Source organism: Deltaproteobacteria bacterium, from assembly GCA_017302835.1.
Taxonomy (GTDB): domain Bacteria; phylum Bdellovibrionota; class Bdellovibrionia; order Bdellovibrionales; family Bdellovibrionaceae; genus UBA2316.
In genome coordinates, this window is record JAFLCC010000012.1 from 1 (window position 1) to 57671 (window position 57671).

A 57671-nucleotide genomic window follows, 5' to 3' on the forward strand; every position below is an offset into this window, starting at 1 on the left:
TGTTTATACTTTGGAATTAAATTGAAATCTGGACCTGTTAAAACTTAAAGTCTTACTTTAAGTAAAAGTTGAAATTATCTAAACCTAGTTTTCCACATATTTCCCACTAATTTTAGAAAGTTCCCACCCCGTTGTAAAACAAGAACTAACGATGATTATAAATTGAAGTGTGAATAAAAAAACTTTTTTCACCGTAAAGGACCATCGGAAAGTTTCTCTTCAAACTCAAGCTAAGTTTGTTTCAGAATGGGATTTTCTCATCATTATGAATAAAAATTTAACTCATTTATCAAAATGTGTTTCAAAAAAACGAGTCAAAATGAGCATAAACCAAGAGTGTAACTTTGGGTGCTTAGGCTTTAAACTTTATCTGATCAAGAATAAATTTAGCATGTCCAGCCAAGGAGATCTTGCGAAACTCGCCGATAATTTTCTGATTCTCATCAAGAATAAAAGTGCTCCTTTCAATTCCCATATATTTTTTCCCATACATATTTTTTTCTCGGATCACATCAAAAGCATCACATAACTTCCCATCCTCGTCAGCCAGCAGGTCAAAGGGAAAGTTGTACTTACATTTAAATTTCTCGTGGGAAGATACGGAGTCTTTTGAAACACCTAAAATAACTGTATTTTCTTTTTGAAAATCCTTATGAAGACGTGAAAACTCTTGCCCTTCAAGAGTGCAGCCAGGAGTGCTATCCTTGGGATAAAAATATAAGACTACTTTCTTCCCTTTAAGGCTTTCCAATGTGACTTCTTTATTTTCTGAATTTTTTAAAGCAAAAGAGGGACAAAGTTTATTTAACAAAGTTCCCTGGGCAGGAACGACTGTCCTTACTGACTTGGTAGACTCATCTGGCTTTGATTTTTTCGAGGTTTTAACTACATCCGTAGCTATAGGTTTAACTACGGCTTTAGCTGTAGGCTTAGGCTTTGGTTTTGCGATAGCTTTTTGTTTCACTTCGTTTTTTTTAGCAGCTTTCGGTGTCTTTGCAGTTGTTTTTTCTATGGTTTTTTTAGCAGCATTTGGTGCTTTTGTAGATATTTTTTTAGCAGTTTTTTTTGCAGTTTTTTTCTTTGCCATGTGATTTCCTTTTTCTTACCTTGTGTAAGGTGTTTGATTATCCTGTTCCTTTAATTCAATCATATCTGGTTCAGATTGTTTAACTTTTTTTTCATCCTCTCTTGGAGAAATGGGCTCCCCTTCGCTGTTAACTTTTATAGGTAGTTCCGAACTGGAAGGATCCACACTGGGAGGAGCCACGCTATGTGGATTCGCCTGAATCGCCGGAGAAATTGTTTGAGTCGCTTGAGGCTTTGTTTTATCTACCTCATCCGCATCTGGCCTGATTTTTGTTTCCTTAATGGTAATTTTACCACTCACCGGCACCGTGACTGAAAGTTTTGAATAGGGCAACAGGTTTTTCAAAACCTGCCCTTCAAGACTTATTGTTGGCTTGGCATCTTTATCGTAAACAAACTGAGACAACTCGATGACCTCATCCTTTCTGGAAACTTTAAATGAGGAGCATTCCATCCTTTTTAAAAAAAACAAAGGCGTTATTGTCAAATCACAATCAATACGAGGTGCTACCAGAGAGGCACTCAGTCCGATGCTATCAGCATAGTTTTGCCCATAAAAAACGGTTTTAATTTGCAAGGGACCTAAGACACTCACCTGAGCTAACAAATCAGGAGTTCGGTATTTTTGACAGTACTCAAAAACTTGAAAATACTTTTCAAAAACTTTCAGTTCGTAGACGTCGCATTGGTGCCTACTTTTATCTTTTAATTTAATTTTCTGGTATTGATTTTTAGCCCTTAAGACTTTTCCATAAAGTGTTTTGTTAAATAAGGGCCGATCTCCCGTGAGTAACCACACAATTTCTTTCTGAACGTCATCAGCCTCCTGAAAAACATAGGTCCATTTCTTATTCTCAAGAAGCTCTTTGGCCGTCATTATCTTAGAATCCAATTTTGCTGGCTTTGCTCTCTCATCTATTTTAGTTGCCTTAGTTGCCAAAGAAAAAACACCCATTATTAGATAAATTAACAAATAAGAGATGGGAAGGTTCTTTTTTTTATAGACAAACAACTCTAGCACTTTAAAATAGTACCAACAGAATTTGAATAAAAAAAGGAGTATTTGTGATAAGTACAACAAACAAGGATACAACCCTGCCTTCTTTGACTAATGACCCATGGAGAAACCAATACCCCTCAGCCGTCCCAAAGCACATAAACCTTTCTCTGTATAAAAATATTCCCGAGGTCTTTGATGAAGCTGTTTCAAAATACGCCCATAAAAAAGCCTTTAGTAATTTCTCCACTACTTTAACTTATTCTGATTTAGCTAAACATGTTAATCAGTTTGCCTCTTTTCTTCAACATGAACTTAAACTTAAAAAAGGAGATAGGATTGCGATTCAAATGCCGAACGTCTTGCAGTACCCCGTGGTCTTGTTTGCCTCTTTGAAAATAGGTCTTATTGTCGTCAACACCAACCCGCTCTACACGGCCTACGAAATGAAACATCAATTTAAAGATTCCGGAGCCAAAGCCATCGTTATTTTAAAAAATTATGCTCATTTATTAGAGGAAATTATAAAAGACACTTCTATTGAAAGCGTTATCCTGACCGAAATTGGCGATATGCTTTCCTTTCCCAAAAATATCATTCTCAATTTTATCATTAAGTATATTAAAAAAATGGTGCCCTCCTACCACCTTCCTCAATCCTACGATTTTCTTCAAACCCTAGAGATTGGTGCCCTCAACGAAGTGACCCCTACAGATATAAGCCAAGAAGATATTGCCTTTCTTCAATACACGGGGGGCACTACAGGTATTTCTAAAGGTGCGATGCTCACCCACAAGAACATGATTGCGAATATGCTTCAAATTGCCAATTGGATGCTACCAAAACTCAAAAAGGGGGAAGAAATCGCCCTCACCCCTCTACCGATGTATCATATCTTTTCCCTTACGGTGAATTGTCTTTCCTTTATGCGATATGGGGCAGAAAATGTTTTGATTACCAATCCTAAAGATATTCCCTCTTTTATAAAATTAATGCGCTCAAGTCACTTTACCCTTCTATCTGGAGTGAATACCCTGTTCAATGCACTTATGAACCATCCTGGTTTTGAAAAAATTAATTTCTCAAAGCTTAAAATTACTGTCGCAGGAGGAATGGCCTTACAAAATGCTGTTTGTGAAAAATGGCAACGCTTAACAAAATCAAAACTCGTTGAAGGCTACGGCCTGACGGAATCTTCACCCGTGGCCTGCTGCAATCCCATTGACGGAACTGATAGAACCGGAACCATTGGTTTGCCTTTACCAGATACATGGATCAAACTTATTGACGAAGATGGAAATGAAGTTCGTGAAGCGGGAGAGGTCTGTATCAAGGGCCCTCAAGTTATGAAGGGCTATTGGCAAAGGCCCGATGAAACAGATAAAGTTCTGGACAATAATTTCTGGCTTAAAACGGGAGATATCGGAAGTTATGACGAAAAATATTTTATTAAAATTATCGATCGAAAAAAAGATATGATTTTAGTTTCTGGTTTTAATGTCTATCCCAACGAAGTCGAAGACGCCCTAGCCAGCCATCCTGGAATTCTTGAAGTGGCCGCCATTGGGGAACCCAGCGAAACTTCCGGAGAAGTAGTCAAAGTAGTTATTGTCAAAAAGGATCCAAATTTAACAGAGCAAGAAGTGATTGACCATGCTAAGACCAAACTAACTAATTACAAGATACCCAAAATCGTAGAATTTAGATCCGAATTGCCAAAAACCAATATCGGAAAAATTCTACGACGGGCATTGCGATCTAAAAAAGCCTAAGCTTTTTTAGCCCAAGAATTGCAAATTCCTTTGCCGGCAACTAAGGCCTTAGGAAATATAGTGCAAGTCCCAGCTGCTTCGTCTTTTCCATCGATCTTTTTATTCCCTACATTTTTGTAAAAGCTGCAGTTGTCACAGAAACGCTTTTCCCATGGCAAACCCTTGTCGGTTTTCTTATCAGTCTTGGTATCCTTTTCAGCATTTGCATGGCTGTGATGGTAAGCCATCGCTAGAGCCAAATCTTTTCCAGGAACAACTACTGGCCAATCAAGCTGACTTCCACCCGCCGCCGCCGCAGGAGCGTCGCCTCGTCTTTTTTCTTGTCCAAAAGCTGTATTCATCAAAGCAGGTCCAGCAATAAGACTCACCCCGGTAGCCTGGGCAAATAATTTTAAAAAACTTCGTCGTGAATTATTTTGTTTATTTTCCATACCTTGTCCTTTTTTTGTTGTTGTTTCATCGAGTATTCTCTTTCATTTTCAATTGGTTTTCAATAAGATTTTTACTTTTTCTTTACAACACTTTATTCTTCTGGCGAAATGGAAAGATGACAAAAGCCGAAGACTATTGGAACCAATTTTATTCATTTAGCCGTCCTCAGAATGAACTCTTTATCGAATTTTTATCTGAAAAAGAAAATTCTTTTTTAAACTCACAACTCTATCGACTCAAAAAAGGAAAAGCCCTAGATTTAGGCATGGGAAAAGGAACAAACTCCCTTTTCCTGGCTGCTAACGATTTCGAAGTTACAGGAATTGATAGTTCAGAAGTTGCCATTCATAAAACCAAAACACTTTTTGAAAATGCAAACCTCCAAAGAAGCAAAAATCTTAAAGCCGAGTTCTTAAAAACAGATATGGAGTTACACTTATTTGGCATCTTACAATTCGATACGATTGTGATGAATTATTACAAGCCCCAGGTAAGTCGAGTTTATGATGAAATTCAGCGCAGTTTAAAATATGGAGGAACCGTGCTTATCGAATCTTTTTTAATCGACGAAATGAACGAGATCCTTGGACCGGAGGATAGTTATAAGAACATGTTCTTCAAACCCAACGAAGTCTTAAAAGCCTTCAATTCTTTAAGGATTTTATTTTACAACGAAGGGCTCATTGATGGAAAACAACGCGTTCAATGTTTGGCGCAAAAACCTTACGACAAGGATATCGAAAAATATAATCTTTTTAATATGTCTCATTCTAAAGACAAAGGCGAAAACACGCCCCTGTCAGCACAACGAAAACTCGCCGAATCCTTATTCAAAAAGAAATAAATAATGTCAGGGGTTGCACTTAACCCCTGAAGAAATGTAGCCCTATGAAAATAATTATTCATCAACACCTGCTTATGAATCAACAAAGCATTTCGATTTATCCAACAACGTCTTTTCTAAATTTCATCAAACAAAAAACAGGAAAATCTGAGATTCATCTCCATGCATCGAACGTGTACCTCTTTCAAATTCCACCCGAAGGCGAAACACAAATACTTAGTTCTGCTCAGATGAAATTTATCTTAAAAGAAGAATTTTCTCTCTATGAAGAACCCTTTGAATCTCCATTTGATTATTCCGAAAAGGATTTTCATTCTTTTTTCAAAATAGAATGGCATGGTGTAAATTATCATATTGATATTGACAATTTGTAGCTCAGCTCACTCAATAGAGAAATGAAATCTACTTTAATTTACTTCGGAAATCTTTTTTGTTTTATTAGCTTCTTTTCTATTCCCCCATCGATGGCGATCAACTCTCAGTCTTATTTTAAAAATACTTTTGATGAGGCTAAAAATGATTTCTTATCCCGAGCCACCGCTCTCACAAAAAACTCGGGTTACTCCTATAACTCCACTCCAAAATCCAGCGAACTAAATCATCTTGTCTATCGTCATGCTAATGGAAAAGAATATCAAGTCTCCTATTTCTTCCTTCCAGCCAAATCTGAGGATGCCGGTATGGCTAAAAATCTCATCATCCTTCAATCTGGCACCCATGGAGTGGAAGGACACACCGGAAGTGGTGTGCAAAATTTTATAATTGATCTTTTACAAATGAAATCCCTTAAAAAAACAAATTTTTTATTTATCCATGGAATTAACCAATTCGGTTTTGAAACTAATCGAAGGGTCAATTTCAACAATGTCGATTTAAACCGTAACTTTATGCTTGAAAAATCTGTCTTTAACGAAGACAACCCTGGCTACACTCTAGTGGATGACTTCTTAAACCCAACGGAAATATTTGATAGTGGTTTTCTTGCCAAACTCTATTTTTATTTCAATTCCCTAAAGTTAATTATCAACCACTCCAAAGACACCTTAAAAAGAGCTATCCTCAAAGGGCAATCTCACTATTCCAAAGGGATCTACTATTCGGGAAAGGACTACCAACCAGAATTTTTTGCTTTGAATTCAATTTGGGATAAATTTGTTGCCCCCCATGAACGGATTTTATTAATAGATATTCACACAGGATATGGAGAAAGAAACAAACTTCATCTTTTAGCTAACTCTTCTAAATCAAAAAATGCGGATCAATTAAAAAAGATTTTCCACCCCCTCCCGATTGATTTTGGTGATGATAAAGAATTTTATCAAGTCTCCGGAGACATGACGACGTACTTTCAAAAAAAATATGAATCCAATAAAGATATTTACGCCTTGGCCTTTGAATTTGGAACTTTAGACTCACAGAAATTATTAGGCTCCCTTGATTCCCTGTACCGCATGATCTCTGAAAACAAAGGCTTTAATAATGGCTATCAAAATGAAAAAGATAAAAAATATATTCAAAATCTCTTTTCCGAGATGTTTTACCCAAAAGATTTCCAATGGCGGGACGAAGTCCTAAACCAAAGCAAATCCGCCATTGAAAACGCCATTCATTTTTTTGAACTCTAAACATTCAAAGTTCGGAACCCTTTTCTCATATATCCTTTCATCTATGGGTAACTCAAATTGCAGTCTCATTTTTTCGTAAGTCAAAACGACGATTCACATCATTTTCATACATAAACATAAGGAGTCATTATGAAAAAACACACTTGGATTCTGGCTATCGGAATTCATTCATTAGCTTTGGGATTAATTTTATTTCTCACCGGATGTCTGAAGATCACAGATAAAAATGATAAAACAGAAAGTCCTCCTCCCCCCGCACCGGTTGTTGAGACTCATTCCCCCGCCGAACCACCCGTGACCGCCGCCAGTATCCCTCCTCCAGCTCGACCCGCAAATGAAATTAATAAAATCACACCTAAAAAAGAGCTTATCAATGAACCCTTACGAATGTGCGTCAGAAATACCCATTATGTGGGATTAAAAAAATGTGTGCGCGCAGGGAAATGGGTCAAAGTGAGTCTTAGCGCTCAGGATGTGGATAATGACAGAACCGATGTCTTTACAGAACCTGGGGTTTCCGTTCTTAAAGAGAATGTGTACCCTGACACCTTTCGTATTGAGCAAGGAATTCACCAAATTACGAACTACCCAGATCAATTCCGAACAAATGCACCCTATGGCGGAGAAGCACATATTTTTTTCGCAGTTCCAAATCAAATCGATTCTGAAATAAAATTTTCCTACTGGGGTCGAGATGATTCTTTTTCTGACAAAGTCTTTCTTTCTCAAGTGGCCCAACAACCCGTTCGTTATGTGAAAATACAACATTGGAATGACCGTAGAACATTTAAGAAACACGCGAGCCTCCAATTTAGTTTATTGGGCGACTATCAAGAAACAAACTACCGCTACCAATGTTCTTGGATGGAGTCCGATAAGGGTTTAGATTTCACTCAAACTCTTACCAAAGAAGGACTGGCAAATCCAAAGGTTCCTGAATCCATCATTTGGAGAAAGATCACCGAAAGATGCGAATCCTTGCCCAGCTTTTTCCCTGCCGAGAATATGAACTTACTTCCTTTCAGAGACGTTAGCCCTAATCAATTATTTACAACTCATTCATTTAAAAATGATTCAAAAGCAAGAAAACGAATTTATTTAAAAAATAGCGAAAATTACGAAATAGAGGATACCCCTTTTGATTTAGCGAATCCCTTTAAAAAATACGAAATACACCTCAACGGTAGCACTCCCATATTTAAAAATTATCGCAATGAAGAAGTCACGCGTATAGAAGGTATCTACGATGAAGACTTAAAGGACAAAGGCTTTAACCCACAAAAAGAGATTCTGTTGCCATGAATAAACTAAATTTAACAAGCGCCATTTATATCATCCTACTCCATAATGAAATCAATCAGTGGCAAAACCTGAAAACAATACTGAATGAATTAAGAACAAAATTGATTTTGTTAGGCTATGAACTAAACCACATTTCCAATGAATCCCTTTACGACTTGTTACTTACCGCCGTAGAAATGAAAAGTTATTTTAAAGTTAAAATGGTTCAATCAGATCTGTTGTTAGAATCAAAACCTTAAAGAATTTCCCTTAGCGGCCCATCTAGAAATAACTGCTTGTTCTTGCTAGAGGGGCCCAAACCCTTAACTAAATAATTCAGTTAAATCAGCAAGGGAAAGCTCTTTGAGGATTCCCGCATCCGAACTTATCATTTGATTGGCAATATTCTTTTTTCGTTCTTGCAATTTAAGAATTTTTTCTTCTACAGTATTTTTAGCTATCAGTTTGTAAGCAAAAACCTTTTTGGTTTGTCCAATACGGTAACAACGATCGATGGCTTGAGATTCCGCTGCCGGATTCCACCAAGGGTCGATAATAAAAACATAATCAGCTGCCGTGAGATTCAAACCAACCCCACCCGCCTTTAAACTCAGTAAAAATAAGCTCACATCATTGTTGGTTTGAAAATTGTGAACGCGCTCTTCTCTGTCCTTCGTTTGTCCATCTAAATACTCAAATGAAATACTTTTTTCATGCAATTGCTGAGATAACAGCTTGAGTAACGAGGTAAAACTTGAAAAGACTAAAGCTTTATGTCCTTCGTTAATAATAGTTTGTATTTGTTCAATTAATAAATCCAACTTTGAAGAAGAACTTATCACTTTTTTCTTATCGACTAAACCCATATGACAGCAAATTTGTCTTAACCGAAGTAAGGCCCCCAAAATTTCTATTTTGGTATGGTTCACTCCGCCCTCTTTAATCTTGGGATTTAATTTTTGCCAGTAGTAGCTTCTAATTTCATCGTACCTGACTCTTTCATCATCACTGAGCTCGCAATACAAGATTTGTTCTGTTTTTTGTGGGAGGTCCTTCAGAACTTGATCCTTGGTTCTTCTTAAAATAAATGGCGAAAGCGCTCGAGAAATTCGTTTTAAATCCTCATTCTCACTCACTCTCATAAACTTTTGTCCTAAAGAATCTGAAATCAAACCCGGCGTTACGACGGATAAAATGGAAATCAAATCTCCTACGGAATTTTCGATGGGTGTTCCTGTCAAAGCAAAACGTTTGGTCGCCTGAACGAGCTTAGCACTTAGAGTTACCTGGGATTTTGGGTTCTTAATGTTTTGAGCTTCATCCAAAATAAAATTATAAAAGGGGATGTCTTTTAACATTTCAATATCATTTCTTAGGGTATGATAAGTGGTCAAAAAAACATCGTATTTTTTCAAATTTTTTAAATCGTTCTTACGTTCCGGTCCAAAATAAGTGAGGACTTTTAATGAAGGTGTGAATTTTTCTATTTCATTTTTCCAATTAAAAACTAAGCTCTTTGGTGCAACGACCAGATTCAGTTGCGTTGACTGATGTCCTTGCGAAAGCACGGCCAACATTTGAATGGTTTTACCAAGCCCCATATCATCCGCTAAGATGCCACCTAATGAATTTTCACTCAAAATATGAAGCCAAGAAACGCCTTTTTTCTGATAGTCTCTGAGCTCACCTTTAAAATCTGAATTTAGTTTTACCGGTTTTAAAACGGATAACTGCTGAAGTATCTCCTCCATCTTGCTATCGGATTGGATCGCAAACTCTTTATCAATATATGATTTTAGAAATAAAGTTTGAAGGCGGTTCAACCGAATACCATCTTTTTGAATGGCTCCCACTTCAAAATAAGGTCTTAATTTATTCAAAATCTCTTGAGTTAAAAAGGCATTTGACCCATCAGTCAGCTGAACCAAATTTGAATTATTTTTAAGAGCTTTAAGAATTTCAGGCCAATCAACCGTCTGATCACCGACTTTTAAATTAACCTTCAGATCCAACCAATCAACGTGATGATTGACCTTTATGTTGAGCTCCTTGGCTTTTTTAAGCTGACTTTTATTCAGAAATATTTGCCAATCCTGGGCATTTATTTTTTCAATAATTTCTGTCAACTGAGAATTAAAAAATCTAAATTCAGACTTAAAACCCGATTTCTTATTTGGGCTTATCGCGTAAAACTCGTTTAAAAAATGAGTTTCTTTTTCGTGATTTCGTTTAATTCTATTCTTCTGAACCAAATCCAAAATATACTCTTGGTAATTACCATCTACCTGATATTCATTGTACATAAATTGAATTTCTGCCAGCTGAGCTGTCGATTCCTCAGAAACATGAAGTATCACTTTGCATTGGGGCTGAATATCGATCACATCATGAAACTTTAGTTCTGGTGGCAAATGAATATTGGGAGTGTTGGTATAGTTTAACCAGTAGGTATTTAAAAAATCAAAGGCCTCATCTTTGGAGATAATCATTGGTTTTAAACTCAAGGCTTCGAACCACATCCCATATTTCGGAGAATCAAAATAGGCCATAAAATCTTCAAAGAAAATATATCGATCTAAGTATCCTATGACTTCTTTTACGTCTCTGGTCTGATTTTTATCATTCTTAAGTGCTGCGGTTAATTTATAATCCTCTTTATCGAATTCAAATAAATGAAGGTCCAAGTACCAAGTTTCATTCAGCAAAGGATAGGAAGCAATATCCGCAATTTGAAAATCGACATACATTCCTGTTTTGTTCTTTTTTAACCTGTAGAGCTGATCGATCTCGGCAATTCGAGAAAGGATGCTTTCATTCTGATCGGGATTAATTAGAAATTCATTAAAAACAGAGGCCTGGGATTTAGAAAAATAATTTTTTTCGACTCGCCCAATAAGATCCCAAAGAATTTCCTGTTCAGCACGGTTCTCATAAAAAGGTATTTTTTCTTGATTGAGATCGCTTTTTTTAAGTAAGCCGTACTCCCCATTGTATTTTCTTTCCTGAATTCTAAAATGCAGAACCAACTGTCGGTAACTTAAACTCGAAGGGATATCTAGGATGTAAAAGCCTTTTTTCAAAAACTCGTTCTGAGCCGTGCGAAACTCTGAAATTACCTTTTTACTTTGAAAGCTTTCCCTTGCTTTATCTAAAGATCTTTTCCAGTAGGGATCAAAGGAACTCTTACCCTGAGAGGTCTTAACTTCGGGAGCCATTTTTTCTTCTTGGGTTCTTTTGTACTGGAAGGAGTACTGAACTTTAGAAGTGAAGTCTTCTGTTTTTGTGTTTTTTTCTACAGCTAAAAGACTGGCCCAGATATGGGGGCAATTAAATCCTTGTTTAAATTGATTGCAGGTACATTCATAATTTAAATTGTTTTTATCCGTATCAAAATGAAGAACCACATTGTACTTGTGAATCCCATACACCTCTGATCGGATATCCTGGGAATTAATTTCCGTTAGCTTAAATTGCTTTCGAATAAAAAAACTGTAGCCTTTAGATCTTACTGTGGGATCAAACTCTTTAACGACTAATTCAGATATCTTCATCCCTACTGGAATATATAAAAAGACCTTAATAATCAATTGTTTAATTTAAATTGGTTCTTTAGGGCAGAATTAAAAATAAAACTTGTTTGCCTGGTTTTTTTAAGCTATAAGGCCACGGCCCTTAAGACCGCCATTTAAGACCTTTGTCTAACTTACAAAAAAATATTTTGCTGTTTTCAATTTTATCTATCTAATAGAAAGATAAAGGTTCTAATCGTTAGATAAAGATTCTCTTTATAGCCTGTTTTGAAAAAATAATAACTTACAAATGGAGGAAATGATGTGGCAAGCACAAATTTGGGTTAAATGGAACGAAAATGCACCTAAATCTAATGACTGGAGTTGGCTAAAGGATTGGAAGGAAGTTCATACCGCGTGGTCGGTAATGGGCGATTGGGATATGCTCTTAACGATTGATGCTAAAACTCCTGAAGATGTTGAAAAATTTATTTGGACTAAATTACGGCAAAAAAATTGGGTCCAAAGCACGCACACGACTTTAGCCAATCAAGTTTGGAATAATCCTAACTGGAATTGGGAAAAAACCGCTTAAGAAGACAGTCGGACTCAACTCGAAACCGCAGGAGGAAGGCGACTGTGGCTTAGCACAGCCAAGTCGCAGAACCCACACCAACGGGGACTAAGAGCTGAGTCTTAGATGTACCCCCTATGTCTTAACCACAAGATAGACTGGTTCCACAGTTTTTGCACAGATAGCAGCCACTAAGCAATTCAGTTTGCTTACCACACTCGGGGCACACTGGTGATAGCGACAAGGGTTGGACGACTTTACTTTTGTCACGATAAACCGCAATCGATTTCAACCCTAATTTCCATGCCTTAAAATAAACCTCAGAAAGTTCGACTTTTGTTGCCTGGCTATTTAAATTAACTGTTTTAGAAATAGCACCACTGATAAAAGGTTGCACACTGCTCAGCATTTTTAAATGGGCCATGGCAGGCAAACAGTTGTTTCCTAGGGCCGTTTGAAAAACTTTATAGTGACTCTCTGATTTTAAAAAATTACTTTTTAGTTCGCCATTTTCCATTACTTGTTGTTGAATCCTATTTCTTTCCCATTCCTCATAGCCAAGTGTTTTTAAGGCTTCTAAAAAAGAACGACTTATAAATCTAAGTTCTTTTTTCAGAGAGACCACTTTTTTAAAACGAATAAAGGAAAACTCGGGTTCAATCCCTGTCGTCTCGCAATCCATTAAAAAAGCAATCGTTCCTGTTGGTGCTATCACCGACGCTTGTGCATTGCGAAGACCATATTTTTTGGCATTGGCAATAACTCGCGCCCATATTTCACCAGATTCCTTCAATAAGCATGACAGAGACTTTTCTTGATCTATTTTTTCGAGACTTCTCTGGTGCTTTTTTAAAACTTCCAAAAAAGACTTTTTATTTTTCTTAAATTCTTTGAAGGCTCCCTTTTTTTTTGCAAACAAGCTACTTTGCTCATAAGCATATCCTGTTAAAATTGATGAAATGCTTGCCGCCCAAGCTCTAGCTGAATCTGAATCATAGGGTAATCCCAATTTTAATAAAAAGGAACCCAGATTAGCAAAGCCAATCCCCAGAGGTCTAAAGTTTTTAGAATTGGCTTCTAATCTTAGCGATGGATAACTTGAAAAATCGACAAGTAACTCTTGGGAAAAAAAAATGACTTTGATGGTGTGTAAAAAATCATGTATCAAAAATTCATTTTTATCATTTAAAAATTTTAATAAATTAAGTGATGCCAGGTTACAACTAGAATCATTTAAAAACATAAATTCGGAACAGGGGTTTGAGGCTTTTATTTCTCCCGATTTTTTACAGGTATGCCATTTATTGATGGTATCATGAAACTGCAATCCTGGATCAGCACAATCATAGGCTGCATCCACGATTTTATTCCACAAATCAAGGGCCCGAATTTTTTTATAGATTTTACCATTCGTTCTATACTTGAGTGGCCAATAAAGATTCTTCGTCACAGATCTCATGAACCGATCCGTTACTCTTACTGAATTGTTGGCGTTTTGCCCCTTCAAAGAAGAAGTCACCTCTCCTTCAAGACCGAGAGAAAAACCAGCTTTTTCTAAAACCCTGGCTTTTTTTTCTTCCTTACTTTTTAATTCAATAAAATCTTCAATTTCTGGATGGTCGGCATCCACAATCACCATTTTAGCAGCTCTTCTGGTAGTTCCTCCAGATTTGATGGCTCCAGCAGCACGGTCAAATACTTCTAAAAAAGAAAGCAATCCCGAGGACTTCCCCCCCTGGTCCAAATCTTCATACTTGCTTCTTAAGACAGAAAAATTACTCCCAGTTCCTGATCCAAATTTAAAAACTTTAGATTCTCGAGTTAGTAAATCATAAATCCCTTCTAAAGAATCCTCTAGACTTTGAATGAAACAGGCCGAGCTTTGAGGCTTTTCATAGATTCCTAAATTAAACCAGACCGGGCTATTAAAGGCCGCCCGTTGAGAATACAAGATATATTTAAGTTCATTCATGAAGGCATTTGACTCAGATGTTGAGAGGTACTTTTGTTTAACAGCCTCCTTTTCAAGAGTGCCCGCCACCCGACTTATCAGCTGTTTTAATGATTTTTCCTTCTTGCTATTTTTGAAATACTTACTGGCGGTAATATCAATGGCTAATTGGCTCCATTCTTCAGGAAATTCTAAATCTCCTTTTTTAAAGTAAGTTTCACCCTGATTATTTTCAAGAAGGCACTTTCTTTTTTTCCACTTAAAAAAAAGTTCCGCTGTTTTATTTTTTGTAAAATAACTGTCAATAAAGAAATCCTGTGTCATAATCACCCATTCTTTTTCTTTTAAATTCTAAGTTAAGCTTCTATAATGAACAAGCAAGAATAAAGGATACCTAACGTATGATCTATTTGGATTACAATTCATCAACCCCCGTTGACCCTGCCGTATTAAAGGAAATGACTCCCTATTTTATGGAGAACTTCGGAAACCCCTCTAGTCAGGGTCATACTTGGGGCTGGACCGCTGAGAATGCCGTTCAAAAATCCAGAAAACAAATTGCAAACTTGCTTCACTGCGATCCAAAAGAAATCTTTTTCACTTCAGGAGCTACGGAATCTAATAATTGGGTCCTATTTGGACTCTTTCATCAATTTCATAAATTGAATCAAAAGATTCATATCATTTCCTCGCCGATTGAACATAATTCTGTGGTCAACACTTTGAATTACCTGAAACAGTTCGGAGTTGAAGTGGACTGGCTGACGCCCAACCGCTTTGGTCTCATCCATCCACAGGAAATTAAACAAAAAATAAAACCACATACTAAATTAATTTCCTTAATGTGGGTCAACAATGAAATTGGATCCATAAATCCCATGGAGGAAATAGGAGACCTGGCAAAAGAACATCAAATTTATTTTCATACCGATGGCACCCAGGCTGTTGGAAAAATTAAAATTAATTTGCATCATGACAAGATAGATCTGTTATCTTTGTCAGGACACAAGATTTATGGCCCCAAAGGAATTGGTGTTTTGTACAAACGGAAAAGCCTTCCCCATGTTCAGCTGGACCCTTTGCTTCTGGGGGGAGGGCAAGAGAATGGTGAACGATCAGGAACCTTAAATGTTCCTGGCATTGTAGGCATTGGCCAGGCGTGCGCCCTCATCAATGAAAACCTAGAAGGAGAAATTCAACATCAGAGACAGCTATCAAAGCAGTTCTATTCCCAAATTCAAAACCTCTATCCTGAAGTCCAACTTAATGGCCCACAAGACTTTGCACAAAGAAGCCCTATGAATTTATCTCTGACCTTCCCAGAGTATCTTGGAACGGATCTCAGTAGCCGGTTGGTGGGTCTGGGTGTTTCTTCAGGATCAGCATGTAGTACGGGAAAAATAGCGTCAAGTCATGTTTTAAAAGGCATAGGTTTAAGCCCCATGGAAGCTGCCAGAACGCTGAGAATCAGCATCGGAAGGATGACAACGACCGAGGATTTGGCTCAAGCCATATCTATATTCAAAACACTTAAAAGCTAAGCGTAACCCCCCTACATAAAAGTAAACTTTAAATAGATTTATGATGGAATGTATTATATACTAACGGAAGAGTATGTTTAAAAAGTCTTGTGAGGAGTTTATGATTCAGATTACAGAAACAGCTGCAAAAAAAATTCAAAACTTAAAGTTAGAAGAGAATCAGCCAGAAAGTTCTTTACTGAGAGTTGAAGTTAAAAAAGGTGGTTGCTCTGGACTATCTTATAAAATGAATTTTGATTCTTCAGTTAAGCCTGATGATAAAACTTTTGAATCCTTCGGGGCCAAGGTCGTGGTAGATAAAGAGAGTTTCCTTTATCTTGTAGGCATGGTTATGGATTATTCAGGTGGACTCAATGGCAAGGGGTTTGTATTTAATAATCCAAATGCCACAAAAAGTTGTGGATGCGGTTCAAGTTTTAATGTTTAATAGATTTAATGAAACCCATCGTTCAGTCTCTTATAGAAAAAGCTAGCACTGTCATCTATGATAAATCAGAAGAAATTCTTTTGTGTTTAACCTGTATTCTTTCCGAAGGACATCTTCTAATTGAAGACGTCCCCGGAGTTGGAAAAACGACGCTGGTTCATACAATTGCCAAACTTTTAGATTTTCAATTTTCAAGAATTCAGTTTACTAATGATCTTTTGCCTTCTGATATTATCGGCAATGTGATTTTTGATCAGGAAAAAAAAGAATTTAAATTCTTCGAAGGACCTTTGTTTGCTAATCTGGTTCTTGCTGACGAATTAAATAGGGCGAATCCACGAACTCAGAGCGCCCTCTTACAAGCCATGGAAGAATTTCAAGTTTCCCAGGACAAAAAAACCTATAACTTACCCATTCCTTTTATTCTCATTGCCACTCAAAATCCAAAAACTCAGATTGGCACTTTTCAGCTTCCAGAAAGTCAATTAGATCGTTTTTTAATGTCCCTAGAACTTAATTTTGCGGACAAAGAATCAGAATTAAAAATTTTCCAGGGAAAAGATTCTCGGAAATATATTAAAGAGCTCACTCCGCTTTTGAAGAGCCAGGATCTTATTCTTCACCAACAAGAATGCCAGAAGGTCTATCTTTCTCCCCTAATTGCAGAGTATATTTATAGTCTTGTGCATTTCACTCGAAATAATTCTCTTTATTCCCCCTTATCTACACGAGCTGGATTGGCATTAGCCAAAGCTTCCAAATCCTATGCTTACATCCAAAATAGAGAATTTGTTTTGCCTGAAGACGTGCAAAAAATCGCCCCATCTGTTCTTGGTCACCGATTAGGTCTTAGCGAGGGAGTTAAACTTGGTAAAAAAATGGTTTCAGAAATTATCAGTCAAACTCAAATCCCGGTTTGAAAATAAATTAAGAGAACAGAAAAAACCCTATATTGTCCCTTCCAAATTTGGTATCTATTTTGGTTCTGGGATACTTGTAATCATCTTGCTAGCTTTCACTTATGCCAACCAACTTCTTTATCTTATTGCTTTTTTTTATTCCAGTTTTTTGTTCATCGTTATGCATCTTACAAATAACAATATGAAACACCTCAAAATAGATTCTTTTTTTATTCCTTCTTTCTTTCGAGATCAGAAAGGGAAAATTTCTATAACTATAAAAAACGAACATTTAAAATACAATTCAAGATTTGTTTATCTTTCGATTCAACAGTTCAAAATAAAAAAAGAAATTTTACTCATTAAGCCTATGGAAACAATTTCACTTTTTATTGATTTTGAGGCGGAACAAAGGGGCCTATTTCCTTACCCTCAAGTGAATTTAGGAACTACTTTTCCCTTTGGAATATTTTACAGCTGGAAAAGAATAGGTCGAAAATTAAATTATTTTGTTTATCCGTTTCGTGATGGCAATAAAGACTTACCCTACTCCGATTTCAATGAATCAAAAGACCCAAGTATAATAAACAAAATTGCTGAATCATCTCTTGAAGGTGATTTTACCATGCATAAAGATTACACTCAACATGATAGCTTTAAAAGAATTGACTGGAAAGTTTTTGCAAGAAAGAACAAGCTGTATGTCAAAGTTTACGACAAGGAAAGTCGTCAAATTCTTTTCATCAATTTCGAAGAACATCTGCGTGATCTTGATCCCTCTTCCTTTGAAAAAAAGATCAGTCAACTTACAAAATGGATTTCCATTTCACTGAAAAATAGTATCCCTTGTTTTATTAAATTCACACATAAGAATATAGAGCTCTTACAGACTCCTAAAGATTACGAAAATATATTTCAAGTATTGGCCTTAGAAAAACATGATTCCAAAATACATGGTTCTAGGAGAAAAGAAGCCGCACATGTCTCTCTCTAAAATTGTCGACTCTTACTCATGGCTTACCTTTTCTATCGCGCTGAGTTCTTTAGCCTTGGTTCCAGATATTCCTGTTTGGATCACTGCCGCGTCCGCCTTTTTTTGGTGTTGGAAACTAATGATTTTTTCTTTTAAATTGGCGAGCCCTTCAAAAATAACTACGGGGTTCTTTTCTTTTCTTTTTTTCGTCTTGATCTATTTAGAATTTAAAACCTATCTGGGAAAAGAATCAGCAACGAGTTATATTGTTATTCTCGCCAGCTTAAAACTTCTTGAATTCACTGAAGAAAAAGAAAAAGATTTCATTATCCTTCTGGGATTTTTCTTAACCTCAGCTAAATTTCTTTTTTCCTATGATCTTTTATTTTTGTTTATTTCCGTACCCATTTATATAATTCTTACTTTAAACCTCTTACCCAGCCGGTGGATCAAGGAAAATAAAATTCTAGCCGTAAAATATCTTTTTAAAATTTTTCTTCTCGCGGCCCCCTTAAGTTTGTTGTTGTTTTTTTTATTTCCAAGAATTACAAAAACTTTAACATCCATAAACATCAACTCCAAAGAGGGTGTCTCCGGTTTTTCTGATGCTATCTCTCCGGGTTCCATCTCGGAACTAAGCCTTAGCAATGAAATTGCTTTCAGGCTAGAGATCTATCACAACAAATACTTCACTAATAAAAATCTATATCTCAAGGGCCTCGTTTTAGAAAAGAACTCCTCATCCATGAACTGGGGAGTCCATAACAAACACTTCCAGCTAACCCCAGCAACTCCCGTTCTTGAAATGGATTATAAACTGATTTTAGAACCCTCACAGCAAATGAACCTATTTGCTCTCCCAAGCACGAATAGTCTGTTTTCTGAGGCTCATAAAGTCTATTATGATCATAATAAAATCTACCGTACCGACAGTATGATTGAAAAACGAATTTCTATTCGAGGATCTATTGGTGTCACCAATGATAAAGTCTCTGAAGAATCCAAGAACCTCAATCTAGAACTCTTGCCCGTCAAAAATGAAATAGAGCCGAGGAAGGATTTCTCTCAAAATCATGAAAAATTCAAAAAATTAATAAGCGAGCTTAAATCCAAATCAAATAGCAGCAACGATATCAACTCTCATATTTTAAACTTTTTTAAAAATGGTGGATTTCAATATACTCTTTCTCCGGGAATCGACAAAAACCTATCCTTAGAAACTTTTTTATTCAAAACCAAAAAAGGGTACTGTGAGCACTTTGCTGCGGCCCATGCTGCCTTGTTAAGACACTCTGGAGTTCCCGCAAGAGTCGTGGTTGGTTACCAAGGTGGTGAGTATAATTCGCTTGGTGAATTTTGGACCATCCGACAAAAAGACGCCCATGCTTGGGTTGAGTATTTGAACGAATCTTTTTTTTGGGTCTTAACAGACCCCATCGGCATCATCGCACCCAACCGTATCGAGCTCGGCGGGCAACTCTTTTCAAGTTATATTTCTGATAATTTAACAGTTCAAGAAATTCAAAACAAAATGAATTCAAAGGATTTTATAAATAAAACTCTGATGTGGTTTGAGAATTTAAATTATCAATGGAATGCTTTTTTAATAGATTTTGACTTTGACAAACAGAAACTGCTTTTAAAAGAACTCAATTTAACAACAGGTTCGGCGATCTTACTTTTATTGTTTGTCTTGATTGGCTTATCTTTTATCAATAAAATTTTAGGCCGCTCTCCCTTACCAAAGCCCTACTCCTTTTTGTCTTTTAATAAAATTAATGAATGGGCCGAATCCTATCACTTAGGAAAACGAGATCAGGAGGGCCCTCTAGATTGGAAAGAAAGAATCTTAGAACATTTTAAAACTTCTTCTAACTCTTCTAGTTCTTCTAAAAAAATCGATCCATCACTTTTTTTTCAGTCTATTGATGAAATCTTCGACCTTTGGATTCAAATTTCTTATGCTTCCGCAGAAACTCCAGCTCATCTTAAATCCAAATACGTCACGCTTCTTAAAAAAATAAAATTGCTGAAAAAGAGAACACAGTGAGGGGCCATCCAGAAAATGGCTGACCACCAAGTGCATGGTCAAAAAGGTTCATTGCAAGAAAATTCAACTCTGGATTGAAAAGGCCGTCTCGTTTCCAATTCACATTTTTTAAAATAAAATTGTTTCTGCTGAAACTCTCGCACAGGCATTCCATTATCAATGGAAAATACATCTCCTAAATAGCCGGCAGGATGAGCTTTCGAAACCTCCTTTGGCTCTGTGGAACACCCGCAGGCCATCAAACATCCTCCAAAAATTAAAGCATAGAAAAGCAATTTCATAACACTCCTATCAAACCCCTATCACAAAATAGGTTACCAGTTGTCTAAAAATAATACAGTTAAGACTTATAAGTCCTTTTAATTACTGAAGGACTTTGGCCTAAAGATTGTAACTCCTCTTCTTTAAGTTGAACCAATCAAGACCAAGGAACTGTTAAAAACAAATGTAGGGATAGGTATAGGAATGAGAAATATTACTTTAGTGCATATTTTACTCTTATTTACTTTTTTAACATTTCTATTCAATCAAGAACAAGCTTTTGGACAAGGATATGGACAACAGAGTATTGAAAACTCCAAACCCTATTTGTTTACGGGCCCCTGCTCCTCGCAAGGCGCTTGGACTCAGGATGCCCTAACTCAGACAAATCGATTAAGAGAAATTACGATCCAGCTCAGAGATGATCCAAATTGCAAGGCTCTTGGGGAATCTTTGGATCGCTCGTTTGTACAAATCCAAGGTGACTTAGATAATATGCACAAAGGCCTAAATGGCAACGACGTGAACGCCACTTACTTGAGAAAAGAAATCCAAGCGCTGAGAGAGGCGGACCTTAATAATCCTAACTTGCAATCCATTATTTATTCCAATATGCTGACAAAATTATTTAAATTCGCTTTGATTAAATCGGGCACCAATGAATTTAATTCTGCAAATCCTTCCCAGTTAACAGATCAACAACGTTCCGAGCTTATTTCAAGCTTTGGTGATAGAATGAATCGAGTTGCCAGTCGTGGATTTGCGATTTTTAATCAAGTGATCGATTCCTTGCCGGCAAATCAAGCTTGTCTTATGAAATCAAACGCTACAGGACAACTCCTTTCTGCCTCGGTGAGCATGCTTGGAGCCTTGGCCTCTTCGGGCGAAGATGCCCTTGGAAATCAAACAGCGACTTCCATTGCCAAACTTTCTTCGGTGATGAGGAGTTTAGATTTTGCTGGAGTTCTTAAAAAGCTCAATCAACAAGAGTTTATGGCTTCTATTCAATGCATTATGGAAACCACTTCGGATTCTTTTTGCTCGGCCAGAGACAGTCGAATTCTCTATACACAAATGAAAGAGCAACAAGGAATAAGAAAAGCAACTATTCAAGAACAAAAAAACTCACCCGTTCCGTCGCAAATAAAGTTTGAAAATCCTCTCTATGGCTTTTACGTTCTCACCCATTTCTCACCCCTTATTACGGATTGGCTCTTTCGAATCCAGATTGGTTCTAATCCAAAAGTCCAAGAGGATGGAGAGTACAAGATTAGAATCCTGCGAGACATGCAAGGTTTTCTTGAAACGACTGTAAGAATTCAGAGTGCCATCACAACCGCAATAGATGTTATCAAAGGCATTCCCGAATTAGAACCAAAAAAAACCTACGCTTTGGATCTTATTTTTAATATCACCGCGCTGTTATTGCCAGACAATGGGCCGATGGGCGGTGGCAATCGTGAAAATTTCTTTAGAAAGGCAGGCTCTCCAGTAGAAATCCCTTTTAGACTTATTGGAATGGATGTTCCAGAGCAAGTACGACTAGGTGGTGACATGCAGTCACCCAGAACTTGGTTTAATAATAATTATAAATCGATACCGCTTTTTAATAGTCCAGACCGTATACCGGATATTATTAATGCTAACTTGTCTGGCCTTATGGATTCGGCGAATTCATTTGCAATCAATTATTATAATGAAAGATTTGTCGCTGACCCTATCGGTTTGGTTGGAGAATCCTATGTGGGGATGCCTTACAGCACTTTAAATGCTTTGCAAAATATAGATAAATACTTAGAAATTTTATCCAACAAATTAATGAATCAGCAGAATATCGAAAAATCTCTTCTTGGAATGATTGACGACACCAGGATGAGATTAGGAAAGATATTTTATCGCTATAACGACTTAACTGATTTTGTAGAACAAAATAAAAATATCAGCGAAACCAATTTTACTCCAGAGATAGAACAAGCTTATAAAATAACGTTTTTAAAAAAGAATGTTGATTTAATATCAGAAATTTATACCCAATTTAATATTCTTCAAGCTAAGTCAGGATTGTTAGCAAAACGATTGATAACACTGGTTCAATGGGATTTTCAAAATTATCTAAAAAATTCAATTAATGAAAGCACCGAAGCCAAAGATTTACTCTATAAAGAAATTGCCTATGCTTCAGGGAAAATGCTTTATGATCGATTACAACAAATGGCTGGCAGCAATCCCACCTTATTTAATCTGGATTTAGATAGCGCCCTAAGAATTTACAAAGAAAATCTAGCGGCCCAGGAAATGCTTTTGTCTGGCTCCTTTATTAGCATCCTAGCTCAATTGAAACTTTCCGCCAACAAACCCTATTTTGATTCAAGAACAGTGACTCTGGATTCAGTGAAACGAGCCTGGAAAGATGGTTGGAAAAAGACCTACAATGATGATCGAGGCGCTGTAACCAGGTTCCTGAGCGGATTTTGGAACTCACTAAAACTTCTTCCAAATCCACTGACGACAGAGCATGATTACAAGTACCCAGTTAATTTTAGCACGTTTCTGGGAATGAAAGATGATACGATTTACTCCGTTGATGATGAGTTTCATTCCGCTCGGAATTTATTCAATCGTATGTGTGTTCAAGGACTCACTTTTGTTAGTAGAGAGAATATGAGATCCGTGTATAATTTATGCAAGAATGTCATTCTTAGGTCCCCCTTCGACATCAATGAAGTTCCAGGGGAGTTAAAGGGTTCCTACAATGATTACCTGTCTATCAATTTTGCAAAAAAATTATCTGAAGGCTACAAGGAGGATTACCGATTGAATCAGTCCAACAGAATCTGTGCTTTTCGGGACTATAATCGAAGAAATTTAGTTGTGAATCTAACAGTGAATCTAAATGCCGCCTCACGCCCAGAAAACAATTACTCAGCCAATGCCTCTGTCGACTATTCTAAATTCAAACCTGATCCTAAATTAGCTCCGGCAAATCCTCCAACTGGGGAAAAGCCTATTTATGCAGAAACAGTCTCTGGTCAAACACCAGATTCAAGGTCAGAAGCTCGAACTTCTGGTCAAACCGAAGGTAAGAAAGCAGAGGCAATTCCTGCAGAAGAATAATCAAACTGATGATACAGTTCATAACAAAGTAGACAGTAGGAATTTATTTTGTTAGCTTCCTTGGCAAATGTTTAGTTACTCTGTTTTATTTTGTATTATATTTATTTTTAGAATTATTTTCGCTCTCAACGTCAATCTTATTGATGATGAGGCTTATCATTGGTCATGGTCTAAAAATCAAATGCTTTCCTACTACGACCACCCTGGAATGATCTCTTGGCTCAACTGGTTATCTACTTCACTTTTGGGCGATACGATATTTGCGATACGACTTCCCTCTTTTATCTTTTACTCCTTGAGTTTAGTCATGCTTTGGAAATTGGCTAAGGAATTATTCGACGAGAAAGTCGCTTTTTTTGTTTGTATGCTGATGCTTTGGACTCCCTTCTGGGGATTTGGTGGCTATGTCAATTCACCCGAACCTGTTTTTATTTTTTTCTGGCTTTTAGGGGCCTGGGTTTTTTGGCAATCCATCCGACCCGATGAAAAAAAATGGTCCTTAAAAAAAACTTGGATTCTTCTGGGGTTGATCATGGGTTTGGGACTGAATTCTAAATTTATTATGGCCATGTTGGCCTTTGGATTTGGAGCCTTCCTATTGTTTTCTAAGAACCATAGAAAGCATTTGCTTTCAAAATGGCCATGGCTGGGATTTTTACTTGCAACGCTTATTTGTATTCCCATCTTTCTTTGGAATATCGAGTTCGACTGGCCAGGCTTTAAATATCAATTTCACGGAAGACATACCGGAGAGGCCCTTTCCTTGGCTCGGTGGCTCACTTGGTTTTCTACTCAATTTTTATTTTACACTCCACCTGTTTACCTACTGATGTTGGTTTCCCTCATTTATTCATTTTTTCATTTAAAAGATCTACGTATTCGTTTTTTATTTTTTCTAGCTCTTCCTAGTTACCTGGTGTTCTACACGCAGCCACTCTTTGCTGATTACAAACCCCATTGGTCTGGCCCTGCCTCCTTTTTTGTCTGCATTCTCGCGGCTCATCTTTATTATACTGGCTGGCTTTATACTGGTTGGCGCAGGAGTTTCAGTAAGTATAAATCCAGCGAGTTTAAAAAAGATAAATGGATTCTCAAACCTGTAAATAAAAAATGGAAACTCAGCTTTTTGGTGTTTCTAATTCCCTTAAATTTATTTATTTATACTCCATTTGTTTACCCTATTTATCCCAAAATTTATAGAGCTCTGACGACCTCGCCGTGGAATCCACGCCATGATCTATCCAATGAGTTTTTTGGATGGGAAGAAGCTGGTCAATATTTTTTAAAACGTCAGAGAGAGCTCCATTCAGAAACAGGAGCCAAACCTTTTCTTTCTGCTATCAGATACGAAACAACGGCCCAAAGTATTTGGGGAACAAAGGAAAATGTTCTGATGCTTAATAAATTTGTCAGTCATTATACCGTGACTCAAAATAAATGGCACTTGCTTGAAAAATACACGGGATCAAGCACTCTGATTCTTACGACTGATAAGTACCCAGATAATCCCATGGAGTTTGCTAAATTTGACTCTTGCACTTCTGAAGAATTTAAATTTTACCGAGTCGATGAGCACTCTCGAACTTTTTATTTTTGGTTTTGCAAAAATTTTCAAGGAATTAAATATAATTAGGGCCCTAAAGGCCCTAAGACTCGCCTTTGGACTTTTTTTAGAGCGAGAACTTTGCGCCTATAAAAAAAGTGGCATTTTCAGAAAGCCGAAATTCACTATTTCTTTTTCCATCCGTAGCCGAAAGCTCGACATAATAATTAAAAAAGTTATTCAACGGAGATTCCCAATTCAATTCGAAGGTTCCTGAGTTATCCAAAAAACTTTTTAAATATCGCAAAAATAAAGTTGCTTGTTTTTGCGACCCTAAATCTGGTAACCGGTAACTCAAGTAAAGATAATTTTGGGTATACAATTCCAATCCGGGCCTTAAGGCCAAAGAAAGATTATTCAGGTAGAACACTTGAGTTGGCCCCAATGATTTTCCTAAATTTTCTATTTCATTTTGATCATATCCAGCGGTATTCATTAAGTACTCAACGCGAAGGTCTCCCCTGGATTCCACACGAAATCCAATCACAGCTAAATGTTGGGCTTCTTTTCTTTTCAGTGGATTTTCTTGCAAACTAAATTGTCCAGGAATAATTTCTTTGGGGTAATAGGCAATGGACCCATCGCTTTGTTTAAAATCGGCATAGAATGAATACGCATCCTTGTAAAAGAAATTAAAGTACCCTCCCCAAAAATTCCTATTTCTTTCTTCAATCCCATAGGTGAGACCAAAATAAGTATTGGAGTCATTTTTACGCCGAGACTCCCATTTAATTAAAGTTTTCTTTTCAAAATTTTGATTGGCAATCCAGTAGGGTTCTCTGTTGCTTTCAGGTTCATGTATCAGAATCAAACTATGATTTCCAAAAAGAGTTAAGTTGGATCTTACTAGGACTTTACCCTTCGCACGATAGAACACTGATTTCTGATCATTTTCAAAATGAAAAAGAATATTGGAAGGACTTAACGACTCTGCAGGCCCCCATTGGAAGTTTTGAAGTCCCATTGTGAAAGCTAAAAAAGAGCTCGCATCATAATCTAAAAAGGCTTCGTTAACATCCCATTTTCCCTCACTCTTATTTATTTTTTTATCTGAAGTTTGGTAATAAACTTCTGAACTGGTGCCTAGAAATCTTGGTCTGAGAACAAATCTAAAATCATTTTTATAATTAAGTTTTAAATCTCCACGAATATCTGTTCTTGCCAGACCCCTTGGGGTGCTAAAAACTTGATTGTCTGGATTGACATCAGATTCGGCAACTTCACGAAGTAACAAGCCATTGATCCATTCCAGGGCCCAGCGAGAACTCCAGGGACTCCTCATTTCAGAGGGAGGTTTTTTAGGAAATCCTTTTTTAGGTGCTCCGACAGAGATTGTATGACTAAAACAAAAAACTAAAAAAATGACGAGGTATTTGAAAAATCTTAATCGAGGCCATTTCAAACATGCTCTATGCATGGGTTAAATTTTCTGCTACAGTTTTGGATAAGGTTTCTTTTACTACAAAAAAACACCCCACTAAAGATAAAACTAAAATATAAAAAGAAACAACAATATAGTTAATGGGCTCTATCGCTAGAGACATCAAATTGGGCTCCACAAACTGACCCGCCTTGTAAGAAATATTTAGGTTATTTATAAAGAGCGTGGCCGTCAGAGAAATAATTGCCCCCACAAAAGAACCAAATAAACTTAGCAAACCAACTTCGACATAGAAAATATTTCGAATTAAACTTTTCGTATAACCAAGACTTCTGAGTGTTCCAATTTCTTTGGTTCTTTCTTTAATACTTTTAAGAAGGGAATTCATGATGCTCAAAGAGACAATGAGCAAAACAATAATAATGACGAAAGTTTTGAAAATCTTCATCAACCCCATCGTTCTTTTATAAAAATCGCCAATCTCCTCGTGGTCCTTCCAAGAAAGAATTCTCACCTCTGGGGGAAGCTCATCCTGGATTTGTTTAAACAATTTTTTATCGTTCTTTAGACTCTCACTAAAAAATGTTAAGTAACTAACTCCTTTGGTGTCATAAAGCTCCTGAGCCTTTACAAGGGATAACTGAATCGTTCTGGCATCTAACTCTATAAATCCACCATCGATGATTCCTAAAATATTAAAATCAAGGGAATTAATTTGACTATTTACAGTCAGAACTGACAAGTTAAATTCATCGCCATTAAGACATTCGAATTCGTGAATTTCTTTATCATAACCTTTTCTGGTAGCAATATGTTTTCTGATTTTGTCTTTTTTTTCACAATCAAAGTTTTTAGCTAAAGTCTGTCCCAACAAAACTTTATCTGGCAATGGACTTTGATACAAGGACCTCCCAAATAAGGTGTCTTTTTCCCAATAAGGGAGGCGCAATCTTCGGCAATTCTCCACATCAAAACCGTTACCAATAAACAAAAATTGTTGAGATTTTTTTTGAATCATTCCACTTATTCTTAGCACCGAACAAATAGGCCAATCCGCAGTGTGGTACTTGCTGATAATGTCCTTAATCATTTTCTGAGTGGGCTCTTGCAAATAAAACTTCCAGGGTTCTTTCTTAGCTGCCGAGCTTAAACTTAAATTATGCTCAATAATAAAATCACCGAACATGCTTTTATGTGAATGCGTCTCTTGTAAAAACAAATCGAGGTCCGCGATATAACCTTGAAATAACACTAAGGAAATGAAGGCCGAAGCCAAACTTAGCAAAGTGGATTTACTTTGCTTGGAATAATTCACTATATTTTTAAAAGCTAATTTAAATAGTATTTTCATCGATTCAAATTATTAACATTAAAAATATTATCAGAAATTTCATCAAGAATTGGTTTATCATAGGTGAGGATACTTTTATTTGCCAACCTGTTGGCATCCTGAATAAGCATTTCTGAAATAAAGGGAATTTTTTTACTTTTAACAAGAATAAAGTTATTATACTTAAAGCTGGCAATTTTAAATACCTTTCCACTTAAAGTAAGAAATTCAGCTTTTAATCCTAATTTATCTTTTTCGCGAATCCAATATCTTATTTGATCATAGGTCATTGACTTATTCTTTGCTTTTAGAAGCAAAACCACAACGCTTTCATCTTGAATCATTTCCTTTTTTATCAAAGTGGGATTATAATCTTTAAAGTAATTGGTACTTGCTATATCCCCATTAGCTGCCTGACCAGATAGCCTTTCTCTGGCGGAAATAGAGACTGGTTTTTTGAGTGAAGGCTTAAAAAACCAAATAGTGCGATCATTAAATAAAAATGTTTCTCCTTTGAACCTTCCTGTGTCAGCGCTTTCAACATAGGCATTGGAATCTTTAGCTTTTACTTTAAAATTTCGCTCTGTTTGAACTTCGTTTTCCCAAGATTTTATGTTGACCATCCATGTGATACCTTGACCGACGCCTCCCCTTGATCGATCTGAATCTTTTAGCAAGGTAAGAATATTCTCAGCTTGACTTATGGGACCAGAAAAACTGAGCAAAAAAATTAAAATCATTTTCATTTAAAGACCCCCTGTTCATTTAACAGTTCAGCAATTTTAAAGTTCATTTTTTTCTTACACGAAAGATAAGAAGTTATAAACGTAATCAGTATAAGGGCCCCTGCGTGAATGATGGCAATTTTAAAACTTGTCACAATTGTAAAGTAGACATAACTCGAACTTCCCGCAGGCTCAAAAGGGATTTCTAAGCTGTTAATTATCTTGGAAACGATCAAATAACAAATACTTGAAACAACTATACTCCCTATAGTTAAAACCAAAACTTCAAGAGTGAACAGTCTTGAAATATGGGTGGTTGTAAATCCGATACTTCTTAACGTCCCAATTTCCTTCGTTCTTTCATTGATGCTCATCGTGAGGGTATTGATAATCGATAAAACAGAGGCCAAGGTAATCAACACATAAAAGAATATCCCTATGCTCATGACAAAAGACATGGTTCCCGTATAATAAAAACCAATCTCATCAGAGTCATAAGCAAAAATTTCATATTTCCCCTTAGGAAGTTCGCTTAATATGGTTTTTATTAAACTTTGGGTTTCATCCACATCATTTAAAAAAACCGCCAAATTATTTACTTTGTCGGTGGCCATTAACTCTTGCAGTTTCTCGAGGGACATCTTTGCGCTAATATCTTCGGAAAAAACCATTCCCGTTAAATGTTTTCCTGTTAACTCCTCGGTGATTCCATTGAAATAACCATCAAGGGTTTTACCCAAAATTTGAACTTCAATTTTTTCCTTAAGCGGAAATGTCTGCCCCAACATATTATATAAATTTGAAGTCAAGGATACCCCATCTGAAACAGTTAATTGTGATTGCAGCGTGGGTATATTCTCTTTGAGTTCTTTATGATTTGCAATATAGGCCGAAAATCCTTTAGGGTAAGCCTGAATAAACAAAGGTAAATTTTTATCTCCCGAGGACAAGAGCGCAAATGAGGACAAAATCGGCGCAACGAATTCTATTTTATTTTGAAATTCATTTAAAGTTTTAGCAATTAATTCTTGGTCCTGTTTGTTTAGCAAATATTTCTGAGGATCTCGATACAATTCTTTAACGGCTCCCTTTTTATAAATACTAAAATTCCCAAGATGATTTAAATAAATAGTTTGGGATCGAATGGCCCTATCAACGGCCATGATATAACCTGATAGAACTAACATCCCGGTAAACCCAAAGACTAAAGCCAACCCTGTGGTCCAGCTTCTTCGTTTATTTCGATACAGATTTAAAAAGGACCATTTAAGAAAAATCAAATTAGCTGCCCATCTTTAATATGAATGATTCTAGAAACTTTATTCATTAATTTTTCGTCATGGGTGGAAAATAGAAAGGTAACTCCTTTCAATTTATTTAAATTGATCATCAAATCAATAACGCTCGCCGTGGTCACAGAGTCTAAATTAGCCGTAGGTTCATCAGCCAAGATGAAATCAGGATGATTTACCAAGGCCCTCGCAATGGCCACTCTTTGCCTTTGGCCGCCAGACAATTTATTTGGAGATGAATGGATGAAATCTATCAAGCCAACATCCATCAGGCATTTTTGAGCAGCCTCACGACGTTCCTTTTCTTTCATTTTCGTATTTAATAATAAGGGGATTTCAACATTTTCCAAAACGGTCAACACGGGAATAAGATTAAAACTTTGAAAAATGAAGCCTATTTTCTCATTTCTTAGTTTGGCTTTCTGATCATCGTCTAGGTTGACAATGTTTTGATTTTGAAAAAGGATCTCTCCTTCATCTGGCTCATCAATAGTTCCAATCATATTAAGTAAAGTGCTTTTTCCAGATCCAGAGGCCCCTACGATCGCCGCGAATTCACCTTTTTTAATTATCAGATTAATATTCTTTAAGGCTTCAATAGAGGCATCACCTAAAAGGTATTTTTTAGAAACATTTTTAAGTTCTATCAGCTTGTCCATTTTTCAAATTATGTCTTTTAAATAATCCTTTGCCTAGCTCTTAAAACAACCCATCTAGTCATTAGGACCTGTGTAATAATAAAATAGACATTTTCCTTAGGCTTACCTTTAGGCTGCTTTTTTTATCACGTGATTTTCATCATCGAAATTTTGACTATGAATAGACAATTCAAGATTTTTAATAAACTGAATCCAGGATCTTTGATTATTGATGAGCTTCCCAGAATAAATATTATTTTTTAAATCTCTTAAAATTCGAACTTCAATAAGATCTTTAATTGGCATGCCTCTTACAAATCGAACCAGGTAACTTTCATCGGGAGCCATTTTGCTGCTAGTTTTAATCATGATTCCTGTTCGCGAAAAATTTAAAATATGCCCATGAATTAAATCTTTGAAATCTAAAGAATATCTTTGTCCCTCAGGAATATCTACTCTTAAAATCTCAATTTCATAATTAGACACGTACCTGACCCCGTTTCTTGCTTTTTTAAGCTTCAAAATATCAGTTTCATTTCGATTAAAGAAATTTGGAAAAACTTCTTTGTAGGCATTTAATACCTCAAGCTTCTCTTTTTCGCCAAGGGACTCGATAATTTTTTCCTTTTCACGAAAAAACAATTCCAGACTATCTTTCTCAAAACCATAGTGGAAGGGAAGGTTAAATTTAAATTGTTCAAAGTTTCCTATTTTCTTAAGGTCCTGTTGTTTATAAAATTTAAATAGATTCTTTGAATCCTCTTTATAAGCATAGTGTTTAAAGAATAGACTTTCAAGCTCGCCTAAATTTACGTAAAGGAAGTAGGAAGGAGAGTTATTAACAAAACCATGGGCAATTTTTTTAGTTTTAAATCGATGAAAAAAAAATAGAGCCTGATAGTACGAGGCCACATTTGATCTGACCCCGATAATCCAATAATTAACTCCCGCATATTGTGTCGCGTAATGATACATGTACCGAGTTAATGAAAACACCAGGGAGTGGGACCTTCTAAACTCCTTTTTTATAGCTAAGGCTGAAATCTCAGCAATTCTTTTCCCTCTTTTTCTAAAACTGGAAATGTCCACAGCCCCCTCTGAAGGAAGTCCTAACTGACTATCCAGCACATGGGTGACTGTCCCTATGACTTCTTCATTATAAACCGCAACGATAATAATACTTGTCGGTAAACAGTGGTATTTTGTAACTCGAAGTTCATGGTCCTTACTGTCCATAAGTCCATTTTCAAGATAGGACTCATAGAGTAACTTAAAGGCCTGATTGATTTCATTTTTATTACTTGCAACCCTGATTTCTATGCCTTCGAGCTGAGATTCATCAATAGAAATGGAATTTCTAATAATTCCACTTTTTATTTTTTCTGGTAGTAATTGAAAAAGTTTCCAACTTAGTTTTCTTGGCGAAAATCTCATACATCGATATCGGCAAAACTAGACCTGCCCTTTAGTCTGTTTTAAAGAACATCTTGATAAATTATTTTGTTATCTCCATGTCTAAAAAGGCCTGTCTGCAAAATAGACAAATTCACATAAACTCAATCTTCTCGATGTAAAAAACTTCTTCATTTCCCTTAGGCTTTTTCAAGATGACCTCATCGCCCACTTTTTTACCTAACAAACTCATGGCCAAGGGAGATTTCCATGATATTCTTCCCGCCTTCACATCGAACTCGTCTTCGCCAACGATTTGATAATGATAGAACTTACCGTCTTCATCACTATAGGTAACCGTTGCTCCAAAAACAATTTTATCGGAGGTTATCTTTTTGGGGTCCACCACTTCTGAGCTGTCCAAGCGATCACCCAAAAACTTTAATCTTTTGTCAATTTCTCGGAGTCTCTTCTTTCCATAAAGGTAATCGGCGTTTTCAGAACGATCGCCGTTACTAGCTGCCCACGAAACTGTTTCTACCACCTTGGGTCTTTCCTTTTGAAATAGCTCTAAATACTCTGCTTTTAAAAGCGAAAAACCCTGGGGAGTGATATAGTTTTTAGCACTCATTTTTAATTAAATAGTTTGAAAATTTAATTCAGCCAGTCCATTCATGCTAAAATTAAAACCGGCCTTGATCAAAGGACTAGGATCCTGCGGACGCACCTCAGAATGATTTGAATCTAATAAATGGCTATCTAGTTTTTTCCCTTGAAGTTCGTACATAAGTTCCTTCACTGACATGATTCTATCGATCAGATAGGCCTTGCTGCCAACCGTGTAAAGTTCCTTTTCATTCACATTTAATTCAATTGAGGCCAGCAGCCCATTACAAATACAAAAGGTTTTTTCATTTTCATATTTAGAAGGACAATTCCCTTTATTTAATAAATAACCTTTATCACACTTAGGAGCCCTGCCCCTCGTTAAAGCCTCTTGATAAAATGGTGATTGTTTCAAGACCCTAAACAACATCCCACAGGGAGATCCTGGCTTTGAAGCCAGCTCAATATCATCTTCGGTCGAAGTCACAAGCAGCTTCTTGTATTTCTCATTGGCTCCGGATTCATAGGTTGCTAGAAAACGAGTTCCCATTTGCACGCCGGCACAACCCATATCTAAATACATTTTTATGTCTTCATGACTGTAAACTCCACCCGCTGCGATGACGGGCAAATTTCCCCATTTTTTAGCCACCGCAAAGACGTCTGTTAATAAATTTTCTAACTTATTCGAAGGATCCAACGCCTCTTCCACGTTTCTCCAGGCAATATGTCCACCAGCTAAAGGCCCCTCCACCACTACGGCATCAGGAAGACGGCCTGCTCGGCTCCACCTTTTACAAATAATATCCAAAGCCCTGCCAGAAGAGACAATAGGAATTAACAAAACGTCTTTAGCTCGTGGGTGTTTTAAAGCAATTTCAGGCAGCTGAAGGGGCAATCCCGCTCCGCTGATGATAGCATCCACTCCGCCATCCATGCTTCCATAAACAGAATCTTCATACTGATTGATAACCGCCACCATGATGTTCATGCCGATGGCTCCACCTTTGCCAAGAAATTTAGCATCTCTGACATCTTGAGCTGCGGCCTCGCGAGCCTTCATTTTTCTGTTATGCCTCTTAGAAACAATTCGATCTAAACCAGCACTCGAAAGGACTCCCATCCCTCCTTCTAAAGCCACGGCGCCCGCAAGGGTGTAGCTTGACAATCCAATCCCCATACCACCTTGGATTATGGGCACATTCACTTCATAATTTTTAATTTTCATTGAGGGAAGAGTCATTCAACATCCTTTACTACTTTTAAACAGCATTTACTTTTACACAACATTTTCACAACATTTCTGAAAGCACTTAATTTTAAGACAACAGGAACATGAAGATAGCCTTAATACTTTGGGCTGTAAAATCAAAAAAAAAGTAAGAATATTTTTCACAAAATTTTAGCTTATAATTATTGCAATGTGTCGACTTTGTTTGAACCTGGCCAGAGGTCCTAAGCCCTTATCTTTTTATTTCATTCAACCGAAGAAATCCCTGCGATCTTATAAATTGAATGGATTAATTAAATGGGTTCTATGATTCGAAGACTATTTTGGGCATTTTTTCTTTCAGGAAGTTGTTTCCTAGCAACATTTTTATGGTTGCAAGCTCAAGAGAAAAGAACCACTGTTTCTGAAAAAGAGAGAATTGCCCAAGTAACGTATATCACTGAAGATGCCAGAAAAAAAATCCCACAAAGCCTCCAATGGCTTCCTATTTCCAATGGGGATACCCTTTTCGATGGAGACTCTATCCGAACCTCTGATAAAAGTGAAGTGAAAATTAGCTTTACTGACGGACGTTCTATCCTTGTAGATTCAGGGTCTACGATCGTCATCCAAAAAAATAAGGATGAAATTTCACTTGATTTAGTGGAAGGGTCTCTCTTTGTTGATGCTAAAAAAGAAAATGTACCCACACGTGATTCTCTTGAAAACAAAGCAAAAACAAAAAATGAAATTGTTTTCAAATCTGAAAAGAACCGCTTTGTCCTGGATGGATCTAAATCTATTTTGTCAAAAAGCAAAGGACAACAGGCCCAAGTGAATATCCTTGAAGGCCAGGGCAAATTCAACGACTCCTCTGGAAAAATGAAAGAACTAAATAAAGGCCAGTCCGTCACTCTCACAAATCAAGGCGCCCAAAACAATATTGAAATTAAAATATTATCTCCGAATTTAACAAAAGATTCGGATCAAATGTCACAGATTTACTACATTAATCCTGAAGGAGATTCGACGGTTACTTTTAAATGGAGAGGTTTTCCCAAAAATCATGAGATCACATTGTTAACTGGAAAATCAAAAAAAGAACTGACGGAAACAGAGATCCTCCCTGCAAACACAGACCATGTAAATACACTCTTAAAATTAGGGACTCATTACTGGCAACTTGTTTCGAAAGACCCAAAAACAAAAACCAAGGTCCATTCTTCCAATGTTTATAAACTAGAAATTTTAAGCCGGTACCCAGCCATCCTGTTTGCTCCAGAAAATAATAAACTCTTTGAAAATGAACTCATGCCTCTTTCTGTTCTTTTGCAATGGCAAAAACCAGAGTCTTCAAAAAGCGTTCATTTGGAACTAGGAACGCATTCCCAAATGCTTCCTCAATTTTTGATACTAAAAAATATCAATGTCAGTCAAACTCAGGAGTACACCGCCAAAGATCTTAAAGAAGGAGATTATTATTGGCGGTTATCGACAAAATATCCAGATTCAGATATTCCCTTTCAAACAAAAATTCAAAAATTTACTGTTAAAAAAACAATCAAGGAACCTCCCAAGCCCCCACCTCTCTTGTCTTGGATCAAAACTCCGGAAAAGCAATTTTACCTCAATCAACCCCATATTGAATTAAATTGGGAAACTCAATCCAGGAAAGAGGAAATCCTCTCATGGAATATTCAAGTTTTAGGCGCAGAAAACGAGAAAATCATCACGCAAAGAATTCCATCAACGGGAACTCAATTAAGCTCATTTAAATCCAACCTCAGCTCTCCAGGAAAGTTTTCAATATCTATTGAGGCTCTTGATAAAAATGGACTTGTATTGGGAACACTTCCCACGAGACAGATCGAAGTCAATGAATTCCCATTGCCGAAGGCTCCCATTTTTAACAATGTAGATTATAAACGAAATACAAAAACAAATAAGGTGTTTTTTGAAAATGGAATTTTACAATTGAAATGGAATTTTCAAAGCCTCGTCAAAGAGTATGAGGTTGAATTAAATAGCTCTCTTGATTCGGAAAATCAAAAGCTCGTCCTTGATAAAAACTTACTTGATTACAAAGGGAAATCCGGTACCGGGCTCACTCCTGGACAATACCAAATAAAAATCACACCCATTGATCAACACAACCGCCGTGGGCCTTCCAGTGAAAGTTTCGATTTTGAAGTGCCTAAATTTACGACGATGTCCGCACCCAAACTGAAAAATTTAAACATTAAGCAAAATTCGGAGTGAATGTGACTCTCAGAATTTTCATTCTCCTCATATTATCCTCATTGATAGCCAAGTCCGAAGGGGTTTATAAAAAAACCATATCTTTTGAATGGGACCCCGTTCCTGGTGCCGCGAAGTACGAAGTTAAATTTATCAATTATAAAAATGGAGAACCCGTCATCACCTCTCAATTTACTGAATCCAATACTTATTACGGTTCTATTCCTCCAGGGAAATACAAAATGAGTTTACGTTCCCTTGACAACCGAAATGTTCCAGGTGTGTGGAGCGAAGAAGTCGAATTCCCTGTTCTTTTAGATAAAGTAAAAATAATTGAACCAAAGGAAGATCACTTTGAGGCATCCAGCAATAATGAGGAATCTGAAACCGTCTCATTTTCTTGGGAGAATGTTTTAGGTGCTGATTTTTATCAACTCACCATCATCGATAGTGATTCCAATCAAGTTCTTTTCAAGGAAGTAATTAATGCTTTAGAAACAAAAGTGAATCTTCCGATTGGCATCAATTACTTATGGAGCCTCACCGCTTTGGATAATTCTGGCCTTACTAGTGATAGCGAAACAACAGGAAATCTGATTCTCTATGGACAAAAGCTCAACAAACCAAAGATTGAAACACCAGAAAATCAATTCGTCAGAGAACTTAAATGGCAAGACTCTCCGAACACCCTCAGTTATCAAGTTGAATTACAAAAATACAATCCCAAAAATAAAAAATGGGAATTCAAGGTTTTAGAAAAATCCTATCAAGGAAACAAAATTGTTTTTGATGATAAATGGCCTGGAGGACAATATAGAATCTTACTTAAAGCCAAAGGAAAGTACAGACCCGATTCTGACAAAGCCGTGCTTCTTTTTTTAGTAAAGCACGGAGACAGATCCGAATCAGCAGAATATACCTATGTTCTGCGTAAATCTGTAGATCGTGTCAATGGATACTATGGAACGGCAAGTTGGTTCCTGAGTTTGGTTAACTATACTTCATCCTATAAAGGTTTAAATCCCAAATACAACGTTTTTGGAGGTACGGGACGACTAGGCTATGGCTGGTTTAAGGAAAACACTCCTGTCGGTTACTACGGCTACTGGGATATCAGCGGTTTTTTAAAAGATGAATCCTATCAACGATCATTTATTTACCATTCCTTATCGGGGACCATTATTTATAGAAAAACCATCCGAAATGTCGATGAATTCAGAGTTAATTCAGGTTTATTCTATAAGGAAATACCACAGACAATGGCCGACCTTGATGAAATAACTACCTATTTTAAAAATAATAACCGGAGTATTAATGGGTTCAAAGGGACCAGCAATCAAATTGTTTCGATGGTGGGTCCACAAATGGGAATGGAGTACTGGTTTTCCCTGACTCCCAAGCTAGGGTTTCAAGTAAATGCGCAGTGGTACTTTGCCACACAAGCTGTCAAGCTGCCGAAAAATGGAAAAGATTTTAAAGCCTCCATTTCAAATCAATATGGAATCATGGGCAGTTACAAAGTGAGTCAAAAATTTACTGGTTTATTAGGTTTAACCTACAAAAAGGATCAAGCCTTATACAAGGATGACTCTTCCTCCGAAGGAAAATTTCAGTTGAGCTCAGCCGATGCCCTTTATGATTCAAATACCGATGTTTCGACAAGTGTGAGTGGATTTTACCTTAGCCTCTTTGCGGAATATGCATTTTAAGGAGAAAATATGAAAATACCTATCTCGATAAAACTGATCATTATCACGAGTCTTCTTCTTATTGGCGTCACCGTTCCCGTCTCCATAAAGACTTCAAGCATTACCAAAGAGAAACTCGTCGATGCTCAACAAGACAACAATATAGAGTTGGCCAAAGGTAAATCGCGAGAAATTGATCATATTTTCTCTGGATTAAAAGATAAAATTTCCCTCAATGGCCGATTACTCTTGAGTTTAAAAGAAACTGAAGAAATGCTCTCAACACAAGCATCGAACGCGAACGCGATGCAAAACTATAATAACTTAAAAAGAGATATCGATAACAATTTTAACTTAGACAGCTTTATTTTAGGTATCGAAGCTTATAAATTCGAGAATTCCATGGCTACTAAATTAAATGCCAAATACAAAGCGAAAACAGAAGCCAACATGGTCTACAATGAACAAGCGGTAAAGTATTTCAGAAAATATTATCCTATTTATTATACTAAGATCGTTGAAGGTAAAGGAAATATGATCTTGTTAAATAGTTCGATAAAAGGGTATGAACCTGTTTTAACCATTGGCTTACCCCTGATCAGGGACGCCGCCAATAAAATTACCCATGTTGTTATTGCAGATATTTCCCTTTCTGTTTTACAAAAAACTGTTTCTGAAAACGGCACCACCAGTTCTTTTTTTATTACCGATGCCAATGGGATTACCTTGGCTGACGTAGATGAAACCAAAGTCATTAATAAAGTTAATATTTCAGATCAAGATATTGTCTCTTATGCTAAGGAAAGCATCATGGCTAATGGGATGAAATATATTAAAGACAAGAAAACGCGTAAAGCTTTTTATGCGGCATTTTCAAAAACATCTTTCGGCCCCATTGTCTTTGCTCAGCTAGATGAAAATGTGATCTTGGCAGTTATCGACGAACTCAATTTAAATATTATTCGTATTGTTGGGTATTTTTTATCTGGAACTCTGTTTTTAATTTTTCTTTTTTCGATGTCTCTAACTCAGCCCCTCGAAAAATTAACAAGTCTAATCCGACTGGTTTCCAAAGGAAACTTCAATGTCAAGGCGGCTCTGCAAATCAACTCATTTTTAAAAGACGAAGTCCGAGAGCTCGCCGTGGCTTTTGATCAAATGACGGAAGGGTTAAAAGAAAGAGATAAGGTAAAAAATCTTTTCAATAAATTCCATGGCTCAAGCATCACTGAAGATTTAATGAAAAAAGATGTCAGTATAGGTGGACAGAGCAAAGAAGTGATTGTTTTTTTTAGCGATATCCGTGGCTTCACTGCCTTTTCTGAGAAGAAAAAACCTGAAGAAGTGGTTAAGATGCTTAATGAATACTTCGCTGTGATGGTTAAAATTATCAACTCCCATGGTGGCATTGTTGATAAATTTATTGGCGATGCGATCATGGCCGTTTGGGGTGTTCCTAAATCCTCAAACAAAGACGCTCACAATGCGGTAAAAGCTTGTCTTGAAATGCGCAAGGCCCTTGCCGAGCTCAATGATAAAAGGCTCGCACGAAGTGAGTCTCCCATTCAAATTGGAATGGGACTTCATTATGGATCTGCCATCTCTGGCACCATTGGCTCGGAAGAAAGAATGGAGTACACCATTATTGGAAACACGGTGAATACGGGATCGCGAATTGAATCTTCCACAAAGGCGTTTGGCTCCGATTTACTTGTGAGTGATACCGTTATCGAAAAAGTTGGGAGCGATTTTCTAGCCGAGTATGCCGGTTCCGCTGAAGTCAAAGGTCGTTCTGAACCACTGAAGCTTCATAAGATCAGAGGATTTAAAAAACCAGATGGTGAGTATGAAGTTATTGTCACCCCCTATTCAGATTATGAACCAGAAGCTGCAGATAAAGTTAAAATAGCGGCTTAATTGAAAATGGTTCGAAGGTTCTATTGCTGTGGCTTATTTGTAGGCCTCGACCCTATCTCCTAGAATTTCAAAACTGGCGTCACCATACATAGATTTTTTGGTAACCATATTCAGCTCCCCATAGACCCAAATCGGCCCCATGGGAACTTCAGCACCATGACTGTTTCTCATTTTCACATAAACCATTTGGTTAGGTGGAGGCGCTGGAACGTGAATACAAGCTTGAGGAGTTGGCACTAATAAAAATTCTGTCACCATTTTAGAATTATCTTCCAAGGGAACCATAAATCCTGGAACTTTAACTTCTTTATGATTTAATTTTTCTAATTCGGCAGGAGATTTACCCGTAATGTAATCCATTTCCCCCAGCAGGCGCCAATCAACTTCTGTTTCCTTTCCTGAGAGTTTCAAGGATTTACCTGTAGAGAAGACGTAAAAAAAAGCGCCTCCTAAAATAAAAAGAAAAAGACATCCAGCAATAAAATAAGGTCTATTTAATATCGACTTCATAAAGATTGGTTGATAATAATAGAAGAGTTCGTATCAAGCAATAAGGATTTTTCTATGCAAAAAGTTAGAGGCACTCAAGATTGGTTTGAAAAGGAAAGCTTTTATTTTCGCTCCATGGAGGAACAATTTTTTAAAAAAGCTCTTGCTTATGGCTTTGGTGAAATTAAAACGCCTCTGTTTGAACACTCTGAAGTTTTCCACCGCACTCTGGGCGAAAGCTCCGATGTGATTGCAAAGGAAACTTATACCTTTAATGACCGATCCAATGAGTCCCTGACTCTGAGACCCGAAGGAACGGCTGGGATTGCTCGTTCTTTTATTTCTGAAGGCTTAGCCCAAAAAATTCCACTTAAATTTTATTACTGCGGGCCCATGTTTCGTTATGAGCGACCACAAAAAGGAAGATTCAGACAGTTTCACCAAATGGGCATTGAAGTTTTAGGAATTGATTCGCCAAGCATGGATATTGAGTGTTTACAATTAGGATATGATTTACTCAAAATTATTGGTGTCGAACAAAAATGTGTTTTAAAATTAAACACCCTTGGTGACCCAGAATCTCGAGCTGCTTATAAAGAAAAGTTGGTCTCGTACTACTCTCAGTTTAAACAGGATTTATCCAAAGACTCACAGACTCGCTTAGTCAAGAATCCCTTGCGCATTCTAGACAGCAAAGATGAAAAGGATATTGAAATAAATCAAATGGCACCCAAACTCCTTGAATCTCTGAATGAAAGTTCAAAAAAATATTTTGATACCTTAATCTCCTTATTGGAAAAAGTAAACTTAGCTTACCAAATCGATAACAGCCTCGTTCGCGGGCTGGATTATTATGGCCACACGGTTTTCGAGTTTGTCACTCAAGAGCTCGGAGCCCAAGGCACTGTCCTGGCCGGTGGTCGCTATGATGGACTTATCAGTTTGATGGGAGGACCGAAAACCCCCGGCGTTGGATGGGCTGCGGGGGTGGAGCGACTCATTGATCTTGCTAACAAGGAACTTCTTTCAGAACAAAGAACTCTTATTTCCTTGATAGCCGCCGACGAGACAGGAGAACCCGAGGTTCTTAAATTAGCTGCAAGAATCAGAAATTTTGCAACTCACACTTTTTCAACTCATATTAAACTAACGACTGAAATTATTTATGGTGGCAATGTAGGAAAGAAGATGAAAAAGGCAGCCAGTAAAAATTCTGATTTTGCCCTTGTTATTGGCAGCACTGAAATTGAAAATAAAATTTTATCGGTCAAGAATATGAAAACGGGAGAATCATTTCAAATACCCTTTGAATTGGACTCACTTATGAAAGTACTGGGTTCAAATTGAAATCACTTAGGGCGCGTTTGAAAAGTCTTAAATCTATTTTATTATCTCTATCATTGGCCTTGATTCTTTCATGCCAGACTTCACAACAAAAACAAGATCTCCCTGCTGTTTCCGCTCCGTCTTCTCCTCAACCTAAAGAATTTAAAATTCAACTCGATCAATCGATGCAATGGTTTCAAGCCGCCCGCAAAGGTGATGCTGGCACTCTACAAAAACTTCACGGGGATTTAAATGTTCCTTGGGATTTTTCATCGAAGGTAGGGGTGACGGCCCTTATGATGGCCAGTCGATATGGAAAAAGGGAACTCATTGAATTTCTCTTAAATCAAAACGTAAATGTTAATTTAGTAGACCTGTATGGATACAATGCTCTTTCTTACGCCGTTTTTGGTCCCCTCCCCTTATCTGAAAAGAAAACAATAGCCGCCTTCTTAATTGAAAAACAGGCCGATCCTTTTCAAGAAGATCACATTCAAACACGACCCGTTTTATTTTTAATTGAGAACGGTCTTCTAGATTTGCTTAGGAAAATAACTTGGAGCGTTCATGAAGACTGTGATCAGAAAAAAAGATTTTCAACAGATTTTTCTTTGATAAAACATGCTGCAAACAATGATCAACCTGAGGTTGCAGAGTTCTTCAAATCCATTCACTGCCCCTAGATGAAATTCTGATAAATTTAATGTTATTAAGTAATAGGTAATCGTTCTCTCTACCATTCTATTCGGTTTAACATTCGTGGATGGGGTTGGTGGTTTCTAAGTTTTCCAGTGGGAGCGAAGGACTCGAAAGAATCTGCTAAAACCGTAACATGGTCATCCATTCGCTGAAGCCTTCCTGTAACTATTAAAAATCTTGAAGATCGAAATACTTGTTTAAAGCCATCATAAACAGCAGGTCTTGCAACTAAATCAATGGTTCCAAATTCGTCTTCCAGAGTGATAAAGCCAAAACCTTTTGCAGGTGGTGGTCTTTGATCAACCAACAAGATGCCAGCACACCTTAATAGGGAATTAGTTTTTATTTGTCGTATAAGTTTGGAGTTTGTTGGTGGTAAGATGGACACTTCAAGACGAAGCTGTTTCATTAAACTCCCTTTGAGGGAATACCCAATAGTTCTATAGTCAATGATAGCTTCTTCAAGTTCTGTCATTTTATCAAAAAGCTCTTCGCTATCGATTCTTAAGTTTTCATCGAACAAAGATAATTGAACTGAAGATGAGCCTTGGATTACTAAATTCTTAAAGGCCAGTGATTTCCAAAAAGAGTGTCTTCGATCAATGCCATAACATTCAAAGGTATTAGCCATAGTGAGATTGTTCAAAACGGCTTTATCAAAGTTTGTTCGAGCAATAAAATCCTCAACAGATTGGAATGGCTTTTTTTTTCTTTCTAAAATCAACTCGTCAACGTCTTCTTTTCTCATTTTTCCAATATTTCTAAAACCCATCCGAACTGTTTTATGACCTTCCATGATGGCATCCCACTCGGACTTTAAAGGATGAACAGGTAAAACATTCACATCGCTATTTCGTTTAGCTTCATTAATAAGAAAATCAATTCGGTAAAACCCCATGGGTTGAGAATTAATAAGGGCACACAGGTATTCCGCAGGATAATGCGCCTTTAAATAGGCGGACTTAAATGCTAACGACCCATAGGAGGCGGCATGAGCTTCTGGAAATCCATAGCTAGCAAATCCTTGAGTTCTATTCATGATGTCAGTAGCTAATTTTTCACTGATTCCATTTGCAAGCATGGATTTAAATAATTTTTGCCCTTGGCTATTCACACTGGAGGCACTTCGCTCCTTACCAAGGGATCTTCTTAATTGATCGGCCTCGATGGAACTCCAATGGCAAACTTCCATGGCAATTTGCATGATTTGATCTGGGAACATGGCAACGCCGTGGGTTCTGCCAAGAATATGATCCATGGCGGAGTTTCCACTTTTAAAGGGAAATCCTTTTTTAGCTTGCAGTCTTCCGCGCAAATAAGACCTACTCATGCCACCTTTACTCATACTTGGCCGAATGAGGGCGACTTGAATGGTCATTTCATAAGGAGTTGCCGGCTTTGTGTGGGGCAAGGAATTCATTTGCGCGCGGGATTCAATTTGAAAGCAACCTGCAGTTTCTGCTCTTTGAATGATTTGGTAGGTTCGGGCATCATTTATGGGAATATCCCGCCAATCCATTCCAATGAGATTTGTAGCTTTGCGAATAGCTGTGAGAAAACCAATGGAAAGAATATCAATTTTCATCATGCCTAAGGTTTCAAGATCATGTTTATCCCATTGAACAATGGTTCTGCCATCCATTGCCGCTGGCTCTACGGGAACCGTTTCAACGAGAAGTTCATTGGTAATTACAAAACCTCCTGAGTGGGTTCCAATGTGTCTAGGGAAATCGGCGATCTCTGAGGTGAGTGTTTCAACAAAGACACCACGATAAGCATATTGCTTGGCAAGCTCAGTGAAACGGGATCTGACAACATCAGCCTTAAGCGTTCCTACTTCGACGCCAATGGCTTTGCAGATTTCGCGAAAAGCTCCGGCAGATTTATAGGTATGAACGGCGGCAACCATTCCCGCTCGATCCCGGCCATAACGAGCATAAATTCCTTGAATGACCTCCTCCCGACGTTCATGTTCAAAGTCGACATCAATATCTGGAGGATCTTTTCTGGCATCATTAGCAAATCTATCAAATAACAATTGAGCCGCCACGGGATCAACGGCAGTAATTCCCAAAGCATAGCATACAATAGAACTAGCTGCTGAACCCCGCCCCTGGAAAACAATTTTCTTCTCCTTAGCTTCTTTAAGAATATCGTGCATTGTTAAAAAATAATCTTCTTCCCCGCGTTTGGAAAAAAAATCGAGCTCCCTGCGAATTTGCTTGTCTACTTCGGGCGAAAGAAGCCCCTTATATCTCTCCTTAGCACCTGCTAAAACGAGCTCCCGTAAATAAGACTTTGCCGTGTGTCCAGGTGGCACGGACTCCTTTGGATAGGTGTACTTTAGCTCTGACAATGAGAAAGTACAACTCTCTGCGATCAAAACCGTATTATGAATCGCTTGCGGCAAATCAGAGAACAGAAGTTCCATTTGCATGGATGATTTTAAGTAGCGCTCATGATTGCCAAATAATTTAAACCCAGCAGTATCTAAAGTCACACTCTCACGAATACAGGTTAAACAATCCTGTAGGGGGCGCCTTTTATAGTCATGATAATGAACATCATTAGAGGCTACAATAGGAAACCCATATTGACTTGAAAGCTCCATGGCCTTAAGGGTTCTCTTTCGATCGAGACCATCCAGATACCTGCAAAGGGTAATAAAAACAGAACCAAAATTTTTCACAAAGAAATTAAAATGATTGGCTTCATCATTCTTTAAAAGACAAACTAGGTCCTCCTCGCAAGAGCTCCGACGAATCAGAAACTCTAATTCATCAAGGCTTAAAAACCCTTCCCCTTTTGGTTTTCCTGCATGTGTCTGAGTAATGATTCTACATAAAATGCCCCAGCCTTTTCTGGTCTTAGCAAGAAAAGTAATTGGTGGATGATTTTCAATGGTGATTTCAGAACCACAAAGTAATTTGATGTGAGGAGCTTTATCTCTAATAGTTTCAAAGGCCCTTGGAAGACCATACACACCATTGATGTCAGCAATTCCAATTGCCGGCATACCAAGCTCATATGCCTTTAGGATGTATTCACGGGCATCAGAAGCACCTCTAAGAAAAGAAAAATTTGATTTGGCATTCAGTTCGACGTACATAGTTAACCATAATATCCATGAAGAAAATATTCTCGAGCCGGAGTTTCAAAAACTGAAATTTTCTGATGGCCTTCAAGTTCCACATGGTAGTAGTACCGCTCAAAAATATCCTTTACTTCCACATTTGGTTTTTCATACCAGCCCCCGGTGATGATTTCTACCTGATTGTCCCAATTTAAAATGCGATACTTTTTCTTTTTAATATGGACATATCCAGCAGTGACTTCAATTTTGATAGGATACCGACAAAGGAAGGTTGTGCGTTCTGGAATAACACCTGCAATTTTTGGAATACGGATAACCACCTCGTGAGGGTTATCGTATTTTTTTCTCCAAGATTTTTCAGGACGACGATCCTCTGTCAATACGGCTTGATAAATATTTTCTTTTCCTAAAAGTTCAATAAGCTGATTATGAATAGAATAAATTTCCTCCATTTTTTCTTCAACGTTATCAAAAATATTCTTCTGACCCTCATTGGTCGCAACAGTTCTTAAAACTTTGGATTCGATCATTTCAATGGGCGATAGTATGGGGCGCCTTTCAAATTCTCGGGTTAAGCGCTCCTTTAAAATTCGCAACGTTCCTTTACTTGAGCTTTGCGGAGTATAAAAATCAAACTCCAGAACTCTAACATTATGGGGATGAATCGAAATCTTTTCACAGGAAATCTGAACTTGTAACTTCATTAATTTCTTTCGCCTTGAAAAAAGGCGAGCAAATATTTTGTCCAATTGAGATTTTAATTCAAAAAGAATCGGTTCAAGCTCACCATAAAATTCAAAGAAGGGAAACTCCTTTCTCTCTTGAATGGTTTCTTCTGGTCTCCACTGTGGCCAAGTAACAAGATCCAACTGCTGGGCGCGGTTGTGGCAATGGCGGCCAACAATTCCAAATCGTGATAACAGCTCACTGGCAGGGATACGTTTAAATTGACCTAATGTTTTAATGCCCAAGTCTTGGAATGAGTTGATTAAATTTTGTACTGACTTTCTCAGTACGAAGTCGCGATCAAAAGGATCTGCCAATTCCAGCAAGGCAATCAAGGGTAAATCATTAATGTTCTTTGTCTTAAACAGAGCCTTCAGTAAGGAGTCCGTAATATCGGTTCCTATACCTAGGTGGGCCCTGTAACCATTACGTTTAAGAAGAATTTCACTGCGAATTTTAAAACTTTCTTCTGAATAGATCCTGCTGCATTTTCCAATCTCAATGAAGATGGCTCTATTTCCCCTTAAGGCAATCTGTGGACTAAAGCGCAAAAAAAGTTCTGCTAACTTTGATACTGGCACATCTACATCAAACCAAAGACAAGCAACCTTCATACAGGCTTACCCCCTGGAACCTTCATAGACCAATTCCGTATTTTTGTTTTTGAACCCACAAATTAAAACCCTCTGGAGAAAAATTAATTTCCAATTGCAAAGCGATAGGCCAGGCTTGGGAAAAGTTTTGATTCCCCAGAAGAAACAAGGTGCTCTTGGATTTTTCAGCTAAAAATTGAAACCTTTGAAAAATTTTGATGTCACTAAATCCATTCGGTGCGACAACAAATGGATAATGCTGACACTCTAAAGCAAGACGTAATGGGATTTGTAAATCCCCAGAGGAATTAACAAATTTAATCCTCTCAAGATTTACCCCACGCTGATAGATAGCCGTAGGGTTTGCTGCTGATTCGCGCTCACACCAAAAAATATATTGTTCAGTGTGCATCGCAAAAAATTTCAACAACCATTCAGTGCGTGCATTTCCAAGCAGTTCAGCTACAATACCCTTGGCGACTCCTGCTGAGAAATCAGGAGCGGCCCAGAACTCTTTATCTGTTGAAATAACACTTCCGGTGATTTGTCGTAAGTTTTGTAAGAGCTCTGCTTTACCCATGAAATTTTCCTTTCGCTGTAAAAAGGTCAATTCCATGAATAGGTGTAAATTATATGTAAGTCAATGAGTCTAACTTTTAAAATTTTCTAAGAAAGACTCTTGTGTTGTAGAAAGGTATGAGCAATTCCAATGACTTACACAAGTTGAAACTGCGAGTAAAGGTAACCGACGCTAGGTCTAAATCTAGTTATCATTTGGCCATTTATTTAAATGAATAAACTGATACTGGCCAAAAAAAGTAGGGAGGTAGTACATGTGCTATTCAGCAATGGTGGAACAAGACGCAAAAAAACTAGCAAGAATGTTCAATGCAAAAGTTCAAACAGATTTTTATAGTGAACTTTTTGGTAGAAGACTAGAAGGTGAAAAACTCACCATCAACAAAGCTATGGAGATTCCCTTTCTAAAAAATGCAAGCTCCATGGAGGAAAAGGCGATAGCTAGCAAAATCAGAAAGTGGCACGAAAATGAAATTAAACGGTTAAATGAAGAACTTGAAAAACAAGAAATCCGCTTAAAAAAAGCAGAAGAAACTCTCAAAGAAAAAGAAACTAAAAAAGCTTTTGAAGACAAACGAATTTCTACAAGCAAAATATCCAAATGCAAATTCGACATTGCAAGACACGAGACTGAAAATTTAAAGTCTGAATCAGAATCCAGAATCTATCCTTTTAATTATATCTCTGTATTATGCTTAGATGATGGGGGAAATAAAGTCATCAGACCCATGCGATATCACATGCGACCCCATAATGAAAATGAAAGCTTCGATGAAACCCACGGGGGCTGCTACAACGCAAGATTTGACAGCCTGACCAAAGTGAGATTTTGGAATGATTCACTGCTAAAGCGCCGAGGATTAATGGTACTTAAAAAGTTTTATGAAAACGTCCCCATTGAAAAATATCCAAACCGCAAAAATCTCCCCGCCGAAATCCAAAATCAAAACAACATAGTCATTTGCTTTGAACCTAAGGGGATAGAAAATATGTTTATTCCTGTAATATGGGATTGCTGGGAAAAAAGTGGCCAACCACAATTGTATTCAGCAGCACTGATAACAGACGAACCGGCTCCAGAGATAAGGGCAACGGGGCACGACCGTACTCCCATTTTCATAAAAGAAATAGCAGTGGATAACTGGCTAAAGGCACAAGGGACGGCAAAAGAAATAAAGGACATTTTTTTGAGTGACAGAGAAAAACCATACTATGATCACGAAGTCATGGGAGCCGCTTAAATCTAGAATTATGAAATGTTAACTTAGCCAATTTCTTCCAGGTGGAATCGATGACGTATCGACATTGGGATGCTTTACAATGTTAAATCTCAAGTTGCGACGAATTTCCTTGAGGCATTTAGGGGATTCCAAAAACGGGACATGACTAAATTTAAGGCAAACTGTCAAACAATTATTGACTTTCCGTGCTGATAAGGCGCCCAAAATTCCCTCATTTAGTATTCATTCGAAGCTAGTTTGGTCTGATTTTGGCATTTACCAATTCTTAATTCAGTACTTTTTTCTGAAATGGAAATGGAGGAATCAAATGCGTCTCATAATTGCTAGTATAAGTTTTGCCGCTTTAGGATCTGGTGTTTTAGCTTCCAAAAGTTTGGCGAGCAATTTTAAAATCGATCCAACTCAAAGCAGAGTTGAGTGGAGCGGATCAAAAGCCACCGGTGCTATTCACCACGGCAATATTGCAATCAAAGAAGGACTCTTTGAGGTTAAAAACGAAAATATACTAGCTGGCTTGATAAAAGTTGATATGAATACCCTATCGAATGAAGATCTCAAAGAGAGCCCGAACTTACAAGATTCCCTGGTAAAGCATTTGAAGTCCGCAGATTTCTTCAAAGTTGCCGAGCATCCAGAATCTACCTTTGTTGTGTCCTCTGTGCAGAAGAAATCTGCAAATCAATATTTGTTTAAGGGTGATCTCACCATTGTGGGCGTGAAAAAGCCAGTGGAATTTTTGGCTCAAGTCAAAATGGAAAAGAATATTCTGAAAGGCGAAGCTACGCTGAAGTTGGACAGGACCAAATGGGGTCTAAAGTATGCCTCAGGAAAGCTCTTTGCACAACTTGGTGATAGACTTATCAAAGATGAAATGATTCTGAAGCTCAAATTAGTAGCCCAAAAAGATCAAGTGGAGAAACGTGTCGCTTCTAAGGATAAGATCAACTGACCTTATAAACCTTTGGCTACCCAAATAAAAGAGAACTCGACAAATCCTAATTTGGGCTCGGAGAAATAAAATTTCATTTACGTCATTTTAAATATTTGATCCAAAATCACAAACGAACCGATAGCCAAAACGAAATACCCGAACCCCCGCTTGAGCAACTTCTCGTTAACTCTCGAAGAATAAAATTGGCCAATGGCAATTCCAAAAATTCCTATGACTGCGATCTTCAAAAGTAAAGGCCAGTCGAAGTCTAGATTTCCGATGCTCATCGTAAAACCAAAAATAGAGTTTGCAGCGATGATGGCAAGTGAGGTCCCCACCGCCCTCTTCATTGGTAACTTCAATAGTAGGACTAGAGCTGGAATAATTAAAAATCCGCCTCCAGCTCCGACAAAACCAGTGGTGACACCGACTAAAAATCCCTGCCAAATTACTATAGTCAAACTAGCTTTACCGCTATTTGAAACTTCGGCAATAGGCTCAAGTGTCGCTTTCCCTGAACGGATCATAGCTCGGGACGCAAGCACCATGATAATGCCGAAAAATCCCATCAATAAGAGTGGCTTTGTGAGTGTAAACTCGCCCAGAAAAATTATATGATCTGGAATATAGGGCAAAATAAAATGTCTTGCTGTAAAAACACCTAGGAAGCTTGGAATTGCAAAACGTACTCCGGTTTTAAAATCAATCAACTTTTTTCGCGCATTCAAAATAGCACCAACAAAAGCCGTTGATCCGACAACAAAAAGTGATCCTGAGGTCGCAATAAGAGGGTCTTGTCCAAATAAGTAAACAAGAATTGGAACTGTAAGAATAGAACCACCACCTCCAATAAGGCCAAGGGAAACTCCCATTACAATGGCGGCTAGATATCCTACAAATTCCAAGGCTACCTCTTTATACTGTATCGGCGATCAATGATCTGAAACAAGAGCCTACCAGAAATAAAATGCCACCTCGAAGCCCTATCTCGTAGCAAAGGTAACTGATACTGCAAACAAGAATTGCTCATCTAAAGACCGTCCTTGTGTTCAACTGGAAGTTTGCATTCATTCCAACTAAGCATTCCACCACCCAGATGAGATATCTTTTTAAAACCCAAATCAATTCCAAGTTTTGCAGCATCTTGCGAGCGTTGGCCCGACCGACAGACAAACACTATTTCTTCTGACCGATTGTATCCTTCTAAAAACTGTTTCAATTTATCTCCCAAAGTAATTTGATGAGAATTTTCAATGTGACCTAGCTCGCCCACATATTCCTCTGGTCCACGCACATCAATAACTAAAGCTTGATCCCGTAGCGCGCTCAACTCTTGAGGAGTCAGTGTCTTAAAGTCGGTAGGTTTTTCATTTTTATCAGATGAGCCACAAGCCATATTTGCTGGAAGAGATTCTTTAATTTTTTTCGGCAAATCTAGTTTCAGATCTTTCATAATCTGCACAAATTGCGGTTTCGTTTTGCCGCCCCCAACCCGCGGGTTGTGCTGAATTTCCATTTCAATCGTGGATGACGTAAACCCCTTGTAGTCATGTGCCGGATAGACCTTTGTATCTTTAGGAAGAGTGAATAGTTTTTTATGTACGCTATCAAAAAGATCTTCGGCTGAACCACTCTGAAAGTCAGTTCGACCTGTTCCCCTTATAAGGAGAACATCACCTGTAAAAACCATTCCTTCGCAGGAAAAACTCAGCGAAGCATCTGTGTGCCCCGGTGTTTCTAAAGTTTTAATCTTGAACGGCCCGAAGCTTAACTCATCTCCTTCACTTAGATTCAAATCGGCGCAAGCTACACTTGCTGTTTTAGGCACCGCTGTTTTTACTCCCGTTCTTCTTCTGATTTCGCCAGCACCAGTCACATGATCTGCATGAATGTGGGTATCAAGAACATAAACAAGCTTCAAACCCAGCTCAGCGACAAGCTTTAGGTCCCGATCTACAGTTTCAATCACTGTATCAATTAAAATGGCTTCTTTTGAGACCGCATCCGCTAGCAGATAGGTGTAAGTCGAACTCTGCGTTTCGAAAAGTTGTTGAAATATTAAATTTTTATTCATCTTTGACCTCTTAATCTTAAATAGACCTCTTCACTTTTAGCTTGGCCTCTTAATATAAGTATATTATAATACTATAATATGAAAAGTCAAGTAAACCTTTCTGCGCTCGAAATGAAGAATATCCGCAACGAGGTTGCCGCAATATTGAAAGCCATTTCTCATCCTCAAAGACTTATGCTGCTCTGCCATCTGGCAGATGGAGAAAAAACTGTAGGCCAATTAGAAGAGCTTTGCGGCGGTTCTCAGTCTTCAATTTCTCAATTTTTGAAACTGATGAAACTTGAAGAAATGTTGACCTCTGAAAAGCGTGGACTCTATGTTTATTATAGCATTCATGACCCAAAAATAAAGAAGTTGATTTCTTCTCTCTATAAAATATTTTGCAATAAAAGAGGATAACATCCTCTTTGTTGATGTGCCATCGGGCCATACGAAGCAGTAAATTTGAAGGTCTATGGCACCAGTACCAAAGTCGTGGGTCTTCCTCATGTTTATTCCTTGTGGGTACAAAAAAAAAGCTACGGATTTTATTTCCGGAGCTTTCGGTCGGAGATTTAATTCATAAGGAAGTACTTAGCGTGTGAGTTTCCGCCAGCCATACTTTAAAACGGCTGGCTTGTAGCGAGTGTGGTAGATTAGTCAGCTGCGTATCGGTAATACTGAATCTTGGCTGTTTTGTCCTTAGTGATATTTATATATCCTGCACTCTCCAAACTATCAGCAACACTTTCTGTCGTCACCAATTGGATAAGTTTCGTTTTAGCAGAATCGGACAGGCAATTGACGTAAATGTTGTGAAGCACTACTTTTCCATCAAGACCGGTTTTTTGCGAATTTATCAGCGTCGTTGTACAATAGCGTGCATCAGCTCCTTCTGAGCGATCATAAAATAAAATCATACCTTCATCGAGCTTTTTTTCCATCAATCCTTCTGCGATTGCCCATTTTTTTAATTGGGGATACGCGCCTTTACCCCAACCCAAAGGGCCTGTTATTCCATAAAATGTACTTGATGAACCATCGGAACAATTGACAGTGTATTCGCTGCTGCAAACAGGGGCAAAGCCGCAAACAAGGTGTTCGGAAGTGGTACAAATGCGAGCCTGCACCAAACTGGTAAATAGAATAAAAGAAGAAATAATAGCTGATTTCATTTGAAATCCTGATTAAAGTTTAGGACACGGCTTCGTTGCAAAAAAGATTGAAACCATGTTGTTAATTGGCAGAGACCTTAACGCTGATCTTGAAGTTTTTAAAGTGTATTTGTTTTGGTCAGTAAATAAGCTAGGATTACATTTGTCAGAAAAAATGAAAGCTAAATTAAAGACTAGGGGCAGAAATTATTCTTTGAAACTAGGATAGAAATTGGCTTAATTCTTCCCATGCGCTATTAAAATTTAGCTGCAAAAAAAAGGAGACGATGAAAGGACAAAGTTGGATACGCAGTGGCGCTTGGGACTCATTCTGGATCTTAAATGGGATTCCCATTGCTCTTATTTTTTTTATCTTTCAAAAATTTGACCTTGATGGAAAGGCTACCCTAGCCGCTGGATTTTTATTATGGGGAGGGCATCTTGTCTCCCCTGTGCTCGTCGCCTGGTCTCACTCGGAATTTAAAGCTCAAATGATTAAACACAAAATAAAATTTATTTGGATCCCTTTGCTTGCCATTATCGCATCTACTTTAATTGGCCTTCTGACCGGACTCAATTTGATGGGAATTCCTGCAGGTCCTGATTTCTTACCTCAAATAACTGCAACAAAAGATTATGTAAATGGTATGGTTCTATTAAGTATTTTTTATTTAACATGGAATACTTATCATTTTGCTTTTCAATATTTTGGCATCATGACTATTTATCGAATAAAGGATGGCGGATATAGTCCCATTCAAAGAAAATTTGATTTAATATTTTGCATTCTTAGTTATTTAATTATAATTCCTTTAAGTTGGTGGCTTGTTCATCATCGACTTGCTGGTCCTTATTTTCATTATTTAAAATCACCGACGAATCTTACAAAAGAGTTCTTAAAATATACTTGTATCATAGTTTCTATCTTCATCACCGCTATCATGTTTTTTAGAGAAATAAAACGCACTCAAAGCTATTGTCTTCCTCGACTTATTTTAATCCCTACAATTGGTTTATTACCTCTATTGGTTTTCTGGATAGATCCAGCATTTGTGGCCATTTACAATTTTTCCCATTGGCTCATTGCCATTGGAATAGCCGCACATACTATCTCCATTGATAAAAGTAAAATAAAAAAAACTAGTTGGCGAAAATCGTTTTTATTTTACGTTGTCTTGCTAATAGGAGTCTCAATAATGACTTTTGATCTTGCCATTGCGGGTGTCAAGTTAAGCCAACTAACCTATGATCTTATATCTTTTAACAATGTCCCCATTCTTCTTTCTGCTTTAGTAGGATTTCGATTTGGATTTGTGATGGTACATTTTATCTACGATAAAATCATTTACAAATTTAGCGACCCTTCTGTTAGAAAAACTATTGGCGCCGATTTACTAACAACTCCAGATTTTTAAAAAATAGGGTTCTAACTCATCTGTTCATTTAAACTGAACTCGATAAAGGCTGTTCCCATTGTATAAGAAAGATCATTACCTAATATATCAATAGCTTTTTCCACAATGTCTTAGTGGCCATTGAAGCCTTTATGAGCGTAATGCTCTCTAGCCGAACCCAAAAAGAACTTGAAACAATGGATGCTGAAATTATTGTTTCTGTCATGGGACACGATGAAACCTAGGAAAACTTAGCCATGCGTGATCGTAAACATTCCAAATAATCGAGTTCAAAATTAGTGAAACCGGCCATCTTTCTATAGGTATGACTTATTTTCTCGATTCTCTTGGGTATGCGAAAGCGAAAAGACTCTAAACGACTTGCAAAATCATTTTGCGGATCAATTTTTTCCTGTCTGCAAATCTCACGATACCAGCGTGAACCAAATGCGACATGTTCAATTTCTTCTTTTACTATTATTTTTGCAATAGCATGCAACGGTGATTCCAAAACAGCATTAAGTCGGCGTAAAAGTGTTTCGCCAGCATCCAGTCCGCTGCCCTCCAGGTAGCGATGCACAATTAATACCCGATCGAGCAATGAGTCGGTCCTATCTACTGCCGCCCAAAGCATCGTATGCGCAGGCCAGTCTCCCCAGCGAAACCCTAGTTTCTCAATTCCATCTAAGCATAAAGTTAAATGGTAGCTTTCTGAACGGATGACGCCAACCAATTCGTCACGAAATCCCTGAGGGGCTTCTGGAAATTCGTGCAAAGTTCTTAGCCCTAATTCCATAGCTTGCAATTCAATACTGGCAAGATCATGCAGTAGGCGGGCTTGACCTTCTTTAAAGGATAGGCCCATTTTCGGAGGTAATAGCCCGGGCACCAGTATTGGAACATCGCGGGCCGGTGCCATTGGGAAATCTTTCATAGGGAAATGGAAAGCTAGTTCAATAGCACTTTCAATTTCCAAAATCTTTTGCCGAGCCGAGACGGTTGAAAAAACCATAGACCAGTATAAACCAGAAAGTTCATGCACGCGCAAGAAATAAGACACTTACAATCATTGTTCCTTTTGCTGAGTGAACCTTCTGAAAACTAAAAACCTCGTTGAGTCATGATCCCCATACCAAGCAAATACGAGGAAATTACAGATCATATTTTTGAACTTTGGAATTCCATGAATCGTCTTTGTTCAAAGAAAATGATTGCGGCTATACCGTTATGGCTTCCATTCTATAAAAGTATAACAGAGAGTGTATTAAAGCTTTTAAAGAGCATTTCAGTATCAACTTAACCAATGGCTTTAGTCATCCCGATTGCTGTTTGTGGTATAGACAGCATCTCGATTCTTCGCAGATTCTCAAAAAACTTATAGACAGGTACCCGCTCTTCAAAACTCCTGGCGTTCGCGTTTTTATTCAAGATGAGATGTTCTGGACTGGAAATGGAACCGGAGATTTGGATTTGCAATTCTCAGAGACAAAGAAAGCAATCTCTCTGGTAAGGTCCGCTCTTCCCAAAGCCAAGATAGGAATTAATTTCACTCCTGCTTCCATCTTTTCTCTCCAAGCAAATACAACCCTGTATAACAAAGAGTTAGCCTACATTAAAAAAACTCTCGCAGTCCTCGACTGGATGGGTTTTGACCCCTACACCTTTGATATGAGTTCCAGTGGTGCCTCCTCCCTGGATAATCTTATCTCTATAACCGGAAATGCTGCAGACTTTGCACGGCAAGCCAACCCCGGAATTGAGAGATGGCTTGTCCTTCAGGGCTTCGCCAATCCAAACTGGGACCGGATTGAATTTTCAAAATTTATCCTGAAGCAAATGGCCATAGCAAATGAAAAATATGAAGGCACTGTTATTTTTGGTTGGCAACTCCAGGGAATTGATCTACCAGACAGCTGGGCCGGAATGAAGTTTCCTTCTTGGTTGAAGACTATCTACTTTAATTTTGCCATCCAGAAACAAAGACAACCAAATTCTTCAAGCCAGACTTGCCAAGCAGGCCAACTCCATCGCGAGCACTGAACTGTCAGAAGAATTTGCGATAACAACAAAAATGTAGTTCTTCGCCAGGCTCAAGAACCCGTCATGAGCCGAATGACCATCAGTGGGAATGCTGGATTCTCTCTCAATGTAACTAACTTAAATCTGATTGCAGATAACTCGGCCTATAAAATGACAAGTGGATTGGGTATTTGGTGTCACCCTTAGGCAGACTGGAGAAGTCATTGGACACGTTGGACTCAGTCCCCTCACCGATGGAGAAGTTGAAATTGGTTATGCTATAGGCGAAAGCCACCAAAAACGAAGTTTTGCCTCTCAATCTGCTGCAGCTGTAAGCATGTGGGCCATGTTAAATTTAGATCTTCCGAAAATAAATGGAATAGTTGCGAGTGAGAACGTTGGTTCGGGTCGCGTTTTAGAAAAAGCCGGTTTTACTCTCGAGGCCGAACAAGATCATTACTATCTCGGCAAGGTTCGCCTCCGGTAGAATATTTTCATTTTCCAAAACCAAGAGCCTTTGAGGTAACAAGCGCTTTAGAACCACTTCTTCTTGCAATTTAAAAATCACAATCCGCTTGGTTTTTTGGGCCCGTGGCTTTTTCTTCTAAGTCAGTTGTTTTGGGCCCACCTTTTCAATACTTTCCTTTATGAACAGGTCAGGATCGAGAACCATTCTAGAATCGTCCACTTTCGATAATCAGTTGCTAATTTTGAGCAAAAAGTTCCGATCAGGCATAACGCTAGCCTAAAAATTTCATTTGCTTCTAGATCGCAAAACCTTTTTCAAGTAAATCTATATTATGGATGGACTAATTATTGAAGGTGTTGCTGGTACCGGCAAATCAACAATCGTTTCAGGGTTACGTGATAGTAACTCATTTAAGCGACTCAAACCCTCATTTAAAATTATTTATGAAGAACTGACAACTGGAGAACTCGTTGCCGAGCTTCGTGATGAGCGACTATCAGATCAAGATCGTTATTCTAGATTGACTCAACTCATGCCGACCATTCAGACCCGACAAGCGTCTGGCGAATTTCTTGTTCTTGAGCGCTTCCACCCCACATTCTTCGCGTTGATGCCTAAATGTACTTTATTTGAAAGCTTCGACCAACAATTATTGAAATTGAATTTCGGTTTAGTCTTATTGGATTTTCCAAACAATAATTTTGGAGATAGATCTTTTTTTCGTCCTGAAATGGAAAATCAGAACTGGAGTAAGAATCTTATTGACTGGTATGGATCTCAGGAAGCGTCTATACTTGCGTTTATAGAGTCCCAAGAGAGACGAAGAAAATTTCTTGAGGTAACCAAACTAAAGAGCATTCTGATTGACACCAGTGAACGAAACTGGGAAGCCTATATCAAATCCATTATCAAATTCGTTGCTGAACAATAACCCAGCTATGCCACCTATCTAGTTCCTGAAAAAGAAATAATTCAAGACCCTAATAGCGGATCAAGAATAATTCGAACTAGTGTTTGTATTTGCTTTAAAGTGAAATCCCCGACCACGTAACTCTTGCATGGTAGTCAGTTAAGAATCAGCAACTCTAGCTTTTAACTGCTGGATCTTTTTTCCGTCTCGATTCTTAGGACCTTTTGGCCCGATACTGAGACTACTGCTAAAAAAAATTGAATCGATATTTGAAAATTGTAAAGATAAGGATGGCTGATTATTTCAGGTCAGCCCTTGCCAATCAAACCAGGGGTTAGTGTGCGCCCGCTGAAACAAAGAATTTTATTTCACGCCCTCATCAGGCTTCTCTTTAAAGATTTTATCATTTGATAACTTTTCTTTTATTGCTAGTCTTTCACAAATGACAAAGTCATCACAAGAATAAACTATAGATCCCCCAATATGGCATTCATTTTTCGAAGAATAACAATCATTTCCAGGTTTTTTTCCATTACAGTTTTTGATTTCTTTATACTTTGGATTACATTTTCTCAAAAAAGTTTCTTTTTTCTCTGAAACTTCATTCCTTTGTTTATCTTTACAAATAATGAAGTTTT

Annotated in this window: 49 protein-coding genes (1 of these 49 running past the window's edge); 26 read left to right on the forward strand and 23 right to left on the reverse strand. The window is 37.7% G+C overall.

Features of this window, described 5'->3' with window-relative positions:
- Positions 1–352: 352 nt before the first annotated feature.
- Both J0M15_12760 and J0M15_12765 read right to left on the reverse strand, forming a co-directional pair.
- Positions 353–1087: a redoxin domain-containing protein gene (locus tag J0M15_12760; GenBank protein MBN8537918.1), complete on the reverse strand. Its 735-nt coding sequence runs from the start codon at positions 1085–1087 to the stop codon at positions 353–355.
- A gap of 15 nt (positions 1088–1102) precedes the next feature.
- A complete protein-coding gene (locus J0M15_12765) occupies positions 1103–2098 on the reverse strand; it encodes a hypothetical protein (GenBank protein ID MBN8537919.1) in 996 nt (331 codons plus the stop codon).
- Between the two features lie 92 nt (positions 2099–2190).
- On the opposite strand from J0M15_12765, the gene J0M15_12770 reads away from it, so the two are divergent.
- Positions 2191–3855 carry an AMP-binding protein gene (locus tag J0M15_12770; protein MBN8537920.1) on the forward strand — a complete coding sequence of 555 codons (1665 nt, stop codon included), beginning with the start codon at positions 2191–2193 and terminating at the stop codon, positions 3853–3855.
- Here J0M15_12770 and J0M15_12775 read toward each other — a convergent pair.
- Positions 3852–4286 carry a high-potential iron-sulfur protein gene (locus J0M15_12775; GenBank protein MBN8537921.1) on the reverse strand — a complete coding sequence of 145 codons (435 nt, stop codon included), beginning with the start codon at positions 4284–4286 and terminating at the stop codon, positions 3852–3854. The two genes, J0M15_12770 and J0M15_12775, sit on opposite strands and share 4 nt — an antisense overlap.
- A 116-nt stretch (positions 4287–4402) precedes the next feature.
- On the opposite strand from J0M15_12775, the gene J0M15_12780 reads away from it, so the two are divergent.
- The 5 genes from J0M15_12780 (at position 4403) to J0M15_12800 (ending at position 8297) form a co-directional block, all read left to right on the forward strand.
- Positions 4403–5131 carry a methyltransferase domain-containing protein gene (locus J0M15_12780; GenBank protein MBN8537922.1) on the forward strand — a complete coding sequence of 243 codons (729 nt, stop codon included), beginning with the start codon at positions 4403–4405 and terminating at the stop codon, positions 5129–5131.
- A gap of 44 nt (positions 5132–5175) precedes the next feature.
- Positions 5176–5505 carry a hypothetical protein gene (locus J0M15_12785; GenBank protein MBN8537923.1) on the forward strand — a complete coding sequence of 110 codons (330 nt, stop codon included), beginning with the start codon at positions 5176–5178 and terminating at the stop codon, positions 5503–5505.
- 21 nt (positions 5506–5526) lie between these two features.
- Positions 5527–6756, forward strand: coding sequence for a DUF2817 domain-containing protein (locus J0M15_12790; GenBank protein MBN8537924.1), 1230 nt, complete (start codon positions 5527–5529; stop codon positions 6754–6756).
- Positions 6757–6885: 129 nt separating this feature from the next.
- Positions 6886–8058 carry a hypothetical protein gene (locus J0M15_12795; GenBank protein MBN8537925.1) on the forward strand — a complete coding sequence of 391 codons (1173 nt, stop codon included), beginning with the start codon at positions 6886–6888 and terminating at the stop codon, positions 8056–8058.
- Entirely contained in the window at positions 8055–8297 is a 243-nt protein-coding gene (locus tag J0M15_12800) for a hypothetical protein (protein MBN8537926.1), read from the forward strand. Before J0M15_12795 ends, J0M15_12800 begins: the two co-directional genes overlap by 4 nt.
- 63 nt (positions 8298–8360) lie before the next feature.
- Here the strand turns inward: J0M15_12800 and J0M15_12805 are convergent, their stop codons facing one another.
- The gene (locus J0M15_12805; protein ID MBN8537927.1) at positions 8361–11588 is read right to left on the reverse strand and encodes a DEAD/DEAH box helicase; all 3228 of its coding nucleotides are present in this window, start codon (positions 11586–11588) and stop codon (positions 8361–8363) included.
- 280 nt (positions 11589–11868) lie between these two features.
- Here J0M15_12805 and J0M15_12810 point away from each other — a divergent pair, with 280 nt between their 5' ends.
- Complete coding sequence (locus J0M15_12810; GenBank protein ID MBN8537928.1) at positions 11869–12141, forward strand: Lrp/AsnC ligand binding domain-containing protein; 273 nt, start codon at positions 11869–11871, stop codon at positions 12139–12141.
- Between the two features lie 121 nt (positions 12142–12262).
- Here the strand turns inward: J0M15_12810 and J0M15_12815 are convergent, their stop codons facing one another.
- Entirely contained in the window at positions 12263–14395 is a 2133-nt protein-coding gene (locus J0M15_12815) for a vitamin B12-dependent ribonucleotide reductase (GenBank protein MBN8537929.1), read from the reverse strand.
- Positions 14396–14472: 77 nt separating this feature from the next.
- Here J0M15_12815 and J0M15_12820 point away from each other — a divergent pair, with 77 nt between their 5' ends.
- The 5 genes from J0M15_12820 to J0M15_12840 all read left to right on the forward strand — a co-directional run bounded on the left by J0M15_12820 (position 14473) and on the right by J0M15_12840 (position 19961).
- Positions 14473–15612 carry a cysteine desulfurase gene (locus tag J0M15_12820; protein MBN8537930.1) on the forward strand — a complete coding sequence of 380 codons (1140 nt, stop codon included), beginning with the start codon at positions 14473–14475 and terminating at the stop codon, positions 15610–15612.
- Between the two features lie 100 nt (positions 15613–15712).
- Positions 15713–16039 carry an iron-sulfur cluster assembly accessory protein gene (locus tag J0M15_12825; protein ID MBN8537931.1) on the forward strand — a complete coding sequence of 109 codons (327 nt, stop codon included), beginning with the start codon at positions 15713–15715 and terminating at the stop codon, positions 16037–16039.
- 8 nt (positions 16040–16047) lie between these two features.
- Entirely contained in the window at positions 16048–16959 is a 912-nt protein-coding gene (locus J0M15_12830; GenBank protein ID MBN8537932.1) for a MoxR family ATPase, read from the forward strand.
- On the forward strand, positions 16907–17932 hold the full coding sequence (locus tag J0M15_12835) for a DUF58 domain-containing protein (GenBank protein ID MBN8537933.1): 1026 nt from the start codon (positions 16907–16909) through the stop codon (positions 17930–17932). The genes J0M15_12830 and J0M15_12835 overlap by 53 nt, the downstream gene beginning before the upstream one ends.
- Positions 17919–19961, forward strand: coding sequence for a DUF3488 domain-containing protein (locus J0M15_12840; GenBank protein MBN8537934.1), 2043 nt, complete (start codon positions 17919–17921; stop codon positions 19959–19961). Before J0M15_12835 ends, J0M15_12840 begins: the two co-directional genes overlap by 14 nt.
- 38 nt (positions 19962–19999) lie before the next feature.
- On the opposite strand, the gene J0M15_12845 is transcribed toward J0M15_12840, so the two are convergent.
- A complete protein-coding gene (locus J0M15_12845; protein ID MBN8537935.1) occupies positions 20000–20242 on the reverse strand; it encodes a hypothetical protein in 243 nt (80 codons plus the stop codon).
- A 184-nt stretch (positions 20243–20426) separates the two neighbouring features.
- Between J0M15_12845 and J0M15_12850 the strand changes: the two genes are divergently transcribed.
- Complete coding sequence (locus J0M15_12850) at positions 20427–23336, forward strand: hypothetical protein (GenBank protein MBN8537936.1); 2910 nt, start codon at positions 20427–20429, stop codon at positions 23334–23336.
- A 67-nt stretch (positions 23337–23403) separates the two neighbouring features.
- The gene (locus J0M15_12855) at positions 23404–24969 is read left to right on the forward strand and encodes a glycosyltransferase family 39 protein (protein MBN8537937.1); all 1566 of its coding nucleotides are present in this window, start codon (positions 23404–23406) and stop codon (positions 24967–24969) included.
- A gap of 37 nt (positions 24970–25006) precedes the next feature.
- Here the strand turns inward: J0M15_12855 and J0M15_12860 are convergent, their stop codons facing one another.
- From J0M15_12860 to J0M15_12895, 8 genes are all read right to left on the reverse strand, one after another.
- A complete protein-coding gene (locus J0M15_12860; protein MBN8537938.1) occupies positions 25007–26341 on the reverse strand; it encodes a hypothetical protein in 1335 nt (444 codons plus the stop codon).
- A 7-nt stretch (positions 26342–26348) separates the two neighbouring features.
- On the reverse strand, positions 26349–27671 hold the full coding sequence (locus J0M15_12865) for an ABC transporter permease (GenBank protein MBN8537939.1): 1323 nt from the start codon (positions 27669–27671) through the stop codon (positions 26349–26351).
- A complete protein-coding gene (locus J0M15_12870) occupies positions 27668–28396 on the reverse strand; it encodes an outer membrane lipoprotein-sorting protein (GenBank protein ID MBN8537940.1) in 729 nt (242 codons plus the stop codon). The genes J0M15_12865 and J0M15_12870 overlap by 4 nt, the downstream gene beginning before the upstream one ends.
- Positions 28393–29562, reverse strand: coding sequence for an ABC transporter permease (locus tag J0M15_12875; GenBank protein MBN8537941.1), 1170 nt, complete (start codon positions 29560–29562; stop codon positions 28393–28395). The genes J0M15_12870 and J0M15_12875 overlap by 4 nt, the downstream gene beginning before the upstream one ends.
- An 89-nt stretch (positions 29563–29651) precedes the next feature.
- The gene (locus tag J0M15_12880; GenBank protein MBN8537942.1) at positions 29652–30326 is read right to left on the reverse strand and encodes an ABC transporter ATP-binding protein; all 675 of its coding nucleotides are present in this window, start codon (positions 30324–30326) and stop codon (positions 29652–29654) included.
- A 108-nt stretch (positions 30327–30434) separates the two neighbouring features.
- The gene (locus J0M15_12885) at positions 30435–31739 is read right to left on the reverse strand and encodes a hypothetical protein (protein MBN8537943.1); all 1305 of its coding nucleotides are present in this window, start codon (positions 31737–31739) and stop codon (positions 30435–30437) included.
- Positions 31740–31851: 112 nt separating this feature from the next.
- The gene (gene greB / locus J0M15_12890; protein MBN8537944.1) at positions 31852–32328 is read right to left on the reverse strand and encodes a transcription elongation factor GreB; all 477 of its coding nucleotides are present in this window, start codon (positions 32326–32328) and stop codon (positions 31852–31854) included.
- Positions 32329–32334: 6 nt separating this feature from the next.
- Positions 32335–33546: a nitronate monooxygenase gene (locus J0M15_12895; protein MBN8537945.1), complete on the reverse strand. Its 1212-nt coding sequence runs from the start codon at positions 33544–33546 to the stop codon at positions 32335–32337.
- A 294-nt stretch (positions 33547–33840) separates the two neighbouring features.
- Here J0M15_12895 and J0M15_12900 point away from each other — a divergent pair, with 294 nt between their 5' ends.
- Genes J0M15_12900 through J0M15_12910 form a run of 3 tightly spaced genes read left to right on the forward strand, consistent with a single transcriptional unit; the run spans position 33841 to position 39356 of the window.
- Positions 33841–35772 (forward strand): FecR domain-containing protein, encoded by a 1932-nt coding sequence (locus tag J0M15_12900; protein ID MBN8537946.1) that lies wholly within the window; start codon positions 33841–33843, stop codon positions 35770–35772.
- Between the two features lie 2 nt (positions 35773–35774).
- On the forward strand, positions 35775–37460 hold the full coding sequence (locus J0M15_12905; protein ID MBN8537947.1) for a hypothetical protein: 1686 nt from the start codon (positions 35775–35777) through the stop codon (positions 37458–37460).
- A 9-nt stretch (positions 37461–37469) separates the two neighbouring features.
- Positions 37470–39356: a HAMP domain-containing protein gene (locus tag J0M15_12910; protein MBN8537948.1), complete on the forward strand. Its 1887-nt coding sequence runs from the start codon at positions 37470–37472 to the stop codon at positions 39354–39356.
- A gap of 33 nt (positions 39357–39389) precedes the next feature.
- Here the strand turns inward: J0M15_12910 and J0M15_12915 are convergent, their stop codons facing one another.
- Positions 39390–39866, reverse strand: coding sequence for a DUF3299 domain-containing protein (locus J0M15_12915; GenBank protein MBN8537949.1), 477 nt, complete (start codon positions 39864–39866; stop codon positions 39390–39392).
- A gap of 54 nt (positions 39867–39920) precedes the next feature.
- Here J0M15_12915 and J0M15_12920 point away from each other — a divergent pair, with 54 nt between their 5' ends.
- Together J0M15_12920 and J0M15_12925 are read left to right on the forward strand one after the other, a co-directional pair.
- Complete coding sequence (locus tag J0M15_12920; GenBank protein ID MBN8537950.1) at positions 39921–41192, forward strand: histidine--tRNA ligase; 1272 nt, start codon at positions 39921–39923, stop codon at positions 41190–41192.
- Between the two features lie 17 nt (positions 41193–41209).
- Positions 41210–41854, forward strand: a complete 645-nt coding sequence (locus J0M15_12925; protein MBN8537951.1) for an ankyrin repeat domain-containing protein — start codon at positions 41210–41212, stop codon at positions 41852–41854.
- 50 nt (positions 41855–41904) lie between these two features.
- Here the strand turns inward: J0M15_12925 and J0M15_12930 are convergent, their stop codons facing one another.
- The 3 genes from J0M15_12930 to J0M15_12940 are packed head-to-tail and all read right to left on the reverse strand — an operon-like array spanning position 41905 to position 46863.
- Positions 41905–44979 carry an error-prone DNA polymerase gene (locus J0M15_12930; GenBank protein MBN8537952.1) on the reverse strand — a complete coding sequence of 1025 codons (3075 nt, stop codon included), beginning with the start codon at positions 44977–44979 and terminating at the stop codon, positions 41905–41907.
- A gap of 2 nt (positions 44980–44981) precedes the next feature.
- A complete protein-coding gene (locus J0M15_12935) occupies positions 44982–46304 on the reverse strand; it encodes a hypothetical protein (GenBank protein MBN8537953.1) in 1323 nt (440 codons plus the stop codon).
- A gap of 22 nt (positions 46305–46326) precedes the next feature.
- Positions 46327–46863 (reverse strand): hypothetical protein, encoded by a 537-nt coding sequence (locus J0M15_12940; GenBank protein ID MBN8537954.1) that lies wholly within the window; start codon positions 46861–46863, stop codon positions 46327–46329.
- 253 nt (positions 46864–47116) lie between these two features.
- Here J0M15_12940 and J0M15_12945 point away from each other — a divergent pair, with 253 nt between their 5' ends.
- Both J0M15_12945 and J0M15_12950 read left to right on the forward strand, forming a co-directional pair.
- On the forward strand, positions 47117–48103 hold the full coding sequence (locus J0M15_12945; GenBank protein MBN8537955.1) for an SOS response-associated peptidase family protein: 987 nt from the start codon (positions 47117–47119) through the stop codon (positions 48101–48103).
- Between the two features lie 307 nt (positions 48104–48410).
- Positions 48411–49052: a YceI family protein gene (locus tag J0M15_12950; GenBank protein MBN8537956.1), complete on the forward strand. Its 642-nt coding sequence runs from the start codon at positions 48411–48413 to the stop codon at positions 49050–49052.
- A gap of 77 nt (positions 49053–49129) precedes the next feature.
- On the opposite strand, the gene J0M15_12955 is transcribed toward J0M15_12950, so the two are convergent.
- Together J0M15_12955 and J0M15_12960 are read right to left on the reverse strand one after the other, a co-directional pair.
- Positions 49130–49939, reverse strand: a complete 810-nt coding sequence (locus tag J0M15_12955) for a sulfite exporter TauE/SafE family protein (GenBank protein ID MBN8537957.1) — start codon at positions 49937–49939, stop codon at positions 49130–49132.
- A 125-nt stretch (positions 49940–50064) separates the two neighbouring features.
- On the reverse strand, positions 50065–51108 hold the full coding sequence (locus tag J0M15_12960; GenBank protein MBN8537958.1) for an MBL fold metallo-hydrolase: 1044 nt from the start codon (positions 51106–51108) through the stop codon (positions 50065–50067).
- Positions 51109–51186: 78 nt separating this feature from the next.
- Between J0M15_12960 and J0M15_12965 the strand changes: the two genes are divergently transcribed.
- Complete coding sequence (locus J0M15_12965; protein ID MBN8537959.1) at positions 51187–51507, forward strand: helix-turn-helix transcriptional regulator; 321 nt, start codon at positions 51187–51189, stop codon at positions 51505–51507.
- Between the two features lie 236 nt (positions 51508–51743).
- On the opposite strand, the gene J0M15_12970 is transcribed toward J0M15_12965, so the two are convergent.
- Positions 51744–52262 carry a hypothetical protein gene (locus J0M15_12970; protein MBN8537960.1) on the reverse strand — a complete coding sequence of 173 codons (519 nt, stop codon included), beginning with the start codon at positions 52260–52262 and terminating at the stop codon, positions 51744–51746.
- A gap of 266 nt (positions 52263–52528) precedes the next feature.
- Here J0M15_12970 and J0M15_12975 point away from each other — a divergent pair, with 266 nt between their 5' ends.
- Positions 52529–53656 (forward strand): hypothetical protein, encoded by a 1128-nt coding sequence (locus J0M15_12975; protein MBN8537961.1) that lies wholly within the window; start codon positions 52529–52531, stop codon positions 53654–53656.
- Between the two features lie 220 nt (positions 53657–53876).
- Here J0M15_12975 and J0M15_12980 read toward each other — a convergent pair whose 3' ends face one another.
- A complete protein-coding gene (locus J0M15_12980; GenBank protein MBN8537962.1) occupies positions 53877–54647 on the reverse strand; it encodes a DUF455 family protein in 771 nt (256 codons plus the stop codon).
- A gap of 317 nt (positions 54648–54964) precedes the next feature.
- Between J0M15_12980 and J0M15_12985 the strand changes: the two genes are divergently transcribed.
- The 3 genes from J0M15_12985 (at position 54965) to J0M15_12995 (ending at position 57054) form a co-directional block, all read left to right on the forward strand.
- Positions 54965–55675 (forward strand): hypothetical protein, encoded by a 711-nt coding sequence (locus tag J0M15_12985; GenBank protein MBN8537963.1) that lies wholly within the window; start codon positions 54965–54967, stop codon positions 55673–55675.
- Between the two features lie 157 nt (positions 55676–55832).
- On the forward strand, positions 55833–56141 hold the full coding sequence (locus tag J0M15_12990; protein MBN8537964.1) for a GNAT family N-acetyltransferase: 309 nt from the start codon (positions 55833–55835) through the stop codon (positions 56139–56141).
- Between the two features lie 313 nt (positions 56142–56454).
- Positions 56455–57054 (forward strand): hypothetical protein, encoded by a 600-nt coding sequence (locus J0M15_12995; GenBank protein ID MBN8537965.1) that lies wholly within the window; start codon positions 56455–56457, stop codon positions 57052–57054.
- A gap of 342 nt (positions 57055–57396) precedes the next feature.
- Here J0M15_12995 and J0M15_13000 read toward each other — a convergent pair whose 3' ends face one another.
- Positions 57397–57671: the 3' portion of a hypothetical protein gene (locus J0M15_13000; protein MBN8537966.1), read on the reverse strand. 172 nt of this gene lie beyond the right edge of the window; only the last 275 of its 447 coding nucleotides appear in the window; its start codon lies off the right edge, out of view; its stop codon occupies positions 57397–57399.

Excerpts from the sequence above, each read along its gene's own strand:
- J0M15_12885 (MBN8537943.1), bottom strand. The coding sequence starts at position 31,739 with ATGAGATTTTCGCCAAGAAAACTAAGTTGGAAACTTTTTCAATTACTA.
- J0M15_12840 (MBN8537934.1), top strand. The coding sequence starts at position 17,919 with ATGTCTCTCTCTAAAATTGTCGACTCTTACTCATGGCTTACCTTTTCT.
- J0M15_12825 (MBN8537931.1), top strand. The coding sequence starts at position 15,713 with ATGATTCAGATTACAGAAACAGCTGCAAAAAAAATTCAAAACTTAAAG.
- J0M15_12820 (MBN8537930.1), top strand. The coding sequence starts at position 14,473 with ATGATCTATTTGGATTACAATTCATCAACCCCCGTTGACCCTGCCGTA.
- J0M15_12980 (MBN8537962.1), bottom strand. The coding sequence starts at position 54,647 with ATGGTTTTTTCAACCGTCTCGGCTCGGCAAAAGATTTTGGAAATTGAA.
- J0M15_12800 (MBN8537926.1), top strand. The coding sequence starts at position 8,055 with ATGAATAAACTAAATTTAACAAGCGCCATTTATATCATCCTACTCCAT.
- J0M15_12910 (MBN8537948.1), top strand. The coding sequence starts at position 37,470 with ATGAAAATACCTATCTCGATAAAACTGATCATTATCACGAGTCTTCTT.
- J0M15_12965 (MBN8537959.1), top strand. The coding sequence starts at position 51,187 with ATGAAAAGTCAAGTAAACCTTTCTGCGCTCGAAATGAAGAATATCCGC.
- J0M15_12855 (MBN8537937.1), top strand. The coding sequence starts at position 23,404 with ATGTTTAGTTACTCTGTTTTATTTTGTATTATATTTATTTTTAGAATT.
- J0M15_12915 (MBN8537949.1), bottom strand. The coding sequence starts at position 39,866 with ATGAAGTCGATATTAAATAGACCTTATTTTATTGCTGGATGTCTTTTT.
- J0M15_12970 (MBN8537960.1), bottom strand. The coding sequence starts at position 52,262 with ATGAAATCAGCTATTATTTCTTCTTTTATTCTATTTACCAGTTTGGTG.
- J0M15_12935 (MBN8537953.1), bottom strand. The coding sequence starts at position 46,304 with ATGAAGGTTGCTTGTCTTTGGTTTGATGTAGATGTGCCAGTATCAAAG.
- J0M15_12930 (MBN8537952.1), bottom strand. The coding sequence starts at position 44,979 with ATGTACGTCGAACTGAATGCCAAATCAAATTTTTCTTTTCTTAGAGGT.
- J0M15_12920 (MBN8537950.1), top strand. The coding sequence starts at position 39,921 with ATGCAAAAAGTTAGAGGCACTCAAGATTGGTTTGAAAAGGAAAGCTTT.
- J0M15_12810 (MBN8537928.1), top strand. The coding sequence starts at position 11,869 with ATGTGGCAAGCACAAATTTGGGTTAAATGGAACGAAAATGCACCTAAA.
- J0M15_12805 (MBN8537927.1), bottom strand. The coding sequence starts at position 11,588 with ATGAAGATATCTGAATTAGTCGTTAAAGAGTTTGATCCCACAGTAAGA.
- J0M15_12995 (MBN8537965.1), top strand. The coding sequence starts at position 56,455 with ATGGATGGACTAATTATTGAAGGTGTTGCTGGTACCGGCAAATCAACA.
- J0M15_12865 (MBN8537939.1), bottom strand. The coding sequence starts at position 27,671 with ATGAAAATACTATTTAAATTAGCTTTTAAAAATATAGTGAATTATTCC.
- J0M15_12850 (MBN8537936.1), top strand. The coding sequence starts at position 20,427 with ATGAGAAATATTACTTTAGTGCATATTTTACTCTTATTTACTTTTTTA.
- J0M15_12960 (MBN8537958.1), bottom strand. The coding sequence starts at position 51,108 with ATGAATAAAAATTTAATATTTCAACAACTTTTCGAAACGCAGAGTTCG.
- J0M15_12845 (MBN8537935.1), bottom strand. The coding sequence starts at position 20,242 with ATGAAATTGCTTTTCTATGCTTTAATTTTTGGAGGATGTTTGATGGCC.
- J0M15_12895 (MBN8537945.1), bottom strand. The coding sequence starts at position 33,546 with ATGACTCTTCCCTCAATGAAAATTAAAAATTATGAAGTGAATGTGCCC.
- J0M15_12880 (MBN8537942.1), bottom strand. The coding sequence starts at position 30,326 with ATGGACAAGCTGATAGAACTTAAAAATGTTTCTAAAAAATACCTTTTA.
- J0M15_12870 (MBN8537940.1), bottom strand. The coding sequence starts at position 28,396 with ATGAAAATGATTTTAATTTTTTTGCTCAGTTTTTCTGGTCCCATAAGT.
- J0M15_12830 (MBN8537932.1), top strand. The coding sequence starts at position 16,048 with ATGAAACCCATCGTTCAGTCTCTTATAGAAAAAGCTAGCACTGTCATC.
- J0M15_12795 (MBN8537925.1), top strand. The coding sequence starts at position 6,886 with ATGAAAAAACACACTTGGATTCTGGCTATCGGAATTCATTCATTAGCT.
- J0M15_12940 (MBN8537954.1), bottom strand. The coding sequence starts at position 46,863 with ATGGGTAAAGCAGAGCTCTTACAAAACTTACGACAAATCACCGGAAGT.
- J0M15_12950 (MBN8537956.1), top strand. The coding sequence starts at position 48,411 with ATGCGTCTCATAATTGCTAGTATAAGTTTTGCCGCTTTAGGATCTGGT.
- J0M15_12875 (MBN8537941.1), bottom strand. The coding sequence starts at position 29,562 with ATGTTAGTTCTATCAGGTTATATCATGGCCGTTGATAGGGCCATTCGA.
- J0M15_12790 (MBN8537924.1), top strand. The coding sequence starts at position 5,527 with ATGAAATCTACTTTAATTTACTTCGGAAATCTTTTTTGTTTTATTAGC.
- J0M15_12945 (MBN8537955.1), top strand. The coding sequence starts at position 47,117 with ATGTGCTATTCAGCAATGGTGGAACAAGACGCAAAAAAACTAGCAAGA.
- J0M15_12775 (MBN8537921.1), bottom strand. The coding sequence starts at position 4,286 with ATGGAAAATAAACAAAATAATTCACGACGAAGTTTTTTAAAATTATTT.
- J0M15_12785 (MBN8537923.1), top strand. The coding sequence starts at position 5,176 with ATGAAAATAATTATTCATCAACACCTGCTTATGAATCAACAAAGCATT.
- J0M15_12900 (MBN8537946.1), top strand. The coding sequence starts at position 33,841 with ATGATTCGAAGACTATTTTGGGCATTTTTTCTTTCAGGAAGTTGTTTC.
- J0M15_12975 (MBN8537961.1), top strand. The coding sequence starts at position 52,529 with ATGAAAGGACAAAGTTGGATACGCAGTGGCGCTTGGGACTCATTCTGG.
- greB (MBN8537944.1), bottom strand. The coding sequence starts at position 32,328 with ATGAGTGCTAAAAACTATATCACTCCCCAGGGTTTTTCGCTTTTAAAA.
- J0M15_12780 (MBN8537922.1), top strand. The coding sequence starts at position 4,403 with ATGACAAAAGCCGAAGACTATTGGAACCAATTTTATTCATTTAGCCGT.
- J0M15_12760 (MBN8537918.1), bottom strand. The coding sequence starts at position 1,087 with ATGGCAAAGAAAAAAACTGCAAAAAAAACTGCTAAAAAAATATCTACA.
- J0M15_12815 (MBN8537929.1), bottom strand. The coding sequence starts at position 14,395 with ATGACACAGGATTTCTTTATTGACAGTTATTTTACAAAAAATAAAACA.